Annotated in this window: 44 protein-coding genes, 1 pseudogene and 1 riboswitch (1 of these 46 running past the window's edge); of the genes and pseudogenes, 19 read left to right on the forward strand and 26 right to left on the reverse strand. The window is 72.2% G+C overall.

From position 1 onward, the window contains the following. Positions 1 to 12: 12 nt before the first annotated feature. The 5 genes from BM290_RS07020 to BM290_RS07040 form a co-directional block, all read right to left on the reverse strand. Positions 13 to 621 carry an NAD-binding protein gene (locus BM290_RS07020; RefSeq protein ID WP_177319617.1) on the reverse strand — a complete coding sequence of 203 codons (609 nt, stop codon included), beginning with the start codon at positions 619 to 621 and terminating at the stop codon, positions 13 to 15. Positions 622 to 696: 75 nt separating this feature from the next. Further along, complete coding sequence (locus BM290_RS07025) at positions 697 to 1,143, reverse strand: Lrp/AsnC family transcriptional regulator (protein WP_093611281.1); 447 nt, start codon at positions 1,141 to 1,143, stop codon at positions 697 to 699. Positions 1,144 to 1,169: 26 nt separating this feature from the next. Next, positions 1,170 to 2,309 carry an acyl-CoA dehydrogenase family protein gene (locus BM290_RS07030; protein ID WP_093611283.1) on the reverse strand — a complete coding sequence of 380 codons (1,140 nt, stop codon included), beginning with the start codon at positions 2,307 to 2,309 and terminating at the stop codon, positions 1,170 to 1,172. Positions 2,310 to 2,318: 9 nt separating this feature from the next. Continuing rightward, positions 2,319 to 2,984 (reverse strand): response regulator, encoded by a 666-nt coding sequence (locus BM290_RS07035; protein ID WP_093611285.1) that lies wholly within the window; start codon positions 2,982 to 2,984, stop codon positions 2,319 to 2,321. Between the two features lie 19 nt (positions 2,985 to 3,003). Then, positions 3,004 to 3,789: a sensor histidine kinase gene (locus BM290_RS07040; RefSeq protein ID WP_093612357.1), complete on the reverse strand. Its 786-nt coding sequence runs from the start codon at positions 3,787 to 3,789 to the stop codon at positions 3,004 to 3,006. A 153-nt stretch (positions 3,790 to 3,942) separates the two neighbouring features. Between BM290_RS07040 and BM290_RS07045 the strand changes: the two genes are divergently transcribed. Then, a complete protein-coding gene (locus BM290_RS07045) occupies positions 3,943 to 4,632 on the forward strand; it encodes an ABC transporter ATP-binding protein (RefSeq protein ID WP_093611287.1) in 690 nt (229 codons plus the stop codon). Continuing rightward, entirely contained in the window at positions 4,629 to 6,950 is a 2,322-nt protein-coding gene (locus BM290_RS07050; protein WP_177319618.1) for an FtsX-like permease family protein, read from the forward strand. The genes BM290_RS07045 and BM290_RS07050 overlap by 4 nt, the downstream gene beginning before the upstream one ends. Positions 6,951 to 7,046: 96 nt before the next feature. On the opposite strand, the gene BM290_RS07055 is transcribed toward BM290_RS07050, so the two are convergent. Next, positions 7,047 to 7,370, reverse strand: a complete 324-nt coding sequence (locus BM290_RS07055; RefSeq protein WP_093611289.1) for a hypothetical protein — start codon at positions 7,368 to 7,370, stop codon at positions 7,047 to 7,049. An 82-nt stretch (positions 7,371 to 7,452) separates the two neighbouring features. Between BM290_RS07055 and BM290_RS07060 the strand changes: the two genes are divergently transcribed. From BM290_RS07060 to BM290_RS07080, 5 genes are all read left to right on the forward strand, one after another. Then, complete coding sequence (locus tag BM290_RS07060; RefSeq protein ID WP_093611291.1) at positions 7,453 to 10,557, forward strand: AfsR/SARP family transcriptional regulator; 3,105 nt, start codon at positions 7,453 to 7,455, stop codon at positions 10,555 to 10,557. A 10-nt stretch (positions 10,558 to 10,567) separates the two neighbouring features. After that, positions 10,568 to 11,533, forward strand: a complete 966-nt coding sequence (locus BM290_RS07065; RefSeq protein ID WP_093612361.1) for an aldo/keto reductase — start codon at positions 10,568 to 10,570, stop codon at positions 11,531 to 11,533. Positions 11,534 to 11,542: 9 nt separating this feature from the next. Continuing rightward, positions 11,543 to 12,451, forward strand: a complete 909-nt coding sequence (locus BM290_RS07070; RefSeq protein ID WP_093611293.1) for a 5'-3' exonuclease — start codon at positions 11,543 to 11,545, stop codon at positions 12,449 to 12,451. Positions 12,452 to 12,638: 187 nt separating this feature from the next. Continuing rightward, on the forward strand, positions 12,639 to 15,689 hold the full coding sequence (locus BM290_RS07075; RefSeq protein ID WP_239143266.1) for a putative bifunctional diguanylate cyclase/phosphodiesterase: 3,051 nt from the start codon (positions 12,639 to 12,641) through the stop codon (positions 15,687 to 15,689). An 81-nt stretch (positions 15,690 to 15,770) separates the two neighbouring features. Further along, on the forward strand, positions 15,771 to 16,433 hold the full coding sequence (locus BM290_RS07080; protein ID WP_093611297.1) for a GNAT family N-acetyltransferase: 663 nt from the start codon (positions 15,771 to 15,773) through the stop codon (positions 16,431 to 16,433). Positions 16,434 to 16,739: 306 nt separating this feature from the next. Here the strand turns inward: BM290_RS07080 and BM290_RS07085 are convergent, their stop codons facing one another. Then, positions 16,740 to 17,921 (reverse strand): acyl-CoA dehydrogenase family protein, encoded by a 1,182-nt coding sequence (locus BM290_RS07085; protein ID WP_093611299.1) that lies wholly within the window; start codon positions 17,919 to 17,921, stop codon positions 16,740 to 16,742. Positions 17,922 to 18,004: 83 nt separating this feature from the next. Here BM290_RS07085 and BM290_RS07090 point away from each other — a divergent pair, with 83 nt between their 5' ends. From BM290_RS07090 to BM290_RS07105, 4 genes are all read left to right on the forward strand, one after another. Beyond that, positions 18,005 to 19,552 carry a GGDEF domain-containing protein gene (locus tag BM290_RS07090; RefSeq protein WP_239143265.1) on the forward strand — a complete coding sequence of 516 codons (1,548 nt, stop codon included), beginning with the start codon at positions 18,005 to 18,007 and terminating at the stop codon, positions 19,550 to 19,552. Between the two features lie 27 nt (positions 19,553 to 19,579). Further along, positions 19,580 to 19,927 (forward strand): hypothetical protein, encoded by a 348-nt coding sequence (locus BM290_RS07095; protein WP_093611301.1) that lies wholly within the window; start codon positions 19,580 to 19,582, stop codon positions 19,925 to 19,927. Continuing rightward, on the forward strand, positions 19,924 to 21,165 hold the full coding sequence (locus BM290_RS07100) for a vanadium-dependent haloperoxidase (protein WP_093611303.1): 1,242 nt from the start codon (positions 19,924 to 19,926) through the stop codon (positions 21,163 to 21,165). Before BM290_RS07095 ends, BM290_RS07100 begins: the two co-directional genes overlap by 4 nt. A 372-nt stretch (positions 21,166 to 21,537) precedes the next feature. Next, the gene (locus tag BM290_RS07105) at positions 21,538 to 22,152 is read left to right on the forward strand and encodes an HNH endonuclease family protein (protein WP_239143268.1); all 615 of its coding nucleotides are present in this window, start codon (positions 21,538 to 21,540) and stop codon (positions 22,150 to 22,152) included. Between the two features lie 41 nt (positions 22,153 to 22,193). Here the strand turns inward: BM290_RS07105 and BM290_RS07110 are convergent, their stop codons facing one another. From BM290_RS07110 to BM290_RS07145, 8 genes are all read right to left on the reverse strand, one after another. After that, complete coding sequence (locus BM290_RS07110; RefSeq protein ID WP_093611307.1) at positions 22,194 to 22,781, reverse strand: GNAT family N-acetyltransferase; 588 nt, start codon at positions 22,779 to 22,781, stop codon at positions 22,194 to 22,196. A 14-nt stretch (positions 22,782 to 22,795) separates the two neighbouring features. After that, positions 22,796 to 22,912, reverse strand: a riboswitch (SAM riboswitch). A gap of 72 nt (positions 22,913 to 22,984) precedes the next feature. Next, a complete protein-coding gene (dacB, locus tag BM290_RS07115) occupies positions 22,985 to 24,412 on the reverse strand; it encodes a D-alanyl-D-alanine carboxypeptidase/D-alanyl-D-alanine endopeptidase (protein ID WP_177319619.1) in 1,428 nt (475 codons plus the stop codon). Between the two features lie 154 nt (positions 24,413 to 24,566). After that, entirely contained in the window at positions 24,567 to 24,962 is a 396-nt protein-coding gene (locus tag BM290_RS07120; protein ID WP_093611311.1) for a ChaB family protein, read from the reverse strand. Between the two features lie 57 nt (positions 24,963 to 25,019). Further along, positions 25,020 to 27,359, reverse strand: coding sequence for a calcium-binding protein (locus BM290_RS07125; protein ID WP_093611313.1), 2,340 nt, complete (start codon positions 27,357 to 27,359; stop codon positions 25,020 to 25,022). A gap of 4 nt (positions 27,360 to 27,363) precedes the next feature. Then, positions 27,364 to 29,280, reverse strand: coding sequence for a fibronectin type III domain-containing protein (locus tag BM290_RS07130; RefSeq protein WP_143133645.1), 1,917 nt, complete (start codon positions 29,278 to 29,280; stop codon positions 27,364 to 27,366). Positions 29,281 to 29,368: 88 nt separating this feature from the next. Continuing rightward, a complete protein-coding gene (locus tag BM290_RS47145; RefSeq protein WP_143133646.1) occupies positions 29,369 to 31,594 on the reverse strand; it encodes a calcium-binding protein in 2,226 nt (741 codons plus the stop codon). A gap of 32 nt (positions 31,595 to 31,626) precedes the next feature. Then, positions 31,627 to 33,573, reverse strand: coding sequence for a fibronectin type III domain-containing protein (locus BM290_RS50570; RefSeq protein WP_093611317.1), 1,947 nt, complete (start codon positions 33,571 to 33,573; stop codon positions 31,627 to 31,629). Positions 33,574 to 33,644: 71 nt separating this feature from the next. Continuing rightward, positions 33,645 to 34,718, reverse strand: coding sequence for a glycoside hydrolase family 32 protein (locus BM290_RS07145; RefSeq protein ID WP_093611319.1), 1,074 nt, complete (start codon positions 34,716 to 34,718; stop codon positions 33,645 to 33,647). Between the two features lie 61 nt (positions 34,719 to 34,779). On the opposite strand from BM290_RS07145, the gene BM290_RS07150 reads away from it, so the two are divergent. Then, entirely contained in the window at positions 34,780 to 35,139 is a 360-nt protein-coding gene (locus tag BM290_RS07150) for a MerR family transcriptional regulator (protein WP_093611321.1), read from the forward strand. Continuing rightward, positions 35,136 to 35,477 carry a VOC family protein gene (locus tag BM290_RS07155; protein WP_093611323.1) on the forward strand — a complete coding sequence of 114 codons (342 nt, stop codon included), beginning with the start codon at positions 35,136 to 35,138 and terminating at the stop codon, positions 35,475 to 35,477. The genes BM290_RS07150 and BM290_RS07155 overlap by 4 nt, the downstream gene beginning before the upstream one ends. Before the next feature lie 4 nt (positions 35,478 to 35,481). On the opposite strand, the gene glgX is transcribed toward BM290_RS07155, so the two are convergent. Then, a complete protein-coding gene (glgX, locus tag BM290_RS07160; protein ID WP_093612365.1) occupies positions 35,482 to 37,590 on the reverse strand; it encodes a glycogen debranching protein GlgX in 2,109 nt (702 codons plus the stop codon). A 42-nt stretch (positions 37,591 to 37,632) separates the two neighbouring features. Next, positions 37,633 to 38,709 carry a serine hydrolase domain-containing protein gene (locus tag BM290_RS07165; protein WP_093611325.1) on the reverse strand — a complete coding sequence of 359 codons (1,077 nt, stop codon included), beginning with the start codon at positions 38,707 to 38,709 and terminating at the stop codon, positions 37,633 to 37,635. A gap of 144 nt (positions 38,710 to 38,853) precedes the next feature. Here BM290_RS07165 and BM290_RS07170 point away from each other — a divergent pair, with 144 nt between their 5' ends. From BM290_RS07170 to BM290_RS07180, 3 genes are all read left to right on the forward strand, one after another. Then, a complete protein-coding gene (locus BM290_RS07170; RefSeq protein WP_239143264.1) occupies positions 38,854 to 40,278 on the forward strand; it encodes an MFS transporter in 1,425 nt (474 codons plus the stop codon). Positions 40,279 to 40,466: 188 nt separating this feature from the next. Beyond that, positions 40,467 to 41,186 (forward strand): magnesium and cobalt transport protein CorA, encoded by a 720-nt coding sequence (locus BM290_RS07175; RefSeq protein ID WP_143133647.1) that lies wholly within the window; start codon positions 40,467 to 40,469, stop codon positions 41,184 to 41,186. 53 nt (positions 41,187 to 41,239) lie between these two features. Beyond that, positions 41,240 to 42,298, forward strand: coding sequence for a spore photoproduct lyase family protein (locus BM290_RS07180; protein ID WP_093611331.1), 1,059 nt, complete (start codon positions 41,240 to 41,242; stop codon positions 42,296 to 42,298). Positions 42,299 to 42,349: 51 nt separating this feature from the next. Here BM290_RS07180 and BM290_RS07185 read toward each other — a convergent pair whose 3' ends face one another. Then, the gene (locus tag BM290_RS07185; RefSeq protein WP_093611333.1) at positions 42,350 to 43,447 is read right to left on the reverse strand and encodes an alpha/beta fold hydrolase; all 1,098 of its coding nucleotides are present in this window, start codon (positions 43,445 to 43,447) and stop codon (positions 42,350 to 42,352) included. 190 nt (positions 43,448 to 43,637) lie between these two features. Next, positions 43,638 to 44,894 carry an erythromycin esterase family protein gene (locus tag BM290_RS07190; protein ID WP_239143263.1) on the reverse strand — a complete coding sequence of 419 codons (1,257 nt, stop codon included), beginning with the start codon at positions 44,892 to 44,894 and terminating at the stop codon, positions 43,638 to 43,640. A 58-nt stretch (positions 44,895 to 44,952) separates the two neighbouring features. On the opposite strand from BM290_RS07190, the gene BM290_RS49560 reads away from it, so the two are divergent. Beyond that, positions 44,953 to 45,447, forward strand: coding sequence for a group II truncated hemoglobin (locus tag BM290_RS49560; protein WP_093612367.1), 495 nt, complete (start codon positions 44,953 to 44,955; stop codon positions 45,445 to 45,447). 14 nt (positions 45,448 to 45,461) lie between these two features. Here BM290_RS49560 and BM290_RS49565 read toward each other — a convergent pair. The 3 genes and pseudogenes from BM290_RS49565 to BM290_RS07210 form a co-directional block, all read right to left on the reverse strand. Beyond that, positions 45,462 to 45,641 (reverse strand): annotated as a pseudogene (locus tag BM290_RS49565) (sulfurtransferase TusA family protein); the annotation flags it as partial. Then, on the reverse strand, positions 45,638 to 46,036 hold the full coding sequence (locus tag BM290_RS07205) for an NUDIX domain-containing protein (protein WP_093611339.1): 399 nt from the start codon (positions 46,034 to 46,036) through the stop codon (positions 45,638 to 45,640). The pseudogene BM290_RS49565 and the gene BM290_RS07205, both read right to left, overlap by 4 nt. 8 nt (positions 46,037 to 46,044) lie before the next feature. Beyond that, positions 46,045 to 47,211: a PP2C family protein-serine/threonine phosphatase gene (locus BM290_RS07210; protein WP_239143262.1), complete on the reverse strand. Its 1,167-nt coding sequence runs from the start codon at positions 47,209 to 47,211 to the stop codon at positions 46,045 to 46,047. A gap of 1,821 nt (positions 47,212 to 49,032) precedes the next feature. Between BM290_RS07210 and BM290_RS07215 the strand changes: the two genes are divergently transcribed. Next, positions 49,033 to 49,347 (forward strand): type II toxin-antitoxin system PemK/MazF family toxin, encoded by a 315-nt coding sequence (locus tag BM290_RS07215; RefSeq protein ID WP_093611341.1) that lies wholly within the window; start codon positions 49,033 to 49,035, stop codon positions 49,345 to 49,347. Between the two features lie 546 nt (positions 49,348 to 49,893). Beyond that, positions 49,894 to 51,330, forward strand: a complete 1,437-nt coding sequence (gene gndA / locus BM290_RS07220) for an NADP-dependent phosphogluconate dehydrogenase (protein ID WP_093611343.1) — start codon at positions 49,894 to 49,896, stop codon at positions 51,328 to 51,330. A 4-nt stretch (positions 51,331 to 51,334) separates the two neighbouring features. Here the strand turns inward: gndA and BM290_RS07225 are convergent, their stop codons facing one another. The 4 genes from BM290_RS07225 to pgm all read right to left on the reverse strand — a co-directional run. Then, positions 51,335 to 52,465 carry a diguanylate cyclase domain-containing protein gene (locus BM290_RS07225; protein WP_425319628.1) on the reverse strand — a complete coding sequence of 377 codons (1,131 nt, stop codon included), beginning with the start codon at positions 52,463 to 52,465 and terminating at the stop codon, positions 51,335 to 51,337. A 415-nt stretch (positions 52,466 to 52,880) separates the two neighbouring features. Beyond that, positions 52,881 to 54,221 (reverse strand): MFS transporter, encoded by a 1,341-nt coding sequence (locus tag BM290_RS07230; protein ID WP_093612371.1) that lies wholly within the window; start codon positions 54,219 to 54,221, stop codon positions 52,881 to 52,883. 49 nt (positions 54,222 to 54,270) lie between these two features. Continuing rightward, positions 54,271 to 56,571 (reverse strand): putative bifunctional diguanylate cyclase/phosphodiesterase, encoded by a 2,301-nt coding sequence (locus BM290_RS07235; RefSeq protein ID WP_239143260.1) that lies wholly within the window; start codon positions 56,569 to 56,571, stop codon positions 54,271 to 54,273. A gap of 77 nt (positions 56,572 to 56,648) precedes the next feature. After that, positions 56,649 to 57,671 carry the 3' portion of a phosphoglucomutase (alpha-D-glucose-1,6-bisphosphate-dependent) gene (gene pgm, locus BM290_RS07240; protein ID WP_093611347.1) on the reverse strand. It continues 603 nt past the right edge of the window, so 1,023 of the gene's 1,626 nt are visible here — the last part of the coding sequence; its start codon lies beyond the right edge, outside the window; the stop codon is at positions 56,649 to 56,651.

Below are 57,671 nucleotides of genomic sequence, written 5' to 3' on the forward strand. Positions count from 1 at the left end.
ACACCCCCCGGATCATGCGTACGACAGGGGCGGTAAGTCATACCGGACCGAGCGACCGAGCAGTCCCCATCGGGGACGATCAAAAAGGTAACGGGCGAGGGAGCCGTAACGGGACCGCAGACGGCTGGACACGTCCGCGACGACCTGTTTGGCCAGGAACGGGTGCCCGTCCAGGTCCAGCCGGTAGGTGCCGGTGCGCAGGCACGACTCCACCAGCGACGGCGCCGACAGGCCGGCCACGTCGAGCACGGCGATCGACAGGGCGGACAGGGCACGGCCGACGGCCGGGTTGCGCAGCTGCACCACGACCCGGATGTCCGGCCGCTGCTCCCTGGTCAGCAGTGCCGCCTCTATGGTGTGCAGGTCGTCGGCGAGGACGCAGACGACCGCGAGGGCGCCGGCCAGGCCCGCCTCGTCCATCGTCTCGATGAGCCGTGGGCTGCCCACCACGACCGGCACACCCCAGCCGCGGACCACCCGGACCAGGCGCGCGTCGGCGTCGTCCTCCACCACGACGACCCGGACGCCGGCGAGATAGAGCTGCTCGACGGTGCGCAGTCCCACGTCGTCGAGCCCGCAGACGATGATGTGCCCACGCGGGCTCGTCCGGCCGTCCGTCACCGGAGCAGGATCAACCGCAACCATGTCGGCGAGATCAACGACGTCGCGGCCCCCGGGTGACCGGACTCCCCTTAGTCAGGGCGCGATGCGGGGCGGGCGGTTCTCATACGGCGTGGACAGCACCACCGTGGTCCGGGTGGTGACGTTCGCGGCCGTGCGGATGTCCTGCAGGAGGCGCTCCAGGTCGGCGGGGCTCTTCACCCGGACAAGGAGCATGTAGAAATCCTCACCGGCCACCGAGTAGCAGGAGTCGATCTCGGACAGATGGGCCAGCCGGTCCGGTGCGTCGTCGGGCTGGGACGGATCGAACGGGCGGATCGCCACGAACGCGGTCAACGGCAGGTCCAGGGCCTCGTAGGAGACCTTGGCGGTGTAGCCGTTGATGACACCCCGCTGCTCGAGCCGCCGCACACGCTGGTGCACGGCGGAGACGCTGAGGCCCACCCGCTCGGCCAAGTCGGTATACGACAACCGGCCGTCCGCGGTCAGGGCCGACACGATCGCCCGGTCGATCTCTTCCACGGCGTCACCCTACCGACCTCGGCGGCTCACCCCGTCATCGACCGGGCGATCACGAGCCGCTGGATCTGGTTGGTGCCCTCGACGATCTGCAGCACCTTCGCCTCCCGGAACCAGCGCTCCACCGGGTGGTCGGCGACGTAGCCGGCCCCGCCGAGCACCTGGACGGCGTCGGTGGTGACCTTCATCGCCATGTCGGTGGCGAACAGCTTGGCCTTGGCCGCCTCGATGGAGAACGGGCGGCCGGCGTCCTTGAGACGTGCCGCGTTCAGCAGCAGCGCGCGGGCCGCCGACACTCCGGTGGCCATGTCGGCGAGCATGAACCCGATGCCCTGGAACTGCGCGATCGGCTTGCCGAACTGCTCGCGCTCCTTCGCATACGCGGTGGCGTAGTCGACGGCCGACTGGGCGAGACCGACAGCGCAGGCGGCGATGCCGAGGCGGCCGGCGTCGAGGGCGCGCATCGCGATGGTGAAGCCCTGATTCTCCTCGCCGACCAGCCGGTCACGGGGGATGCGGGCGTCCTCGAGGACGATCTGGGCGGGCGCCGACGAACGCAGGCCCATCAGTCTCTCCGGCGACTGCGGCATCAGGCCGGGCGTGCCGGCGTCGGCGAGCAGGCAGGAGATGCCCCGGGGGCCGGGTCCACCCGTACGGCAGAAGATGTTGTAGAAATCGGCCTGGCCGGCGTGCGTGATCCAGGCCTTGGTGCCGGTGACCAGGAAATCGTCGCCGTCGGCGACGGCCTTGGTGGTGAGGCCGGCGGCGTCGGAGCCACCGTGCGGCTCGGAGAGCGCATACGCCCCGAGCAGTTCCCCGCCGACCATCTCGGGCAGCATGGCCCGCTGCTTGCCGGTGCCGAACTCGGCGACCGGGAAACACGACAGCGTGTGCACGCTGACCGCCTCGGCGATGCCCAGCCAGGTGCCCGCGAGGATCTCCAGCACCTGGACATACACCTCATAGGGCTGGGCCGCGCCGCCGACGTCCTCCGGGTAGGGCAGGCCGAGCAGCCCGGACCGGCCGAGGGTGCGCAGGACGTCGCGGGGGAACTCGCCGCGCGCCTCGAAGTCGTCGACCTTGCCGGCCAGCTCGCGGGTGGCGAGCTCGGTGGTGAGGTCGAGCAGGTCGTGAGCTTCAGGGGTGGGAAGCAGTCGATCCACGGTCATGAAGGCAGCTTAACGGTCGTTAACAGCCGGGGTGACCAACCCGGTCTCGTACGCCAGCACCACGGCCTGTGCCCGGTCGCGCAGATCCAGCTTCGCAAAGATCCGGGCCACGTGAGTCTTCACCGTCGCCTCGCTGAGCGTCAATGCCTCGGCCAGCTCGGTGTTCGACAGGCCGCGCCCGAGCAGGGTCAGCACCTCCCGCTCGCGCGGGGTGAGCACGGCCAGGTCACGGTGCACGGCGGGCGGCTCCCCCACCCCGGCGAAACGCTGCACCAGGCGACGGGTGATCGACGGGGCGAGCAGCGCGTCGCCGGTGCCGACCAGCCGGACCGCGGCGGCCAGGTGGTCCGCGGTCACGTCCTTGAGCAGGAAACCGCTGGCACCGGCGGCGAGCGCGGCGTAGACGTACCGGTCCAGGTCGAAGGTGGTCAGCATGAGGATGCGACACGACGGGGTACGGGCCAGGATGCGCCGGGTCGCCTCGATGCCGTCCATGCCGGGCATCCGGACGTCCATCAGGATCACGTCGGGACGCAGCCGGCGTTCGGCCTCGACCGCGGCGGCCCCGTCGGCGGCCTCACCGGCGACGTCGAGGCCCCGCGCGGTGAGGATCAGCCGGAACCCGGTGCGGATCAGCTCCTGATCATCGACGATGAGAACCCGCGGCCCGGTCATCGGACACCCCGCGCCCGGCTCACGACGCGTCCAGCGGGAGTCGTGCGCGGACCCGGAAACCGCCGCCGAGCCGCCGGCGCGCGTCGAGGTCGCCGCCGTAGACCGCGACGCGTTCGCGGAGCCCGGCCAGCCCTCGCCCGGCGCCGTCACCCGGCGGCGCGGCGGGCGGCACGTCGCCGGTCAGCACGCTCGGGCCGGTGGTCAGCACCTCCACGCGCAGGGCGTGCTCGGCATACCGGATGGTCACCTCGGCCTTTCCTCCGGATCCGTGTTTGAGGGCGTTGGTCAGGGCCTCCTGCACGATCCGGAACGCCGTGACGTCGATGCCGGTCGGCAGCGGCCGGGGCTCCCCCGAGACGCGGACCTCGACCGGCAGGCCGGCGAACGCGATCCGGTCCACGAGCGGGCTCAGCCGGGCCAGGGTCGGCTGCGGCGCGAGCCCCGGGTCCTCACCGCCGGCCGGGTCGGGCGCCAGCAGGCCGAGCAGGTTGCGCAGCTCGGTCATGGTGTCCCGGCCGGCGCGCTCGACCGCGGCGAGCGCGGCGCCGGCCTCGGCGGGCATCGTGGCGAGCACCTCCCGGGCCGCGCCCGCCTGCACGATCATGACGCTGACGTTGTGGCTGACGATGTCGTGCAGCTCGTGGGCGATCCGGGCGCGCTCCTCGTCGACGGCGGCCCGGGCCGCGGCCGCGCGCTCGCGCTCCAGCAGCCAGCCGCGCTCCCCCATCGCCCGCTCGTGGCGCAGCCGGGCCCGGCGCAGCAGGAACGCCAGGGTCACCGTGGCCGCGCCGGTCACCGCGAGCATCACCGTCACCACGCCGACCACCTTGGCACGCCGGGACGGCGGCGCGCATCACCCCGTGGACGGGGCGCATACATCTGCGGGATGAGACCACCGGGCCGCTTGCATCCGGCGGCCGATGCCGGGGCGTGCCGTCGATCCGTAGCGTCCGGTGGCATGACGACAGAGACGGTGGTCCGGCTCGACCGGGTACGCAAGGAATACGGCGAGACGGCCGCCCTGGACGGGGTGTCGCTGACGATCCGCCGGGGCGAGGCGGTCGCCGTGATGGGCCCGTCCGGGTGCGGCAAGTCCACCCTGCTCAACATGATCGCCGGCCTGGACCGGCCGACGTCCGGGGAGGTGACCGTGCACGGCGAGCGCCTCGACGCGATGAACGAGACGAGGCTCGCGCTGTTCCGCCGCCACCACCTCGGCATGATCTTCCAGTTCTTCAACCTGCTCGACGATCTGTCCGCGCTGGACAATGTGGCCCTGGCCGCCCAGCTGACCGGCTCGTCGGCGGCCACCGCCCGGCGCCGTGCCCTGGAACTCTTCGACGAGCTGGGCATCACCGACCGGCGGGACGTCTATCCGGCCGCGCTCTCCGGCGGTGAGAGGCAGCGGGTGGCGGTGGCCCGGGCGCTGATGAACCGGCCGGCGCTGCTGCTGGCCGACGAGCCGACCGGCGCCCTGGACAGCCGGGCCGGCGAACAGGTGATGGACCTGCTGATCGACCTCAACCAGATCGGGCAGACGCTGCTGATCGTCACCCACGACGCGCGGCTCGCGCACCGCTGCGCCAGCCGGCTGGTGGAGCTGGCCGACGGCCGGATCGCCGCCGAGTCCGCCCTGGACCGGGTGTGAGCGCCGTGTGGGCGGCCGCGCGGGCCGCGATCCGCCGGCGGCGGCTGCAGACCTTCGTGATCGCGCTGGTGGCGCTGCTGTGCACGGCCACCGCCGTGGTGTCGCTGGCGCTGCTGGACGCGACGTCGGCGCCGTTCGACCGGGCGTTCGAGCAGCAGCAGGGCCCGCACGCGGTCGCGTTCTACGATCCGGCGAAGGTGACACCGGAGCAACTGGCCGGAGCACGCAACGGGGTGGCCGCGGGGGCCGGGCCGTTCGGGCAGACCGTCGCCGAGACGCGGGCCGCGGGTCCGGTCGGCTCGATGCTGGGGCCGCTCGCGATCGTCGGCCGCGCCGACCCGGCCGGCGAGGTGGACCGGCTCGACGTGTGGCGCGGGCGGTGGCCGGCCGCACCCGGGGAGATCACGCTGAACGCCCCGCCCGAGGACGACGCCGGCTTCGCCCGCGGCCCGATGGGGCACCTGAGCACGCTGACCGTGAACGGGACGACCCTGACCGTGGTCGGCTGGGCGTACAGCGTGAGCCACTCCGCGGACGCCTGGGTGACCCCGGAGCAGATGACCGCGTGGCGGCCGTCCGGGCTGCAGATGCTGTACCGGTTCGCCGGCGACGTGTCCACCCGGGACGCGGTCGAGGAGCGGCTGGCCGGGGTGCTGCCCGGCGGGGCGCTGCTCGCGGCACAGCCGTACCAGGTGGTCAAGGAGGAGGCGGCCGAGACCGCCGGCGTCTACCTGCCGTTCCTCGGCGCGTTCGGGGTGCTCGGCCTGCTGGTCGCGGTGATCATCGTGGGCAACGTGGTGAGCGGCGCGGTGGTCTCCGGCTTCCGGCACATCGGCGTGCTCAAGTCGCTCGGCTTCACCCCGCGCCAGGTGGTCGGCGTCTACCTGACCATGGTGATCGTCCCGGCGACGGCCGGCGCGATCCTCGGCACGGGGCTCGGCGCCGTCGGGGCGCAGCCGCTGCTGGCCGACACGTTCCGCGGCCTCGGCTACGGCCAGGGCACCGGCGTGGAACTGCGGGTGTGGGCGGCCGGGCTGCTCGGCGTACCGGCGCTGGTCCTGGTCGCCGCCCTGCTCCCGGCCTCCCGGGCGCACCGCCTCTCGGCGGCCGAGGCGATCAGCGCGGGCAGCGCGCCGCGACCGGGTCGCGCCTTGCGGGTGCAAAGACTTCTCGGGGGTACGCGACTCCCGCGCTCGATCAGCCTCGGCCTGGGCCTCCCGTTCGCCCGTCCCGGCCGGACCGCTCTGACCATGGCGTCGCTGCTGATCGGGGTGACCACGGTGACGCTCGCGACCGGCCTGGCCGGCACGCTGATCGAGACGTCCCGGCTGGACGCGGCGGCCGGCGGCGACGTCGGGGTGCGCCCGGGGGTGGCCGGGCCGGCCGGGGGGCCGACGACGGAGCGCGGCGACCGGGAGATCGAGGCGCTGCTGCGGGGCCTGCCCGGCGCCGCGAAGGTGGGCGCGTCGGCCGGGCTCACGGTCCCGGTGGTCGGCCAGAGCTCGCCGGTGCAGGTCAACTTCATCCGGGGCGACGTCGCCGCGATGGGCTACCAGGCGCAGCTGCTGGAGGGCCGGTGGCTGGCCGGGCCGGACGAGGTGGTGGCGTCGGCCGAGCTGATCAACAAGCGCGGGCTGGCGGTCGGCGACACGATGGTCCTGCAGCTGGAGGGGGGCCGGACGACGGTCACCATCGTCGGCGAGACCATGCAGTCGCTGCCCGGGCCGGGTGACGGCCTGTTCGCCGCCTGGCGGGACCTGCCGGGACTCGACCCGTTCGCCTTCTACTACCAGGTGGAGCTGGCCGAGGGCGCCGACGTGCAGGCGTTCACGGCGGCGGTGCGGGCGGCCGACCCGGGCCTGACGGTCTGGGACAACACCGACGTGACCGACCTGACCATAGTGATCACCGGCATCTCCACCGTGCTGGCGCTGCTGCTCGCCGCGGTGGCCGCGCTCGGGGTGCTCAACACGGTGGCGCTCAACGTCCAGGACCGGCGCCGTGACCTGGGGATGCTCAAGTCGATCGGGATGACCCCGCGTCAGGTGCTCACCATGCTGGTCACGTCGATGGCCGCGCTCGGGGTGGCCGGCGGGCTGCTCGGCATCCCGTTCGGGATGGCGGCGCACCGGCTGGTGATCCCGCTCGCCGCGGACGCCGCGAAGGTGACCCTGCCGGACTACGTGATGCGGGTGTGGGACCCGGCGACGCTGGCGCTGCTGGTGGTCAGCGGCGTGCTGATCGCGGTCCTCGGCGCGCTGCTGCCGGCCCGGTCGGCGGCCCGGCTGAGCATCGCCCGGGTGCTGCACAACGAGTGACGCCGTCGACCGGCCACGGCCCGGAGCGGATGCTGGGGGGTCACCGCTCCGGGCCGCCGGCGCCTCACCTGTCCCCGTGGATCAGGTGAGACGAGGTCAGACCACCTTCTGGATGGTCACGTCGTCGATCTCCTCACCGGTCAGGCAGGACGCCGAGGACGTCGCGCCCGACGTGGTCTTCCACGTGCCGTAGATGGTCCGCGTCTGCCCACTGGTGATCTTGTAGCAGACCACCTTGACCCGGAACGACGAACCGTTCGTCGCGGTGGTGCACTTCGCGGTGCCGGTACGGCCCGAGTAGTTCGTCGAGCAGCCGCTGAGCGCGGCCTGCGCGGAGCCCGGCGCGGCGAGGACCAGTCCGGCCGTCACCAGACCACCGACAGCCAGGGCCTTCGCGGTACGACGGATGGTGTCCACCATGGTGTTACCCCTTTCCGGTCGATCAGGTCTGATCGATCACTGAGGCGAATCATGACGCCACCCGTTGATACATTCCCTATACATGAGGTTCACGGTGCTCGGTCCGGTCAGCGCCAGCGTCGGTGATCAGCCGATCCCGATCACCCGGGCCCAGCGCCGGGCCGTGCTGGCGTTCCTGCTGTGGCACGCCAACCACGCCGTGACGGTCACCGAGCTGATCGACGCCCTGTGGGAGACCGAGCCGCCGGCCACCGCGCGGACCCAGGTGTTCGCCGCCGTGTCGGCGGTCCGCCGGGCGCTGCGGGCGGCCGGCGCCGAACCGGTGACCAGTGTGCACGGCGGCTACCGGCTGGACGCCGGCCCGGCACAGCTCGACCTGCTCGCCTTCGGGGAGGCGGTGACCGCGGCCCGCGAGCACGCCGCACGCGGCGACCTCGGCACGGCGGTGACCGTCCTGCGGGAGGGCCTGGCCCTGTGGACCGGCCCGGCCCTCGGCGGGGTCAGCGGCGCCTGGGTGGAGCCGGCCCGCGCCTCGCTCGACGACAGCCGGCTGACCGCGCTGGAGCAGCTGTTCGCCTGGGAGCTGGAGCTGGGCCGCCACGACGCGGCGCTGACCGAGCTGACCGCCGCCGTCACCGCCGCGCCGCTGCGGGAACGGCTCGCCGGCCTGCTGATGCTCGCGCTCTACCGGGCCGGGCGGCAGGCCGAGGCGCTGGCCGTCTACCGGCGCACCCACCGGCTGCTGGTCGACGAGATCGGCGTCGAGCCCGGCCCCGAGCTGACCGCCCTGCACCAGCGGGTCCTCGCCACCGACGAGACGCTGCGCGCGCCGGTCACCGCCCGGCCGGCCACGCCGCGGCGGCGGTTCCTGCCCCGCGACATCCCCGACTTCACCGGCCGCGGCGCCGAGCTGGACCACCTGGACGAGCTGACCACCGACGCCGACCTGCTGGTGGTCGGCACGGTCGGGGTGGGCGGGGTCGGCAAGTCGGCGCTGGCGGTGCACTGGGGTCACCGGGTCGCGGACCGGTTCCCCGACGGTCAGCTCTATCTCAACCTCCGGGGGTACGAGGAACGCGCCCCGCTGCGCCCGGCCGAGGCGCTGAGCGCGCTGCTCGGCGCGCTCGGTGTGCCGCCGCAGCAGGTGCCGTCCGACGTCGACGGGGCGTCCGCCCTGTTCCGGGCCACCCTCGCCGGGCAGCGGGTGCTCCTGCTGCTGGACAACGCGCGCTCCGCCGAGCAGGTCCGCCCGCTGCTGCCCGGCTCGTCCCCCGCCCTGGTGCTGGTGACCAGCCGGGACACGCTCAGCGGCCTGATCGCCCGGGACGGCGCCCGCCGGCTGGACCTGGGCCTGCTGCCGCACGCCGACGCGCTCGCCCTGATCACCCGCATCCTCGGCGCGCAGCGAGTGGCCGCCGAGCCGGACGCCGCCGGCGAGCTGGTCGCGGTCTGCGGACGGCTGCCCCTGGCGGTCCGGATCGCCGCCGCCCACCTCAGCGTGCGGCCGGAGCAGAGCATCGCCGGCTACGTCGCCGAGACCCGGCTGGACTCCCTCGCCATCGAGGGCGACCCGGCGAGCAACCTGCGGGCCGTCTTCGACCAGTCGTACCGGGCGCTGACCGCCGGGCAGCAGCGTGTGCTGCGGCTGCTCGGCCCGGTCCCGGGCGGCGACGTGACCGCCGAGGCGGCAGCCGCCCTGTCCGGTGACGATCCGGCGGTGACGGAGGCGACTCTGCGGGCGCTGGCCGACGCCAGCCTGCTCGTCGAGCACCGGCCGGACCGCTTCACCCTGCATGACCTGACCAGGGAGTACGCCCGGAGCCGCACCGACGCCACCGAGTGGGGCCCGGCGCTCGGGCGGCTCACCGGATGGCTGGTCGAGACGGTCGAGTCGGCGGTCGCCGTGCTGCACCCCGGATACGTGCGGGCGCCCGGCAGCGCCCCGGCCACCCGGTTCGCCGGCCAGGCCGAGGCCCGCGACTGGTTCGCCGCCGAACTCGCCAACATCATCGCCGTGATCACCTCCGGAACGGCTCTGGGCTGCCGGGACGCCGTGTGGCGGCTCGCCTTCGCCTGCCGGTTCTTCTTCAACGGGCGGCTCGACGGGAGCACCGCGCTCGCGCTGGGACGGGCCGCCGTCGAGGCCGCCGCCGGGACCGGCGACCTCCGGGCGAGGGCCGCCGCCGAACTCGTGATGTCCCGCGCCTACACCACCGACGCGCACGACGACCGGTGCCGGATCCACGCCCGGCGCTGCCTCGACCTGGCCCGCGACGCCGGCTGGCACGACATCGAGGCCGACGCGCACAACTCGCTGAGCGTGCACCACATGTTCACCGGCGAGCTGCGCCTGGCGGCCGAGCACGCGCGGCGCGCCTTCGACCTCACGATGGCGTCCGGTGTCGTACCCCCGCAATATCTCGGCAAAGTGGGTCTGATCATGCTGTTGATCGGGCAGCTGGCCGAGGCCGCCGACTGCTTCGAGCGCACCCTGGCCAGCGACAACCACCGGGCCGGCTTCAGCCGGGCGATCACCCTGCTCAACCTGGCCGAGACCCGGCGGCTGCAGGGCCGCTACGACGAGGCCGCGCCGCACCTGGACGAGGCGATCGGCTACCTGACCGCCGAGGGCAACCACCATCTCGCGGCACTGGCCCGGGCCGACCGGGCGGCGCTGCTGCACCGGCAGGGCCGCCGTCAGGAGGCGTGGCGGATGATCGACGAGTCCCGGGCCGTGATCGCCCGCCGGTCCGACGTGATGAGCAGCTGGCAGATCACCCAGCAGCACGCCCAGATGCTGATCGCCGCCGGCCGGACCGCCGAGGCGATCGACGAGTTGCTGGCCGCGATCGACGGCGTCCGGTCCCTCGGCATCCGGCAGCCCGCGACCCAGCTGCAGGTCATCCTCGCCCGGGCGCACGCCGACAGCGATCCGGGACGTGCCGCCGACCTGGCCGGCGAGGCCGTGGCCGCCGCCCGCGACGGGCAGTTCCTGCTGCTCGAAGGGCAGGCGCTGACCGTTCTGGCGGTGGCGCTGCGGCGGCTCGGACGCGACGCGGAGGCGCTCGCCGCGGCCAAGGAGGCGCTCGGCGTCCACGAGCAGACCGGCCACGAGCCGGGCCGCGAGGAGACCGCCGCGCTGCTGGCCGAGCTGGAGGGGGCAGACCGGACGGGCACCCCGGAATAGGGTGATCGACATGGAATACGTACGTCTCGGCCGCACCGGCCTGAAGGTGTCCCGGATCTGTCTCGGCATGATGACCTACGGCTCGCGGGACTGGCGTGACTGGGTGATCGACGAGCAGGCCGCCGCCCCGATCGTGCGGCGGGCCGTCGACCAGGGCATCACCTTCTTCGACACCGCCGACATGTACTCGGTGGGCGGCAGCGAGGAGATCACCGGACGGCTGCTGCGTTCCCTGTTCAGCCGGCGCGACGACTACGTGCTCGCGACGAAGGTGTTCTTCCCGGTCGGTGACGGCCCCAACGACCGCGGCCTGTCCCGCAAACACATCATGGCCTCGATCGACAGGTCGCTGCGGCGGCTCGGCACCGATCACGTCGACCTCTACCAGATCCACAGGTGGGACCGGGAGACCCCGATCGAGGAGACCATGGAGGCGCTGCACGACGTGGTCCGCGCCGGCAAGGCCCGCTACCTCGGCGCCTCCACCATGTACGCCTGGCAGTTCGCGAAGGCCCAGTTCACCGCCGAGAAGCACGGCTGGACGAAGTTCGTGTCGATGCAGCCGCAGTACAACCTCGCCTACCGGGAGGAGGAGCGGGAGATGCTGCCGTTCTGCCTCGACTCCGGGGTCGGCGTGATCCCGTGGAGCCCGCTGGCGCGCGGGGTGCTCGCCCGCGGCCGGGCCGCCGAGTCGGTGCGCGCCCGCACCGACCAGATGATGGCCCGCCTGTCGACCGACGACGACTTCGCGGTCGCCGACGTGGTGGCCGACGTCGCCAAGGCCCGCGGCACGTCCCCCGCCCGGGTGGCCCTGGCCTGGCTGCTGTCGAAACCGGTGGTGACCGCCCCGATCATCGGCGCCTCGAAGCAGTCCCACATCGACGACGCCGTCGCCGCCGCCGACCTGAAACTGACCGCTGAGGAGATCGCCGCGCTCGAGGCCCCGTACCGCCCGCACGCCGTCATCGGCCACTAGGGTGGGGCGGTGAGCCGACCACTGCTGGCCGTTGACGCCCCCAGTCTGTACTTTCGTGCGTTTCACGGGATTCCGGAGAAAGCCGCGCAGACCGAGGCCGGGGAGCCGGTCAACGCGATTCGCGGGTTTCTCGACATGCTCGCCCAGCTGATCCGGACCCGGCGGCCGGATCGGCTGGTGTGTGCGCTGGACGCGGACTGGCGGCCGGCGTGGCGGGTGGAGCTGGTGCCGTCGTACAAGAAGCATCGGGTTGCCCACGGTGATGTCGAGGAGGTGCCGGCCTCGCTGGAGAAGCAGGTGCCGATCCTGCTGGAGACGCTCGCCGCGATCGGGATCCCGGCGTTCGGGGTGCCGGGCTACGAGGCCGACGACGTGCTCGGGACGCTGGCCGCCGGGCAGCCGGCGCCGGTCGAGGTGGTCTCCGGTGACCGTGACCTGTTCCAGCTGGTCGACGACGCGCGGGGCACGCGGCTGCTCTACTGCGGGCGCGGTGTGGCGAAACTGGAGGACGCCGACGAGGCGCTGGTGCTGGCCAAGTACGGCGTGGAGGCCCGCTGGTACGCGGACTTCGCGGCGATGCGCGGTGACCCGAGCGACGGTCTGCCGGGGGTCGCGGGCGTCGGCGAGAAGACGGCGGCCCGGCTGATCGAGCGGTACGGCGGGGTCGAGCAGATCCTGGCCGCCCTCGACGATCCGGACGCCGGGTTCGCGCCGGGCGTCCGGACGAAACTGGACGCCTCCCGCGACTACCTGGCGAAGGCGCTGCCGGTCTGCAAGGTCGCCACCGACGTGCCGCTGCCGCAGTTCGACCCGGTCCTGCCGCACGCCCCGCGCGACCCGGACGCGCTGCTGGCCCTGGCCGAGCGGTGGAACCTGGCCGGCTCGGCCCGGCGCCTGGTGGACGCCCTCGCGGGGTGAGAGCCCGGCGCCTGGTGGACGCTCTCGCGGGGTGAGAGCCCGGCGCGTGGTGGACGCCCTCGCGGGGTGAGAAAAGTTGCCGTCCGGGTGCGGGCGGGGGCGTGCTCTCAGGTCGGGGTCGTAGCCCCCGATACGGCGGGACGGCAACCCTGCCGCCCGACGAACGGAGTACGCATTGTCGACGCGAGTGGCTCGCGCGTGCTTCGGCGCCTGGACGCTGGTCCTGACCATCGTCTACTACGCCTTCCCGGAAGCGCACCTGTACAGCTGGGCGGCGCTCGGCTACTCGTGCGCGATCGCCGTGCTGGTGGGGGTGCGCCTGAACCGGCCGCGCCGCAGGCTGCCGTGGTATCTGATCAGCGCCGCTATCGCCTGTTTCACCACGGGTGACAGCGCGTACAACCTGATCATCGCGCTGGGCGAGACGCCGACGTTCCCCGGTGTGGCCGACTTCTTCTACCTGGCGTTCTATCCGCTGCTGACGGCCGGGCTGCTGATGATGATCAAGGCCCGGAACAGCGGGGACGCCAACCGGTCGGCACTGCTGGACGCCCTGGTGCCGACGGTCGGGCTGGGCCTGCTGGCCTGGGTGTACTGGATCGCCCCGTTCACCCGCTCCGAGCACCTGTCGATGCTGGAGAAGGTGGTCTCGATCGGCTACCCGCTCGGTGACGTGCTGGTGCTGGCGATGATCCTGCGGATGTTCACCGGTTCCGGCAAGCGGCTCGACTCGGTGGGCGCGTTCGGCGTCGGCATGGTCGGGCTGCTGATCTCCGACGTGTGCTACGGCCAGTCGCAGCTGAACAGCGCGTGGATGCTGGGCGGCCCGGTCGACCTGGGCTGGATCGTCTTCTACTCGGCGATGGGCTTCGCCGCGCTGCGGCCGTCGATGGCGTCGCTGACCGCGCCGATCGAGCGGCCGAACCCGGGCATGGGCAGCCACCGGCTGTTCTGGATGAGCACCGCCGCGCTGATCGCGCCCGGCGTGCTGGCGCTGGAGTACTGGCAGGGCCGGGACGTGGAACTCGCCCGTGGCGGTGTCGTCGACGCTCCGGTGATCGCGGGCGCCGCGGCGCTGATGTTCCTGCTGGTGCTGGGCCGGGTCGCGGACCTGGCACAGTCGCAGCGGCAGGCGGGCAGCCGCGAGCGGGCGCTGCGCGAGGCGGGGTCGCTGCTGTTCGCGGCCGCGACCGAGGAGGACGTGACCCGGGCAGTCCGGGAGGCCGTCGCCCGTCTGATGCCCGCCGACCAGCCGTACCACCTGCAGTTCCTGCCGCCCGTGGAGGGCCCGCAAGGGGAGACGACGGTACGCCGGGTCGCCGCCGCGGACCTGCCGGAGGGCTTCTCGTCCGGCGGTTTCAACCACGTCGTGCACGCCACCCAGCCGCTGTCCGGCAACCGGACCGGCCGGCTGGTGATCGGCGCCCCGGACCCGGTGCTGCACCTGATGCTGCCCGCCTTCGAGACGCTCAGCTCGCAGATCGCCGTGGTGCTGGAACGCATCGAGCTGACCGCCGAGGTGAGCCGCCGGGAGGGCGAGACCTGGTTCCGGACGCTGATCCAGAGCGCTGCCGACGTCATCCTGATCCTGGACGCCAACGGCACCATCCGGTACGCGACCCCGTCCGCCGAGACGCTCTTCGGGGAGGACCCGACCGGCTCGGCGCTGGCCGGGCTGATCGCCGACGACTCGCAGGAGGCGATGCGCGAGATCCTCTACCGGGTGCGGTCCGGCGTCGGCGACCTCGACGACATCCAGCTGACCGGGGTACGCGCCGACGGCCGTACCGTGGAGATCGAGTGCGACCTGCGGGACCTCCGCAACGACCCGAGCGTCGCCGGCCTCGTGGTGACTCTGCGTGACGTGACCGAGCGGCGTGGCCTGGAGAAGGACCTCACCCACCAGGCGTTCCACGACGCGCTGACCGGGCTCGCCAACCGGGTGCTGCTCAAGGACCGGCTGGAGCAGGCGTTCTGCGTCGCCGAGCGGGACGGCGCCACCCTGGGCGTGCTCTTCGTCGACCTCGACGACTTCAAGGAGGTCAACGACACCCTGGGGCACGCGGTGGGTGACCAGCTGCTGCTGACCGTGGCCCAGCGGATCTCGGGCAACATCGGCAAGGGCAGCACCGCGGCCCGGATGGGTGGCGACGAGTTCGCCGTCCTGGTCGAGCAGAGCGACTCGGTGGACGCGGCCGAGGAGGTGGCGGCGGCGCTCGTCGACGTCCTGTCCTCGCCGGTCGAGGTCACCGACGGCAACGGCAACAAGCACATGATCAGCGCCAAGTGCAGCGTCGGTGTCGCCACCAACCGGGACGCCGAGACCGCGACCGAGCTGCTGCGGCACGCCGACCTGGCGCTCTACCTGGCCAAGGGCAACGGCAAGGGCGGCTGGCAGCGCTACCAGAGCGACCTGCACACCGCGATGATGCAGCGGCTGGAGATGCGTACCGCCCTGCACGAGGCGATCGAGGACGAGCAGTTCGTGCTGCAGTTCCAGCCGATCGTCGAGCTGGTCGACCAGCGGATCACCGGCGTCGAGGCGCTGGTCCGCTGGCAGCACCCGGCCAAGGGGCTGCTCGGGCCGTACCACTTCGTGGAGGCGGCCGAGGAGAGCGGCGCGATCGTCGGGATCGGCGGCTGGGTGCTGCGCGAGGCGCTGCGGCAGTTCACGCAGTGGAAGAGCGAGAACCCGGACACCACGCTGCGCTACGTGAGCGTCAACGTGTCGGCCCGACAGTTCCGGACCGCCGACTTCGCCGACCAGGTGCGCGCGGCGCTCGCCGAGACCGGCGCGCGGCCCCAGTGGCTGCTGCTGGAGATCACCGAGAGCCTGGTGCTGCGCGACGCCGACCAGGTCCTCGCCGACCTCAAGGCGCTGCGGGCGATGGGTGTGCGCATCGCGATCGACGATTTCGGTACGGGCTACTCGTCGCTGAGCTACCTGCGGCAGATGCCGGTGGACGTGCTGAAGCTGGACAAGTCGTTCATCGACGACATCCTGCACAGCCGGCAGCAGCACGCGCTCGTCGACGCGATCGTCACCCTGTCGCACAACCTCGACCTGGCCGTCGTGGCCGAGGGCATCGAGGAGGCCGGCCAGCGCGCCGCCCTGGACGCGATGGGCTGCCAGTACGGGCAGGGATACCACTTCGCGCGGCCGCTGTGGCCGGGCGACATCCCGGCCCTGGCGGTGCAACCGGAGCCCTATCCGGTACGCCAGCAGGCGTCCGTGTGATGACATCCGACAGATAAGCCTGCGGGTGGTTAGACGGTTATCTACTGGCGCCGCGGCCCGGTAGGGGGCAGGGTCGGGGGTGTGCTGAACAACCCCGTGTGGGCCGCCCTCACCGGGCCGCAGGCGTGTTTCGCCGAGGCCGCGGGCAACGCCGCCCGATACCAGCCCGAGATCGCCCCGTTCGCCGCGCTCAGTGACCCCGCCGATCCGGCGGCCTGGCGCGACCTGGCGACGATCACCGACTACGCCGTGCTCACCGGCCCGTCGATCACCCCGCTCGAAGGGTGGCAGACCCACCGGGTGACGCCCGGGGTGCAGATGATCGGCCAGAGCATGTCCGGGGTGGAGGACCCGGAGGCCGTCCCGCTCACCGAGAAGGACGTGCCCGAGATGCTCGACCTGGTCGCGCGTGCCGAGCCGGGGCCGTTCCTGAAACGGACCATCGAACTCGGTCGCTACCTGGGCATCCGGGACGCCGACGGGCGGCTGATCGCGATGGCCGGCGAGCGGTTCCGGATGCCGGGGTGGACCGAGGTCAGTGCGGTGTGCACCGATCCCGCGCATCGGGGCAAGGGCCTGGGGGCGCGGCTGACGCTTGCCGTGGCGGCCGGAATTCTCGCCCGGGGTGAACTGCCGTTTCTGCATGCGGTGCACGACAACGAGAACGCTATTCGGCTCTATGGGCGGCTCGGGTTCACCCACAGTGCGGACGTAATTTTTGCCAGTTACCGATTTTTTGCTTGATTGCTCCGCTTCGCTCCGCGGCAAAACGCCTTTTAACCGGTGACGGGGCAGTCGATTTCCCGCCGCCCAGCAAACCCCGCTGGGCGTCGGGAAATCGGCTGCCCCGTCACCGGCGGCGTTTTGCGGGCCGTTCTGTGGAAACGTGCGCACTGGAAAAGTACGGGGCGTGGTTGCGGTTAAAGCGGCCCGTGGTTGCGGTTAGAGCTGGCCGTGGTTGCGGTTGAAGCGACCCGTGGTTGCGGTTAGAGCTGGCCGTGGTTGCGGTTGAAGCGGCCCGTGGTTGCGGTTGGAGCTGGCCGGGGGGGGTTAGAGCTGGCCGTGGTTGGGTGGGAGCTGGTCTGCCAGGTCGTATGCGGCTATGTGGGTGTATTTGTAGTCGATCGGGTCGTGGACGCTGTGGGTGCGGGCGTTGCGCCAGTGGCGGTCCAGGCCGTATTTGGCGGCGGCTGAGCTGGTGCCGCAGAGGGTGAACAGCTCCGAGCCGGCCTCCAGCGCCACCTCGCTGCTGAACGCCTTCGCGGCGGCCACCGCGAGGCTGCCGCGCGCCGCGGCGTCCGCGTCGGCCGGGACCAGACCGACCCCCTCGAGGGTACGGGCAGCCGACTCCAGCAGGGCCTCGGCAGCCAGGACACGGGTCGCCAGGCGGCCGTAGCGGTGCCGCACGTGCGGGTCGTCGGTGGCCGCGGCCGCGCCGTGCCGGACCGCCTCGGTCGACGGGCGGGCCTTCTCCCGCAGGTAGGCGCGGGCGTCCCGCAGCGCCGCCCCGGCGATGCCCACCTCGATGGCCGTGTGCACCAGCTGCGCCCGCGCGCCGAGCTGCTGCGGCACCTCGTAGGCGTGCGCGTAGTCGATGCGCAGTCCCGGCTCGACCGGGACCTGCCGGAACGTGGCGGTCCCGCTGATCGTGGCGCGCTGGCCGATCATGTCCCAGTCGGTGTCCACCTCGACGCCGTCCGCGTCGCGTGACACCAGGGCGAGCACCAGCCGGCCGCTCTCCTCGAGGGCGCTCACCGCGATCCAGGCGCTGGTCAGTGCGCCTGTCGTGTAGTACTTGACGCCGTCCAGGCGGCCGTCGGCGATCCGGGTCCGCAGGTCCTGCGCGTGCTTGCCGCCGCGCTCGGCCAGGGCGTTGCCGAGCCGCCGGCCGGCCAGCACGTCGCCGAGGATCCGCTTGCGAGCCTCCGGGCCACCGTGCACGGCGAGCACGTCGACCATCAGGAAATGGCCCTGCGGGATCTGGGCGATCGCCGGGTCGGCGGCGGCGATGATCCGGCTCACCTCGGCCAGGGTGCGCGGCCCGAGGCCGGGCCCGCCGTCGGACGCCGGCACGGTGATGCCGAGCAGCCCGGAGGCGTCGAGGGCGGCGACCGCCTCGTGCGGCACCACGCCGGCGCCGTCCCGGTCGCGCTGGATCGCGCCCGGGATCAGGGTCGCGGCGAGCTGGTGGGCGGCGGTGACCGCCTCGTCATGGGTCTGGGGTACGGCCATCAGCCGATCCTACGAACCCTGTCTCTCAAGTGACGCCCCGCGGGACCGATCTGCAGCGGCGTCACATTCTGCGAGGAGGAGCCGTGGACACAGCGAGCCGGAGGACGCCGCCGTCGCGGCACCGCCGCCCGGCCAGTGGGCTGCCCCCGGCCTACCTCGGCCTCGGCGCCCTCTACCTGGCCGCGCTGGCGACCTCCACGGTGAACCTGCTGTCGCCGCTGACCTGGTACGAGCCGGCCGCCGAGGTGGCCCGGATCTCGTTCGGCGTCGTCGGGCTGATCGCCGCGGTCCGGGCAGCGCGCCGGCCGGCGCTCCCGCCACGGTTGCGGCAGGCGTGGGGCGCGGTCGCCGCCTGCTTCGCGACCCTCGTCGTCGCCGTTCCGCTGCTGATGGCCTTCGGAAACGCCGGTGGGGCGCACTCGCACTGGGACGACGCCACCCATGTGGTGTTCGTGACGGCGCTGCTGATCGCGCTGCAGCGGTTCCCGCTGGCGCCGACGAACCGGCGGGACCGGATCAAGGCCGGTGTCGACGCGCTGACCGTGATGGCCGGCGGCTCGGTGGTGCTCTGGTACACGGCGATCGGCCCGATGCTGCACCGTTCCGGCTTCTCCGCCGACGTGCTGTTCAGCGCCGCCGTCTACCCGCTCGGCGACCTGGCGCTGCTGTTCAGCGCGGCCCGGGCGCTGCTGCGAGGCGCCGACGAGTCCGCTCAGCGGCCGTTGCGGATGCTCACCGCGGGCACCCTGATCCTCTTCACCGGCGACGCGGTGCACGGCTTCATGGACGGGCAGATGGAGGCCGAGATGCCGGTGTCCTGGCAGTTCTTCTGCTGGATCACGGCGGACGCACTGCTCGCGGGCGCTGCGATGGCCCAGGTGCGTGCCGCCCCCGTCTCCGCCGCCGAGCGCCGTGACCTGGGGATCGGCCGGTACCTGCCGTTCCTCGCGGTCGCCGTGGCGCAGGTGCTGATGCTGACCGAGGCCGCCCGGGACGGCGAGTTCTTCCCGTGGGGCGGGCTCGCCCTGGGCGGCGCGGTGCTCAGTGTGCTCGTGCTCTACCGGCAGACGCTGGTGCAACGGGAGAGCGACGAGCGCGCGCTCACCGACGGCCTGACCGGGCTGGCCAACCGCAGCATGTTCCGCAAGGTGTCGTACCGGACCCTGGCCCGCGGCCGCCGGATGGCCGTCCTGGTGATCGACATGAACGGGTTCAAGGAGATCAACGACACCCTCGGGCACAAGGCCGGCGACCGGGTGCTCGTCGAGTTCGCCGGGGTGCTGCGCCAGTGCGTGCCCGCCCCGGGCCTGCCGGTGCGCCTCGGCGGCGACGAGTTCGCGGTGGTGCTGCCGGAGATCAACCACGCCGAGGAGGCGTACGACGTGGCCGGCCGGCTCGCCGCGGCGCTGGGCCCGGTGATGGTGGACGGGCGGCTCATCACGCTCGCGGCCAGCATCGGGGTGGCCGTCACCGCTCCCGGCGAGCTCACCCACGACGAGATCGTGCACCGCGCCGACCTGGCCATGTACCGGGCGAAGTCGCTCGGGCCGGAGACCCGCTGGGCGATCTGGCAGGAGTCCCTGGAGCCGTCGGCATCGACATCCGTCGATGAGATTGCGGCCGCTGCCTGATTGCCCCGGCTCGTTACGTTGGCGGGCATGGTGACGCGGCGCAGCGACGGCATCCTGTCCGCCTTCCGCATCGAGGCGGGGCCGGAGCCACGGATCACGTTCCGTGGGCGCGCCGACGGCGGGTGCACCGCGTCCACGCCGTACGAGGCGCTGCCCGACCTGATCGCGCACTTCGAGTCGCTGCCGTTGCTGCGGCCCGCCCCGCACGGCAGCGGCGACTGGGAACGTCTCGTGCACTACCTGCGGGAACTCGCCCGTACCGGCGAACTCACCGCCGACCTGGAGATCGGCGTGGCCCGTGATCGGGTGGCCGCCCACTTCGCCGCGGCGACTGACAGGTTTATGCCAGACCCATCGGATCCGATGAGCGCATGAAGCGTGCACTGGCACTGATGCTGTCCGTCGTACTGGCGCCGTTCGCGGTGCCGACGGCCGCGGCAGCCACTGTTTCGAACGACGCCGTCATCACCTGGAACGAGAACGCCCAGACCGCGATCTGGGACGTCGCCCGCGAGAACCCGTGGGTGCAGAGCCGCAGTTTCGCGATGGTGCAGGGCGCCGTCTACGACGCCGTCAACGCCATCGCCGGCAAGCCCTACCAGCCGTACCTGTCGGCGCCCCGGACCACCGGCCGTGAGTCGACCGACGCCGCCGTCGCCGCGGCCGCCCACCGGGTGCTCGCCGCCCTCTTCCCCGCCCAGCAGGAGCGGCTCCAGGCCCAGTACGACGCCTACCTGGCCGGCATCCCCGACGGGCGGGCCGAACAGTCCGGCATCGCCGTCGGCGAACGCACCGCCGACGCCATGCTCGCCGCCCGCAGCGGAGACGGCGCCTTCGGGGTCGAGGCGTTCCCCGTCGGCGACCAGCCCGGCCAGTGGCGGCCCACCCCGCCCACCTTCGCCAACGCCGGCGCCTGGTCGGCCGACCTGCGGCCGTTCGTGCTGCCCCGGGCCGACCTCTTCCGGACCGCCGGGCCGCCGTCGTTGACCAGCGCCGCCTACACCCGCGACTTCACCGAGATCAAGGCGATCGGGGCGGTGGACAGCACCACCCGCACCGCCGACCAGACCGACGCCGCCCGCTGGTGGCACGACCGGCGGCTCGGCCAGTGGGAGATCAACCGGCAGCTTGCGGTCAGCCGGCGGCTCTCCGCGCTGCAGACCGCCCGGCTCCTCGCCATGGTCAACATCGCGGCGTCGGACGCCAACACCGCCTGCTTCAACGAGAAACGGCACTGGGGCTTCTGGCGGCCGGTCACCGCGGTCCAGCTCGCCGAGACCGACGGCAACCCGGCCACCACCGGTGACGCCTCCTGGATGCCGCTGCTGATCACGCCGGGCAGCCCGGATTACACGTCCGGGCACGCGTGCGCCACCGGGTCGAACATGACGATCCTGCGGCTGTTCTTCGGGCGCGACGACATCCCGTTCCACGCGACCAGCGCGGACACCGGGACGACCCGGTACTTCACCAGCTTCTCGGGGGCGCTCGAGGAGCTGATCAACGCCCGGGTGTGGGGCGGGATCCACTTCCGTTCGGCCGACGACGCGGGGGCGGGGGTGGGCGCCAGGACGAGCGTCTACCTGTATCTGCACGCGTTCCGTCGCCGCTGAGGGCACCGGCCGGCCGTGGGGGCTGCCATCCCGGTCCGGGAACAGTTCTCACGGGCGGCCGACGCCGGCGCCGGACCGGGCGTCAGGGCTGTTCCGGTCGAGGCGGGACGGCCCTCACCGCCGGCCGTCGCATCAGCCCGGCGGGCGCGCTTCGGCCGTGCGCCGGGCGGGCGTCGCGGGGACAGCCACGGGGCTGTTCGTGGGTCGTACAAAATTTCGGGGTTGTTTCGGGGTCGGGTTTGATCTTTTTTGTTCGGACATAAGAAATTCATGAACGTCATCATCCGGTGACGTGCGGCTCCCGTAGATGTGTGTAGTCCGAATCGGACGACACAAAGGAGCCGTTCCATGCCCCTCTTCCCCCGCCCCCTGATGGCCGGCCTCACCGCCGCGCTGATCACCATCGGTCTGCTGGCTTCCCCGGCCGAGGCCGCCCCCACCGGGATCCCCTCGAAGTCGACGGCCCAGACCTACCTCACCGCGCTGACCGTCGCCGCCGAGGCGAACGCCGACAGCTACGACCGTGATCTGTTTCCGCACTGGATCACCATTTCCGGGACCTGCAACACCCGCGAGACGGTGCTGAAGCGGGACGGCACGAACGTGGTCGTCAGCTCGGCGTGCGCCGCCACCTCCGGTTCGTGGTATTCGCCCTACGACGGCGCGACCTGGACCGCGGCCTCCGACCTCGACATCGACCACGTGGTGCCGCTCGCCGAGGCGTGGCGGTCCGGCGCCAGCGCATGGACCACCAGCAGGCGGCAGAGCTTCGCCAACGACCTGACCCGCCCGCAGCTGATCGCCGTCACCGACAACGTCAACCAGTCCAAGAGCGACCAGGATCCGTCGACGTGGCAGCCGTCGGTCACCTCGTACCGGTGCACCTACGCCAAGATGTGGATCGCGGTGAAGTACTACTACTCGCTGACGCTCCAGTCGTCGGAGAAGACCGCGCTGCAGACCATGCTCAACACCTGCTCCAGCTGAACCGGCACCCGGAGGGCGGCCGACGTGCGCCGCCCTCCGGGTCACCGCGTCTCGGACAGCCGATGCTCCAGGTAGGCGCGGCACTCCGGCCACTCCTCGACGACCACCGAGAACAGCGCCGAGTCCCGCAGCCGGCCCTCCTCCCCCGGCGCCCAGGAACGCGACCAGCTCCGCAGCACACCCTCGAACCGGGCGCCCACCCCCGCGAGGGCCGAACGCGACCGGGCGTTACGCGCGTCGGTGCTCAATCCCACGCGCTGCGCGCCCCACCGTTCGAAAGCATTTTTGAAAAGCAGGTACTTGGCTTCCAGATTGATCCCGGACCGCTGCGCGGACGCCCCGAGCCAGGTGAATCCGACATCGATGGCCGACAATGGAGTTCCTCGCGGATCCCAGTAGGCCGTCACACCGACGGCCCTTCCGGTTCGATGACAGATCTGGGCGTACGGGGTGAGCCCGTCCCGTGCCAGTTGCTCGGTGATGTAGTCGTCGACGGTGGCGGCGGTCGGCACCCATGTCCAGGCGTAGGACTCCCGGCACTCGTCGGCGGCCACGGCCAGCCCGTCCGCGTGACAGTGGTCCAGCGGCTCCAGGCTGACGAGACGGCCGTGCAGGACAGGATGATCCATGAGAGTCTCCTCGGGGTCGCGGCTTGCCCGGCACGAACCGCACCGGACCCGGTCATCACCCGGGGCACCCCGCCCACGAAGCGGAGGGTTGCCGGCCAGCGAGCCGGGGCTTGACGCTGGCGCTCATGACCTGCGCGCAACATACCACCGTCGATGCTCCGGGGCTGTCGCTTTCCCGTCGCCGCCCACCCGCTGCGGGGCCGTCAGGAGAGGACGGGTGGAGGTGGCGTGGCGGTGAGGGCCACGGCGGCCTCGTCCAGTAACGGGGCGGCGGTGGTGGTGGCGGCGTTCACGATGAAGCTGAAGATCAGGAGGCGGCCGTCGGGGGCCGTCGCGTAGCCCGACAGGGCGTTGACTCCGGACAGGGTTCCGGTCTTGGCTCGGACGTTGCCGGCCGCCGGAGTGCCGCGCATGCGGTTGTGGAGCGTGCCGCCGACCACCGGATCCGGGTCGCCGGCGACCGGCAGGGCCGCCCGGAAAGCCGGGAACCAGGTGCGCCGCTGGGCCTTCTCCAGCACGGTGGTCAGCTGACGGGCGGTCACCCCGTTGCGCCGGCTCAAGCCGGATCCGTCGCCCATGGTGAGCAGGCGGGTGTCGACGCCGAGCCGGGCCAGTGCCGCGGTCGCGGCGGCCAGCCCGGTCGGCCAGTTGCCGGGCCGCGCCGGGTCGGCGGCTCTGGACATCGCCTTGACCAGCAGTTCGGCGATGCCGTTGTTGGAGAACTTCAACAGCGGGGTCACGATCTCGGCGAGCGGCGGCGACTCCTGCGAGGCCATCACCCGGGCGCCGCCGGGCACCGGCGCCCGCGACGTCCGGCCGGAGATCGTCACCCCGTGCCGCCCCAGCGCCGCCCGGAACAGCCGGGCGGTCGTCGCGGCCGGGTCGGGCACCGACACCAGGACGGTCCCGGACCGGCCCGCCGCCACCGACCCGCTGACGGTCACGCTTCCGGTACCGTGCGCGCGGACCGCCGCGGTCTTGTCGCCGCCGCTGGTGGTGGCCCGGTTGACGACCCGCACGCCGGCCGCGGGCGGCCACACCCGGATCGCCGGACGGTGGCCGGCCACGCCCTGATAACGGATCTCGACGGCGGCGTTGTCGAACCGGTCGGTGGCCGCGAAGGACAGCGCCGACACCGGCGCCGCCGACCCGGACGACTCGTCCTGCCAGGACCAGTCGAGGCCCAGCGGCACCCGGTCGAACCAGGTGTCGTCCAGGAGCAGCCGCGCATACCGTTTCGTCCGGGCCCGGGCCACCACGGCGGCGAGCCGGTCGATCCGCTGGTGGGTGAGGGTGGGATCGCCCTGCCCCCGCAGGTAGAGGTCGCCGCCCCGGACATGGACGGTGGTGCGGAACCGGTGACCGGCGCCGAGCACCTCCAGGGCGGCGGCCGAGGTCAGCAGTTTCTGGTTGGACGCGGGGAGCACCCGCAGCTCCGGATCACGCTGGTAGACGATCCGCCCACCGGAGGCCTCCCGCACGTCCACCGCCACCGTGGCCCCGGCCGGCCGCCGCTCCACGAAGATCCGGTCGAGCGCCGCCGCGATCGGGTCCGCGGGGCCGGCGACGGCGGCGGACGGCACGGGCAGGGCCAGCAGGACACCGAGGAGAACGACCGCGACAGCACGCATCGGCTCGATGGTCACACGGCGGCGGCCGGCGGCGGCGCGACCCGCCGCCGCCGTCGCCCTTCGGGTGACCATCGCCGCCGACGCGTCCGCCGGGATGGTGCGGACACGACGGCGCCGGCGTCACCCGTGCTGGGCGTTTACGAATCGGCGCAGGTCAGCCACGGGCCCGTCGGGTCTCGCGGGCGTTCGCCCGCTGGATCGCCTCGACCAGCTCCGGCTTGGTCATCCGCGACCGCCCGGTGACGTCGAGCCGCTTGGCGATGTCGAGCAGGTGCTTCTTGCTGGCGTTGGCGTCGACCCCGCCGGCGGTCTCGGCGCGGGTGTCGCGTCCACCGGCGGCCTTGGCGTCGCTGGGTCCCTTCTTCGCCTTGGGCTCCCAGTGGTCGCCGACCTTCTCGAACGAGTGCTTGACCGCCGAGAACGCGGTGCGGTGCGCCCGTTCGCCCTCGCCGTACTGGTCGACGGCGGAGTCGTGGGTCTTGATGAACGTGTCCTGCGCTTTCTTCGGCGACCGCTTGAGGGTGTCGGGGAGTTCGTCACGTCCAGGCATACCGGAGTGGTTGCCCGGGACAGGGCCCGGCAAACGCGGCCCTGTCCCGGCGGGCGGTCAGCCCCCGATCGGGGTGAGCGTGTATCGCGGCAGGTCGGACTGCCCGGTAAGCCCGTCGTCGGTGGCGTAACTGCCGTCGGCGGCGATCGAGTAGCTCCGGTACCGGCCGACCCGGTCCTGGACCTGGATCTGGTCGATCCACCATTCGCCGGGTGTGGTGGTGGCGGGCAGGATGCCGGAGAGTTCCCAGCCGTCCTCCTCGTTGCCGCCGGCGAACCCGAGCCAGCTCTCCGCGCCGTCGGTACGGATGTGCGCGTACAGCCCGATGATGCCGCTCTTGTCGTCGGTGGCGTCGACCCTGATGCGGACCTCCCGGTCGACGCTGTTGTCGCCACGTGCCGCGCTGAGCAGCGTGGCGCTGTCCATCGCGATGGACGGCCGCTGCAGGTCGGAGTTCTCCTCGCCGGTGATCGTCAGGGTGGCCGGCCAGTCGGCTCCGTCCTCGGCGTCGCCGGGCCGGTAGAGGCTGCGGTACCGGCTGGCCTTGTCCCACAGCGTGATCGCCTGGACCCGCCATTCGCCGGCCGGCAGGTGGGCGGGCAGGACGCCGGTGACGTCCCAGACGCCGTCGTTGACGGTGCCCTCCTTGAGTTCGCTCATCCCGAGGTTCGCGCTCGGCCCGTTCGGCTCGGTGATGCGGGTGAGCGAGATCCCGATGGAGTTGACGCCGGCCAGGTCGTCGGTGACCGGCAGGCGCAGGGTGGCCACCCGTTCGCCGGCGTTGTCGAGTTCGCGGTCGGTCCGCCACTCGGTCCGGGTGAGGTCGGCGGCCGGCGCCGCGGCGTCGTATTCGCCGGTGACCACGAGTGGGGGCAGGTCGACGCGGCCGGCGTCGCTGTTCTCGGGAGTGAGGCTGCCGTACACGGTGGCGGCGCCGTCGGGGGCGATGTTGTAGATCGTCCACCGGTGCACCCGGTCGGTGAGGTAGACGGTGGCGATGGTCCACTCGCCGGAGCGGGACAGCGCCGGCAGCGGCCCGCTCATCACGAACGTGCCGTCGTGGGTGTAGCCGCCGGACGCGGGCCCCTCCCAGTTCCAGAGGTTGAGGCCGGGGCCGTTCTCCTCGGGGTTGCGCAGCTGGACCGAGGCGTAGACGATGCCGCTGCGGTCGTCGGTGAGGTGTCCGCTGATCTTGATGGTCTGTTCCTGGGTGTTCGCCACGCTCGGCTCGATCTCCCACTTGAGCGAGGCGAGGTCGATCAGCGGGATGGCCTTGTCGGTGCACTTGTCGCCGCCGGCGTCGTCCGGGTCGGGCACGCACGCGTTGAGGCCGGGGCCGCCCTCGACGTCGTCGTTGCCGCCACCGCCGTCCATCCGGTCGTCGCCGATGCCGCCGTCCATCCGGTCGTCGCCGTCGCCGCCGTTCATGTCGTCGGCGCCGTCGCCGCCGATCAGCTGGTCGGTGCCGTCGCCGCCCTGGATGACGTCGTCGCCGCCACCACCGTCGAGCTGGTCGTCGCCGTCACCGCCGATCAGCTCGTCGACGCCGTCGCCACCGGAGGCGATGTCGTTGCCCGTACCCCCGTCGAGCTGGTCGTCGCCGGGGCCGCCGACGAGCTTGTCGCTGCCGTCGCCGCCGGCGGCGATGTCGTTGCCGGCGCCGCCGCGCAGGGTGTCGTCGCCCGCGCCGCCGCCGACGGTGTCGTTGCCGGCGCCGCCGTTGACGCCGTCGCTGCCCGCGCCGCCCTCCAGGTGGTCGGTGCCCTCGCCGCCGTCGAGGCGGTCGCTGCCCTCGTCACCGTTGAGCGTGTCGTCCCCGGCGCCGCCGCCGGCCACGTCGTTGCCGTCGCCGCCGTTGATCGTGTCGTCGCCCTCATCGCCCTTGAGGTCGTCCGCTCCGGGGCCGCCGTCGAGGGTGTCGTCGCCGGGTCCACCGATCACCCGGTCGCCGCCGGACACCGGGTCGGGCTCGACCGTTCCCCCGCTGACGGTGTCGTCACCGGGACCCCCGTCGGCCAGGTCGCTACCCGGGCCGCCGTCCACCACATCGGTGTCCTCGCCGCCCTTCACCTGATCGTTGCCGGCGCCACCCTTCACCTGATCATTGCCCGGACCACCGACCACGACATCGGCGCCACCCTCACCGTCCAGGTCGTCATGGCCCGGACCACCGTCGACGACGTCCTTGCCACCACCACCCCTGATCACATCGTTGCCACCGAGACCACAGATCACGTCATAACCCGGCGTGCCGAACAACCTGTCGTTGGCCACCGTCCCGACGATCGTGCACGCCTTGCCGGTGGCGGAGACAGGCTTGCCGCCTCGCGGGTTCGCGTGGGCCGGGCTCGCGGTGAGCACCGCCACCACGGCGGCGGCGATGGCGGCGGACCTCATCGGCTCAGTCCTTCACCTTGATCTTGACGGCCTTGGAGGGCGCCGAGAGCCCGGCCGAGTTCACCGCCAGCACCCGCAGGGTGAGGGTGGTTCCCTTCTTCAGCTTCTTGATCGTGCAGGTACGGCCGGCGGGCGGCGCGGTGCAGCGGGCCACGACGCCCGACTTGCCGGACACCTCGGCCCGGTATCCGGTGATCGCGGAGCCGCCGTTGCTCGCCGGGGCCTTCCACCCGGCCGTGACCTTGCGGTCGGACGACGTGGCGCTGACCGAGCGGGGCGCGCCGGGGACGGTCCACGGGGTGGCCGCCACCCGGGCCGACGCGGGGCCGGCGCCGGCCGCGTTCGTGGCGATGACCTCGACGAAGAGCTTCCGGCCGCCGGTCAGGCCGGTGAGCACGCAGCTGTACCGGCCGGCGGGCGCCGGGCAGGAGGCGACCGGGGCGCCCCCGGTGGCGGCGGGGAAGGCGCGGACCGTGTAGCCGGTGATCGGGCTGCCGCCGTCGGAGTCCGGCACGACCCAGGCCACGGCGATCCGCCGGGCGCCCGGAGTGGCCTCGACGTCCTGCGGGGCGTACGGCGGGTGTGCCTCGCCGGTGGGCCCGGGCGACGGCAGGGTCGGTGTCCCGGGTTCCGGCTCGCCGGGCGGCGCCGGGGTGGGCGACGGCGACGGCGAGTCCGACGGCGAGGGCTCCGGCTGCGGTACGGCCGTCGCGATCACCGCCACCCGGGGGGCCGGGTCGCCCTCGCCGAGGTTGTTCACCGCGCTGACCGCCACGTGGTAGGTGCCACCCGCGTCCAGCCCGTCGATCGTGCACCAGCTCTCGGCGGTCTCGCAGGAGCCGACCACGTCGCCGCCGCCGGGTGTCGCGTAGGCGCGGGCCCGGTAGCGGGTGACCGCCGATCCGCCGCTCGCCGACGGCGGCTGCCAGAACACGACGGCGGTGCCCGTGCCGCCGGCGCCCTGGACCGACTGCGGCGCGCCGGGGGCGGTCACGTTGCCCGCCGGCGAGGCACGCGGGTAGAAGGCGGCGGTGGCCAGATCGGCGCCGAGTCCGACGTCGGGTGCTTCCAGCCGTACCCCGCCGTCGTCCGCCGTGGCGGTGACCCTCTGATGCACTGTCGTGTCGCCGCTGGTGACCAGATCGAATCCGGTCGACGCGGCGGCCGCCGCGCTCGTGCCGGCGGCAGCGAGGTACGGCCCCGGCAGGAAGAGGGTGACGAAGTTGCGGACCGCCTCGCCGCCCGCGTCGAGCTGCGGGTTGCCGAGCACGCCGAGGCTGACCGGCGGTGTCCCGCCGGTGTCGTAGGTGAGCAGGTCGGAGCGGGCCTGCGCGTCGGTGGCGAGGTACGCCCCGTCGAGTCCAGTGGTGTAGAAGCCCGGCGAGCCCTCGAGATCCTGGGTACGGCCCTCGAACCGGTACACGGTGGTCTCGGCGGTGGTGTCGCTGTCGCCGCAGGAGTAGCCGGCCGTGCAGTCGGTGTCGGCACGCCAGGCCGTCGGGGTGGCCCGTCCCCGGATCGTCAGCTCGTACTTCCCGTCGGCGACGGTACGGGTGACCCGCAGCCCGGCCGCGGTGGCGTTGGTGAACCGCGGCACGAACGTCCCGGTCCGTAGCACCAGCTCCACGGTCCCGCCGGTGACCGCGGCCGGTTTGTCCGCCCAGTTCCCGACCGACCAGCGCACCCAGTCGCCGTAGTCGTCGGAGAGCGTGGCCGCCGAGACGGACAGGCCGGCCGCGTCCACCGGCTGCGCCGACCCGCCGGCTGGGGTGATCGTCGCCGAGGCGATGCAGTAGACCGACTCCGGCGCGGCACAGCTGCTCCCCCAGGCGCCGTCCGGCAGGTCATCCGGTGTCTGAGCCGGGGCGAATCCCAGCGGCAGAGCCGCCAGCAGGCTGATCGCGGCGGTTCGGCTCGGCATCGGGTTCTCCGTTCGCATCTGCGGTGACGACCAGACAACGTGATCGGCACCACAAAGCCTCAACTGAGCGTGTTTGCGGATTCAACGTTCACGCCGACGGGGTCCGCAGCGTGAACTTCGGGATGCCCGAGGTGCCGGTGAGCTGCCCCGACGTGTCGGAGTACGTGTCGTCCACGCCGACCGAGTAGGTGCGCTGCCGGTTGGCGCGGTCGTACACGGTCACGGTGCACACCCGCCACTGGCCGGGCGTCGTGGTCGCCGGCAGGGTCCCGTTGAGCTCCCAGATGCCGCCCTCCTGCTCCGTGCCGACCGAGTACAGGTAGGTCTGCGCGCCGGTGGTGCAGAACGTGGCCGAGATGCTCGAGACGCCACTGCGGTCGTCGGCGGCCTTCACCTCGAGGCGTACCGGCCGGTCGCCGCCGTTGTCCGCCTCGGTGGCCCCGATGTAGTGGCCCCAGCTCATGTCGATCGTCGGCGCGGCGGTGTCCGAGACGCCGCCGGTGACGGTCAGCGACGGAACCCACGACTCGGGTGGCGTCTCGCCCCGGCCGACGTACCGGGACCGGTTGGTCGCGTCGTACGCCCACAGCGACTCCACCCTCCACTCGCCGGTGGGCAGGTAGGCCGGCAGCGTGCCGGTGAGCTCGACCGGTCCGGAGACGTGCCCGGACATCTGGGTGCTGTAGAGGTACACGCTCGGCCCGTCCGGGTCGGTCCCGACAAGGTGGGCGCCGACCCAGGTCACCCCGGTCAGGTCGTCGGTCGCGTCGACACGCAGGGTCACCTCACGCTCCTCGCTGTTGTCCAGGCTGGTCGGCGTCAGCCAGGTCGCCTCGGACACGTCGACCTGGGGCGCCTCACGGTCGTAGTCGTCGCCGGTCACCGCGAGCGGGGCGAGGGTGAACCGGTCCTCCACCGGGACCATGCCGTCGGAGGAGGTGTAGAGCTGGTAGCTGCCGTCCGGCTGGATGTAGTACTGGGACTCGCGGTAGACCCGGTCGCGGAGCTGGACCATCCCGATCGCCCAGTCGCCCGGGACCGACATCCGTGGCAGGGTGCCGGTCAGCTCGATGACACCGTCGTGCCGGTAGCCGGTGACCGGCTCCCAGCCGTGCACCCAGATGCCGGGGCCGGCCGGCTCGGGGTTGCGGAACAGCACACTCGTGCTGATCAGGCCGCTGCGGTCGTCGGTGACGTGCACGCGTACCTTGACCTGGACGTCCTCGGTGTTGGCGACGGGGCTGCCGACGGCCCAGCGCAGCGACTCGACCTCGATGCGCGGCGAGTCCCGGTCGGTGCACTTGTCGCCGCCGGCGTCGTCCGGGTCGGGCACGCAGGCGTTGAGGCCGGGGCCGCCCTCCACGTCGTCGTCGCCGCCCTCGCCGTTCATGGTGTCGTCGTCGAGGCCGCCGTCCATCCGGTCGTCGCCGTCACCGCCGTTCATCGTGTCGTCGCCGGCGCCGCCCTCCATCGTGTCGCCGCCGGGGCCGCCGTCCATGTCGTCGGCGCCCGGTCCGCCGCTCATCCGGTCGTCGCCGTCGCCGCCGGTCAACTGGTCGTCGCCGGGCCCGCCGCGGACCGTGTCGTCGCCGATGCCACCGGCCACCGTGTCGTCGCCGGCGCCGCCGTTGACGCCGTCGCTGCCGGCGCCGCCGTCCAGGTCGTCGGAGTCGTCGCCGCCGTCCAGACGGTCGTTGCCGTCGCCGCCGGTCAGGGTGTCGTATCCGGTGCCACCGGTGCCCGTGTCGTTGCCGGCGCCGCCGGTGACCTCGTCGTTGCCGCCACCGCCCTCGATGACGTCGGCGCCGGGGCCACCGCGCAGTTTGTCGTCACCCTCGCCGCCGATCAGCCGGTCGGCGGCCTTCGCGGGCTCCGGCTCGACAGCACCGCCGTCGATCTCGTCGTCGCCGCCACCGCCCTCGATGATGTCGTTGCCGGCGCCGCCGTCGATGATGTCGCCGTCGTCCCCGCCGCGCAGCGTGTCGTTGCCGGCGCCGCCCTTGAGCGTGTCGACGCCGGGGCCGCCGATCAGGAGGTCGGCACCGGCCTCGCCTTCGAGCAGGTCGTCGCCGGGGCCGCCGTCGAGGGTGTCCTTGCCGGGCCCGCCGCGGATCCGGTCGTTGCCGCCGAGACCGCAGATCACGTCGTCGGCCGGGGTTCCGGCGAGGACGTCGTCGCCGGCGGTGCCGACGATCGTGCAGGGCTTGCCGTTGGCCGCGACCGGGCCGGTGGCGTGGGCCGGGGACGGCGTCAGAGCGACGATGATCGCGGCCGTGGTCGCGGTGCCGTACCGCTGGGAGCGGGTGATTCGCATGGGACTGTCCTCTGTCGCGCAGTGGGCGGGGGTCAGCCGCGGACCTTGATCCGGATCGGCTCGGAGGGGGCGGAGACGCCGGCCGCGTTCACGGCCATGACCCGCAGGGAGTAGGTACGCCCGGCGGTGAGCCCGCTGCGGAACGCGCAGTCCCGGAACGCCGGCTTGTTGGTGCAGCGGGCCACCAGGCCGGACGTGTCGGACAGCTCGGCGCGGTAGCCGATGATCGGCGTGCCGCCGACGCTCGCGGGCGCCTGCCACGAGGCGGTGACCCGGCCCCGCGCCGACGTGACCGCGACGTCGACCGGTGTGCCGGGGACGGTCCACGCGGCGGCGGCCGGCATGGTCGCCGGCTCCGGTCCCCGGCCGGCCGCGTTGGCCGCGCTGACGGCGACGTAGAGCCGCTGGCCGGACAGGCCGGTCAGATCGCAGGAGCGGGCGGTGCCGGCGGCCGAACAGGTCGCCACCGGCGCCCCGCGGGCCGACGTGCGGTAGGCGTGGGCGACGTAGCCGGTGATCGGCGCGCCGCCGTCGCTGCCCGGCGCGGTCCATGTGACGGTCAGCCGGCGCGGGCCGGGGGTGAGCCGGACCCGGGTCGGCGCGGACGGCGCCACCGGCGCCGGGGTGGGCTCCACCGACGGCTCCGGGGTGGGCTCGGCCGACGGCGACGGCTCCACGGAGGGTGACGGCGAGGGCGACGGCTCCTCGGCCGGCAGGTTCGCGGCCCACACCGTGACCCGGCCGGACGGCGCACCCTCGCCGAACGCGTTCACCGCGCTGACCGCGACCTGGTAGGTGCTGCCCGGGGTCAGGCCGGTCAGGGTGCAGGTCAGGGCGGTGGTCTCGCAGGAGGCGGCCAGCGCGCCGCCGACCGGCTGGGTCCAGGCGCGGACGCGGTAGGCGGTGACCGGGGCGCCGTTGACCGCCGCCGGGGCCTGCCACCCGATCGCGGCGAGGCCGGGCGCGCCGGCCCCGATGACCGAGCGTGGCGCGCCTGGCCCGCTCAGCCCCGGCGACGCGGAGGGGGTGGGCCGGTGGAGGACGTTCAGGGGCGACAGTTCCGCGCCGAGTCCCAGGTCGGTGAGGTTCAGCCGTACCCCGTCGCTCTGGATCGAGCCGGTCGCGCGGGGATGCCGGTCGGGGTCGCCCGGGGCGACCACGTCGAACCCGGTGGACACGGCGGCGGACGGGGTGGTGCCGGCCGACGTGAAGTACACCTCCGGCAGGAAGATCGAGAGGTTGTTGCGGACCGCCGCGCCGGCCGCGGTGAGCTGCGGATTGCCGAACGCGCCGAAGGAGAGCGGCGGGTCCCCGCCCGGGTCGTGGGCGGGCAGCACCGGCCGTGCCTGCAGGTCGCTGTTGACGAACGCGCCGTCGAAGGCCGTGGTGTACGCCAGGGGCATGCCCGCCAGGTCCTGGGTGCGGCCCTGGAACACGTACCGGGGCGGGTCGGCGATGCTGTTGACGTCACCGCAGGAGATCGCGGCGGTGCAGTCGGCGTCGCTGTTCCAGTGCACCACCGTCGGGCTGCCGAAGATGTTCAGCAGGTTGGCGCCGTCGTGGTCGGTGGTCCGGGAGACCAGCAGCCCGCCCTTGGTGACCGCGTCGGTGAAGCGGGGCACGTACGCGCCGGTGTTGATGACCAGGTGCACCGTGCCGTTGAGGATCTCGGCCGGCTGGCCGTCCAGCCCGGTGAGCGACCAGTCGATCCAGTCGCCGAAGCCGTCCGAGACGGTCTGCACGGTCAGGGTGAGCCCGAGATCGGCCGGGGTCTGCGGCGGCGTCGCGCTCAGCGGCAGGATGTGGGCGTCCTCGACGCAGTAGATCGCGTCGGCGTCGGCACACGACGAGTCCCACACGCCGATCGGCAGATTGTCCGGGGTGTCCGCGCGGGCGGGGGCGCCCGGGAGGCCGGCGAGCAGCAGCGTCGAGACGGCGGCCACGGCGGCGCGGCGGCTCGGTTTCCGGATGGCGGGCATCGATCTGCTCTCCGTTCACGTCTTCTTTGACGACCAGAAAACGTGTTCGGCAGCACACTGCCCGCACTGAGCTAAGGTCCGGCCTTCTCCTGCCGCCCGAGATCAACAAGGCCCCCCGGGGCCGCGCCGAACCGGGCGAACCGGACGCCGGGGACGGTCGGGCCGGTCCGGCGGGCCACCCCCAGACCACTCACACCCTCGACCGTGACCTCGACGATCTCGGCGTCGGCGAGCACTGTCGTCTCCCCGCCGGCGGGCATCGTGAGGATCAGGTCACCGTGGTCGCGGACCTCCCCGCCGGCCGCTGTCAGCCCGGTAGCGCCGCTGATCAGATAGGGGTCGAGGTTGGGGTGCGGGGTGGCGATCAGCCGGTCGTCGCGGACCGACAGCACCCACGGCAGGCTGAGCGCGCCCTGGGCGCCGAGGCGGGCGAGGGCGCAGCGGCGGCCGGCCGCGTCGACGAAGGTGACGATCGGGCCGACGTCGCCACGGCCGAAGGTGCCCCAGGCGCGGGCGGTGAAGTGCATGCCGTCGTAGTTGCCGACGCCGTAGATGATCTCGCGGCCGGCGGTGAGGATCAGCACCCACGAGCCGTCCAGCGGGAACAGCCGGGGACAGCCCCAGACGGCCCGGTCGCGGGAGACGATGACCCCGTCGTAGGACCAGTTCAGCAGGTCGGCCGAGTGGTACTGGAGGATCCCGGCCGCTCCGCCGCGCAGGGCGCCGGCCAGCAGCATCCGCCAGTTCGTGCCGGCCCACCACACGTACGGATCACTCATCTCGGTGACGCCCGACGGTGGCCCGCCGAGCAGCGGGCCGGAGGGATCGCTCTGCCAGGATCCGCCGGACCCGGCGGCCGCGCGGGCGACCCGGCCGCCGGCCAGGGTGTGGAAGAGGACCGGGCCGTCCGGGCCGTTCACGACGGTGCCGCAGCGCGCCGACCCGTCCCCGGGCGGTGGGCCGGCCGCCTGCTCGGTCCAGACGATCAGGTCACCGGAGGCGGCTCGCCCCCAGGCCGGGGCGTCGCCGGACAGGTGCTCGTAGAAGACGTGGTATCCGTCGGCGGAGGTGAGCACGCCGAAGAGGTCACCGACGCGGCCGGCTCGTGGGGTGAAGTGCAGCCGGGGCCGCGGCACTCGTTCCATGCCTCAGCGTGGCATCGACGCCTGTGCCGCGCCAGTGGGGGAACGCGGTTAGTCTGACCGGGTGCCATACACACCGGGGGAGACTGCGGAGCGACTCGGCGTCAGCATCGACACCATTCGCTATTACGAGAAGATCGGGCTGCTGCACGGGATCCGGCGTACGTCGGCCGGCCGGCGGGTCTTCTCCGACGACGACCTGTCCCGGCTCGGCCTGCTGCGCTGCCTGCGCGACTCGGGCATGCCCATCGCGCGGCTGCGCCGCTTCGCCGAGCTGCTGCAACTCGGCGACGACGGCGCCGAGCAGCGCACCGCGCTGCTGGAGGAGCACGACCGGGAGATCGACGAGCGGGTGGAGCGGTTGCGGCTGGAGCAGAAGCGGGTCCGGGAGAAGATCGCCTGGTACAGGTCGGTGTCGCAGTGACCGCCGCATGGGTGAAGAGCCTGACCTTCGACTGCGCCGACGCGCTGGTGGTGGGCCGGTTCTGGGCGGCCGCGCTGGGTGGCGAGCTGGACGAGGACGGCACGAGCGACAAGGCCCGGATGGCCGCCCCCGGCTGGGGCGGCCCGGTCCTGTGGTTCCAGCGGGTGCCCGAGCCGAAGACCGCGAAGAACCGGCTCCACTTCGACCTGCGCGCGCCCGGCGCGGATGTGCCCGCCGAGGTCGAGCGGCTCCGCTCGCTCGGCGCCACCGTGGTGACGCCGGGCGAGCTGACCGTCATGGAGGACCCGGAGGGCAACATCTTCTGCGTCGAGGTCTGATCCTCTAGTAACGACACCTCAGCAGCACGAGCGTGTGCCGTGACACGGTGAACTGGGTGCCGGCGCGGGCGGTCTTGCGTTTGGCGGCCAGCAGCGGGTCGGCGGTGTTGGCCGCCACCTCCCACGTACGCCCGTAGTCGCGCCCCGGCAGTGTGAAGGCCACGTCCTCGTCGAGCGGGTTGAAGAGCACCAGGAACGAGTCGTCCTTGATCTCCTCGCCGAGCGCGTCGCGTTCCGGGATGCCGTGGCCGTTGAGGAACACCGTCATGGTCATGCCGCTGCGGGTGTTCCAGTCGGCCTCGGTCATCACCTGGCCGTCCCGGCGCAGCCAGGCGATGTCGGGCAGCGCCGAGTCGCCGGCCGGCTGCCCGGTGAAAAACCGCCGCCGCCGGAAGATCGGGTGGTCGGCCCGCAGCTTGAGCAGTCGCCGGACGAACCCGGTGAGCACGTCCTCGTGGCGGGCGTCCTCCCAGTCCACCCAGGAGATCTCGCTGTCCTGGCAGTAGACGTTGTTGTTGCCGTGCTGGGTACGCCCCAGCTCGTCGCCGTGCGCGATCATCGGCACGCCCTGGCTGAGCAGCAAGGTGGCCAGGAAGTTCCGCTTCTGCCGCTCGCGCAGCACGATGACGTCGGCGTCCTCGGTCTCGCCCTCGACACCGCAGTTCCACGACCGGTTGTGGCTCTCGCCGTCGCGGTTGCCCTCGCCGTTCGCCTCGTTGTGCTTCTCGTTGTACGAGACCAGGTCGTGCAGGGTGAACCCGTCGTGGGCGGTGACGAAGTTGATCGACGCGATCGGGCGGCGGCCGTCGTCCTGGTAGAGGTCGGAGCTGCCGGTGAAGCGGGACGCGAACTCGCCGAGACTGGACGGCTCGCCGCGCCAGAAGTCCCGGACCGAGTCGCGGTACTTGCCGTTCCACTCGGTCCAGTTGGGCGGGAAGCCACCCACCTGGTAGCCGCCGTCGCCGACGTCCCACGGTTCGGCGATCAGCTTGACCTGCGACACCACCGGGTCCTGGTTGACCAGGTCGAAGAACGCGGCCAGCCGGTCCACCTCGTGGAACTCCCGGGCCAGGGCGGCGGCCAGGTCGAAGCGGAACCCGTCGACGTGCATCTCGGTCACCCAGTAGCGCAGGCTGTCCATGATCAGCCGCAGCGACTCGTGGTGCCGGACGTTCAGGCTGTTGCCGGTGCCGGTGGTGTCGTAGTAGTACTGCTTGTCCTCGTCGACGAGCCGGTAGTAGGCCGGGTTGTCGATGCCCCGGAACGACAGCGTCGGGCCCAGGTGGTTGCCCTCGGCGGTGTGGTTGTAGACCACGTCCAGGATGACCTCGATGCCGGCCTGGTGCAGGGCCTTGACCATGGCCTTGAACTCCTGCACCTGCCCGCCGCCCTCCGGGAACGACGAGTATCCGTTGTGCGGGGCGAAGAATCCGATCGTGTTGTAACCCCAGTAGTTGGTGAGGCCCCGCTCGATCAGACCGCTGTCGTGCACGAACTGGTGCACCGGCATCAGCTCGACCGCGGTCACCCCGAGACCCTTCAAATACTTGATCATGGCCGGGTGCGCCAGGCCGGAGTAGGTGCCCCGCACGTCCGCCGGAATGTCCGGGTGCCGGACGGTCATGCCCTTGACGTGCGCCTCGTAGATCACCGTCTCCCACATCGGGATCTTGAGCGGCCGGTCGTTGCCCCAATCGAAGTAGGGATTGATCACCACCGAGCGCGGCGAGAAGGGCGCGGAATCAAAATCATTGAAAGACCCGGAATCACCGAAATTGTACGAGAAAAGCGCCTGATCCCACTCGTAGTTGCCGTCGATCGCCTTCGCGTACGGGTCGAGCAGCAGTTTGCTCGGGTTGCAGCGCAGCCCCCGGGACGGGTCGTACGGCCCGTGCACCCGGTAGGCGTAGCGCTGCCCCGGCACCACTCGCGGCAGGTAGCCGTGCCAGACCAGGGCCTCCCGCTCCGGCAGATCGATCCGGGTCTCCTTGCCGTCATCGTCGAACAGGCACAACTCGACGCGGGTGGCCGCCTCGGAGAAGATCGCGAAGTTGGTGCCCCCACCGTCGTAGGTGGCGCCCAGCGGGTACGGGTTGCCCGGCCAGATATGCATGGCCCCCACCTTGCCCAATAAGACGCCCGAGGAAAACTGTGATCAGCTCAACGCCGCCGTCATGATCTTCCCCGCGATCGCCGGCGTGTCACCGCCCATCTGGAGCGTGTTCACCGAGTAGACCAGCCGCCGGCTCAGGTCACGGGTGGCGCCCATCCCGTTGTTGTAGCCCGGCCGGTCCCCCGACTTGCCCCAGACCTCCCGGCCGTCGGGCAGCTGCAGACGGCTCAGCCCGCACCCGTACACCCCGCCCTTCGGCACGGTGAGCATCGCCTGCAGCTCCCGCGGCGCCAGCAGCCGGCCACCCAGCAGCGCGGTCAGGAACCGGTCCAGGTCGGCGGTCGTCGAGATCATCTCGGCAGCGGCCCACTGCAGCGACGGGTTGGCCCTGGTCACGTCCACGTACTCACCGTCGACCAGCTCGTAGCCGTGCGCGTGCGGGCCCGGGATCGCGGTGTGCGTGCCCGGCAGATACGTGTGCCGCAGACCCAGCGGCCGCAGGATGCCCCGCCGGATCGCGTCGGCGTACGGCCGGCCGGTCACCCGCTCGATCACCAGCCCGGCCACGATGTAGCTGACATTGCCGTACACCTGCTTCTCGCCCGGCGTGAAGAGCGGCTCCTCGGTCCACAGCACCTGCGACCCCGGCTCGAACGTGTCGAACCGGTGCTCCAGGAACCAGTCCCGCTCCTTGTGCGGGATCTCCCGCGCCCTCAGCCCGCTCGTGTAGTCGAGCAGCTGCCGCACCGTGCCCGGATAGCCCTCCGGCAGCCGCTCCGGCAGATAACGGCGCACCGGCGCGTCCAGCTCGATCAGCCCGGCCGCCACCAGCTGCAGCACGGCGGTCGCGGTGAACGCCTTCGTCATGCTGCCGATCCGGAACCGGGCATCCCACGGCACCGGGCTCCCGCTGCGCACGTCACCCACACCGGCCCGCCCGCGCCAGCGCCCGGCCGACCCCTCGACGCGGACCAGGGCGCCGCTCACCGCCGGGTCCAGCGGCTCCAGCGCCGCGGCGAGCGCGGTCTCGTTCAAACCTTGGGCGTACGCGGGAACGCGGCCCGTGAGAGCCAGAGCGGTGCCCGCGAACGCGGCTCCGAGCAGGGTACGACGCTGCATGGTGACAACCTCCGAAGTGGACTGGCCACCACTCTTCCGGCCGGCGCCGCCAAGGTCATCCGGGCTGTTCCCGGAGCCGTACCCCGAGGAGATCTCAGCAACACCCCCGGGTTCCCCGGAGAGATCACGGGTAGAACCGAGAGGGTGCAACCGCGTCGCCACCTGATCCTCGCCATCTGCTGCATGAGCCTGCTGATCATCAGCCTGGACGTCACCATCGTGAACGTCGCGCTCCCCGCCATGGCCGAGGACCTCGACGCGCCCGTCTCCGGCCTGCAGTGGATCATCGACGCGTACCTCCTGGTGCTGGCCAGCCTGCTGATCCTGGCCGGCTCCACCGGCGACCGCATCGGCCGGCGCCGCGTCTTCCAGGCCGGGCTGGCCCTGTTCACCATCGGCTCGCTGCTGTGCAGCCTGGCCCCCAGCCTCGAATGGCTGATCGCGTTCCGGACCGTCCAGGCCGTCGGCGGCTCGATGCTCAACCCGGTCGCCATGTCGATCATCACGAACACGTTCACCGAACCCCGCGAACGGGCCCGCGCGATCGGCGTGTGGGGCGCCGTGACCGGATTCAGCATGGCCCTCGGCCCGCTCGCCGGCGGGGTGCTCGTCCACGCGTTCGGCTGGCCGTCCATCTTCTGGATCAACGTCCCGGTCGGCATCGTCGCGTTCCTGCTGGCCTGGCGGTTCATCCCGGAGTCCCGCGCCGAGCACCCGCGCCGCCTCGACCCGGTCGGCCAGATCCTGGTCTTCACCATGCTGGCCGCGCTCACCTTCGGCATCATCGAGGGCCCCGCCGAGGGCTGGTCCTCCCCCGTGATCGTCGGCTGCTTCACCCTGGCCGCCGCCGCGCTCGCCACCCTGCTGTGGTGGGAGCCGCGCCGCGAGGAGCCCCTGATCGAACTGCGTTTCTTCCGCAGCGCCCCGTTCAGCGGCGCCGTGCTCGTCGCGATCAGCGCCTTCGCGTCCCTCGGTGGTTTCCTCTTCCTCAACACCCTCTACCTTCAGGAGGTACGCCACCTCACCGCCCTCCAGGCCGGCCTCTACACCCTGCCGATGGCCGTGATGACGATCGTCGCGTCGCCGCTGTCCGGCCGCCTGGTCGGCACCCGCGGCACCCGCCTCCCGCTGCGCATCGCCGGCCTGTCGATGGCGCTGGGCATCCTCCCCCTCACCTGGGCCGGCCCCGCCACCCCCGCCTGGCAGCTGTTCGCCGGCTACCTGCTGTTCGGGTTCGGCTTCGGCATGGTCAACACCCCGATCACCAACACCGCCGTCTCCGGCATGCCCCGGGCCCGGGCCGGCGTCGCCGCGGCCATCGCCTCCACGAGCCGCCAGGTGGGCAGCGCCCTCGGCGTAGCGGTGATCGGCGCGGTCGTCGCGTCCGGCAGCACCCCGGCAGACCCGCCCGGCTGGTGGGTCCTGCTCGCCCTGGGCCTGACAGTCCTGGCCGTGGGCCACGCAACCTCAGGCCCGTGGGCCCGCTCGACCGCTCCCCAGCCCGCCCCCGTCACACCTTCCGTCCCGGACGTCCCGCAGCTCCCTCCAGCCGGCACCCCGCGCCGCTGATGCGAGATCACCGCGTGGGCGGGGCGGGGTTCCGGTACCTGGTGGCCGTTCCGGCCGGCGGGATGCCGAGAAAGGTGATGTTGGGGAGCACCTTAGGGTGCTAGTCCTTATCGACTACGTGCAATCGAGGGCGAGAGGTGACAGTCATGCTGCCCGGCGGGATGATGCCCATAACTTCGCTGGCCGTGATGATCCGCCAGACCCCTCCGCAGTCGGCGATCAGCATGTTGAACGGGCTGCCGCCGGACCGGTTCGCGGCGGTCGCCGAGGCTCTGGGGCCGGCTGATCTCGCCCGGCTGATGCTGGCCGGCAAACCGGGCAGCCGGGGGCGGGTGCTGCAGATGTTCGCCGACAAGGATGTGGTGCGGGCGAGTGCCGCGGTTCCGGCTGTTCAGGCTGCGCCGTTGCTTGCCGAGGTGCCGGCCGACCGGTTGCGGCGGCTCTTCCCGGAGCTGCCCGAGGCGGTGCGTTCGGCGCTGTTGAGCACGCTGCCCTCGGAGCGGCGCGACGATCTGCTCGGCGAGCTGGACGCCGGCCACGCGCAGAACGTCCGGGCACGGATGTATGTGGCGGCGGTCACCGATGCGCTGCGCCGGTTCAACGCCGACGTGCGGGTGCCGGAGAACGCCCCGGAGGGGATCATGTATGTCGCCGCGTACCACAAGGTCGTCGCCATCGCCGCGCACCTGGGTGACGACGGGCGGACCGGTGTGCCGGCGGCCGAGAACGCGGCGTACTGGCTGCGGTCGCACGCGGCGTTGTCGATCACCGACCGGCCGATCGACCCGCAGGTGCGGCGCTACTGTGCGGACGCGCGCGAGAAGGGCCGTCCGCTGACCGCGGTGACCTGGGCGGACGAGCGCGACGACGGTCCGCTCAAGCGGGCGCTGGCCTCGCTGTTCTCCTGATCCCACCGGTCACCGGACTACGGGGCGAGAAGCAGCCGAGGAATAATCGGGGCATGGCGGAACTCCTGGACATCCGGCGCATCTATCTGGAGCCGGCGGCGGCCGATCTGCCTCGGGGGCGGGAGGTGCTCGCCCGGTGGCCGGAGGCGACGCTCGTCGAGGTGGAGAGTCACCAGCGGATTCCGGAGCTGTTCGGCGACGAGACCAACGTGCGGCGCTGGGTGCGGATCAAGCAGGAGGCGCTCGTCCTGGGCGTGAAGAAGACGATGACCGCGCGGCCCAACGGGCGGTCCGCCGACTTCATCGCGCCGTCGACCGCCAACGGTTGTGCGATGGCCTGTGCCTACTGCTACGTGCCTCGGCACAAGGGGTACAGCAATCCGATCACGGTCTTCGCCAACATCGAGCGCGTGGTCTCGTACCTCCGGAAGCACGCCCTCCGTCAGGGAGGAAAACCGGAACCGAACGAATGCGACAGGGACGCCTGGGTTTATGACATCGGGGAGAATTCGGACTGCTCGGTGGACGCCCGGATCAGCGACAACGTCCGTGACCTGGTCGAGCTGTTCCGCGAGCTGCCGAACGCGAAGGCCAGTTTCGCCACCAAGCACGTCAACCGGGATCTGCTGGGGTGGGAGCCGCGGGGGCGGACGCGGATCCGGTTCTCGCTGATGCCGCCGGCCGACGCGAAGGTGCTCGACATCCGGACCAGCCCGGTTCCGGAGCGGATCGCGGCGATCGACGACTTCGTCGCTGCGGGGTACGAGGTGCACGTCAACTTCAGTCCGGTGGTGGTCCGGGACGGATGGCTCGACGACTGGCGGGAGCTGCTCGACCGGCTGGACGCCGGGATCGGGCCGGAGGCGAAGAAGCAGCTCGCCGCCGAGGTCATCTTCCTGACCCACAACCGGGCGCTGCACGAGGTCAACCTGGGCTGGCATCCGCGCGCCGAGGACCTGATCTGGCGCCCCGACCTGCAGCAGGTCAAACGGTCCCAGAACGGCGACCTGAACGTCCGGTACCGCACGGGCGCCAAGGGATCGTACGTCCGCGCCCTCACCGACCTGATCGCCGAGCGGACCCCCTACCTGCGAGTGCGGTACGCCTTCTGAACGACGAACGCGCCCGGCGGGGTGACCACCGGGCGCGTTGTCCGCGAAGGATCAGGTGAAGCGGGCGGCGATCCAGTCGGCGACCAGGGTGACCGACTGGGAGACGGCCTGGTCGTGGCCGGCGCCGTCGATCGTCTGCAGCGTGACCGGCACCCCGTAGGCGGCGATCTGGTCCCGCAGGATCGGGGCGGTGAAGTACGGCACGGCCTCGTCCTCGGTGCCGTGCACGAGCAGGACCGGCGCGCTCGGCGCGGTCTGGGCGGGATTCTCGTAGGAGGCCATCTTCGCGACGACGGCGTCCGGCACCACGCCGCCCTCGACCAGGTCGGTGGCGGCGAAGTTCTGGTAGGTCGCGAGGATCTCCGGCAGGCAGCCGGACTGCAGGACACCGAGCTGTGCCTCGGCCGGCGCGGCCAGCACGTTGTTCGGTTTGAAGCTCGGCTCGACGACCGAGACCCCGTAGAGGGCCATCACCAGGTAGCCCTGGGCCGGGTTGCCGGGGATGTAGTTGATGAACTCCTGCGTGTTGTTGACCGGGGCGATCGCCGCGGTGCCCTTGAGCACCAGGTTGCCGTCGTAGCTCGGGGCGAGCTGGCTGGCGAACAGCGAGCCCTGGCCACCCTGCGAGTGGCCGTCGACGACGTACTGGGTGGAGAGGGCGGCATCGAGGTTACGGGCGGCGCGGACGTTGTCGATCAGGGAGCGGGCAACGCTGGCGCCGATCAGGTACGGATGGTTCTGTGCCGTGCCGATGCCCGGATAGTCCGGGGCTGCCACGGTCCAGCCGCGGGTGAGCATCTCGGCGATGGCGAGCCGCGCCTCGTTCCAGAAGACCGCCTGGTTCGTCGACGGGGCACAGTTGTCGGCGAGCCCGGTGGTGCCGTGTCCCCACGCCACGGTCCGGTTCTTCTTGTTGGTCTTCGGGGTGAGGACCAGACCGGTGGCCGTGATGATGCCACCGTTGATGTTCGTCGTGACGTACGTGATCCGCTTCCCGGTGGCGAGAGCGGACAAGGTCGGCGGCAGGCTCGCGGTCGTCGAGCTCAGCACGAATCCCGGCAGTGTCGCGTACGCCGGTCCGGCGGTCGCGACGAGCATCCCGGCCGCGGCGATCAGCGCGGCGAGAAGAAGTCGGGAGATCTTTCTCATGGCACCACGTTCCCCTGCAGAATCCGAAGTGGATGATCGATGGATGCCACAGCCTAAAGCTGATCTACCCCGCAGCGGATCGGTAATCACGGGCACAGGTGCGTGCCTATTCGGGTATCCGCACACGTCAACAGAATGATGTGCCATCCGATTCCAAAAGATCCATTTAATCGGCGGTTCATTATCGTAATCAGACACCGCTGGGGTACGTCTCCGGCTCGCGGAAGTTCACCCGAAGAGTGTGCAGGGGCCGCAGCGCCCGTGTCTCGGCAAACCACAGAAACGCGTCGTAACGCTCACCGAGGACCGTCGGAACGTAGTTGGCCCAGCGTTCCCGCTCCGGCCGGTAGACCACGCCGATCGCCCGGTGCGGCACCTCGGTGGTGAGCAGATCCGGTCGTGGGCCCCCGGACGGGAAGACGAACAGGGCGGCCGGGGGCGCGGCGTTCAGTAAGATTTCCTCCAGGGAGCCCGGCCGGCCCGCGGGCACGCCCATCGCCTCCATCGGCGCTCCCCACGACGGCCCGGCCACCACGGTCCCGTGATCGGTGCCGAAACCGACGAGCACCGTCCGGTCCGGGCCGAACCGCTCCCGCGCCAGCCGTCCGAGCGTCACCTCGCCGTACTGCGACTGGTCGGTGGCCCGGGAGTCGCCGACATGCGTGTTGTGCGCCCACACCACCGCGCGCGACGACGGGCCGTACCGGCGCAGCAGCCGGTCGAGGGTGGCGTCCATGTGCCGGTCCCGGATGTTCCACGCCTCCGGGCCGCCGCGCACCATGCTCCGGTAGTAGCCCTCGGCCCCCGCCACCACCTCGGCGTTCTGCCACACCCCGAAGTCACCGTCACGCAGCGCGCCGAGCATCGTCGCCACCCGGTCCGCACAGGCGAGCGACCCCTGGGCGGCCCAGCCATAAGCGTTCGGATCCTCGTGGTACGGCTCGAAGCACCGGTACGCGTCGAGAGCCGCCGGCACCCGCTCCGGGTCGTGCTCGCGCAGCCACACCAGGATCTCGCGCATCGACTCCCACAGCGAGTACACGTCCAGGCCGTGGAACCCGGCCCGGTCGTCCGGCGCCCGGCCCCGGTTGAACTCGCACAGCCAGCGGGTGAAGTCGACGGTCTCCTCGTTCGCCCACATCCACGTCGGCCAGCGGTCGTAGCGGACCAGCGCGTGCCGCGGGTCCGGGCCGTCACCACGGACCGCGGTGTTCACCCGCTCACCGTCCGGCCAGTCGCCCTCGACCGCCACGAACGAGAAGCCCCGCTCCTCGATCAGCCGCCTGGTCAGCGCCGCCCGCCAGGCGTAGAACTCGTGTGTGCCGTGGGTGGACTCGCCGAGCAGCACCACCTTCGCGCCGTCCGCCCGGTCCAGCAGGATCTCCAGGTCACCGGGGTTGTGCAGCGGCCGGGCGAGAGAGGGCACCACATCCGCGTACCGGATCACCCACGCCGGGTACCCGGAGCGGGTCGCGTCATACGTCCGACCTTGCCATGCTGGGAGGATGGGACGTCCCACGCTGTACGAAGCAGCCGGCGGAGCACCCGCCATGCTGGCCCTGGCCACCGACTTCCACGAGCGGTGCCTGGCCCATCCGACGCTGTCGCACCCGTTCGCGCACGGTGTCGACCCGGCACACGTGCCGCACCTCGCCGCGTACTGGGGTGAGGTGTTCGGCGGGCCACCCGACTACAGCCGCAGCCACGGCGGGCACGGGGCGATGATCCGGGTCCACGCCAACCAGTGCGACGAGGACCCGTTCTCCGCCGCGTTCGTGGAGTGTTTCGACGCGGCGGTCGCGGCGGTGCTGCCCGGCGACACCGAGCTGCGGGCCGTGCTCGGCGACTACATCCGGGCGGCGACCGCCGAGGTGGTGGCCTACATGCCGCTGTCCGCGGCGGGACCCGGGGATCCGCCGATGCCACGGTGGACCTGGGCCGGGCGCCAAGGGCTCGACGGCTCCGTCTCGACCGGGGACGCGGTCACCCGTACGCCATAGGTCCGGGGTTGAATCTCGCCGAGGTAGTCGTGACCGGTCAGGTGGCACCAGGCCGGAAGGTCCAGCGGCGCCGCCGGGTCGGTGGCCTTCAGGTGGACCACCGCGCCGGGCGGCAGCGTCGCGATGAGTTTGCGCAGCTCGATGAGGAGCAGCACGCAACGGCGGTCGCCACCGTCCAGGACCGTCGGCGTCATCGCAGCAGCGCCAGGGTCGCCGGGAGCTGCGAGTGCAGCGGGGCGGGCAGCTCGCCGGGAGCGAACCAGGCCAGGTCGTCGAACTTGTGCGGCTCGCCGATCCGCACGGCCGCCGGATCGACACGAACCGCGAAGACGACCGCCACCCAGTGCGACGGCGGATCGTCCCGCAGCACGTTGCGTACGCCCAGCTGCCGGATCTCCAACGGCACCGCCGTGTACTCCTCGCCCACCTCACGGGTCACCGCGGCCTCGAACGTCTCCCCGAACTCCAGGGCGCCCGCCCCGCAGTCCCACGCGCCCGGCTCGTCACGGGCCTGCGCCGACCGGCGGGCCAGCAGGATCCGGCCGGCGCCGTCGTGACAGACGAACACACACGAGACAGAAGGCTTCATGCCATCGATCATGCACGGGGTCTCGCGGCGAGGATGCAGGTGTCGTCGTCCGGGTTGGCACGGCGCAACCGGGCCAGCATCTCCGTCAGTGGCTGCTCCGGGGCCGTCCGCACCGCGTCGTCGACCGCCGCGATCACCGAGTCGAGGCCGACGTCCGGCCCCCGGCGCCGCTCCTCGACCAGGCCGTCGGTGTAGAGCAGCAGCATGTCGCCCGGCGTCAGGTCGATGACCGCGTCGGCGTACCGCGCGCCGTCCACCACCCCCAGCATCGGGCCCGCCGGGCGGGGCAGCGGCGCGGTCCGGCCGCCCCGGCTCAACAGCGGCGGCGGATGACCGGCCTGCGCCCACACCAGCTCGTGCCGCCGCGGATCGAACCGGGCGATCACCGCGGTCGCCGCCAGCTCCGGATCGTCCGCCTCCAGCTCCCAGATCAACTGGTTCAGATGCTGCAACAGTGCTCCCGGATCGCTGGTCACCACGGCCAGCGCCCGCAGCGCGTGCCGCAGCTGGGCCATCGTCGTCGCCGCCTGCGTCCCGTGCCCGGCCACGTCACCGACGGCCAGCAGCACCGACCCGTCCCGCAGCGCCGCCGCATGGAACCAGTCCCCGCCGATCATCGCCGCCCGCCCGGACCCCGCCGTCCCCGTTCCCGCGGGCAGGTAGCGCACCGCCACCCGCAGTCCCGGCAGGTCGATCGGCTCCGCCGGGATCGGCAGGATGATCCGCTGCAGCCGCGCCGCCAGCTCGTGCTCGGCCGCCAGCGTGCGCTCCACCTCGGCCAGCCGCTCCGCGCCGACCCGCTGCTCGGTGACGTCCTGCACGATCCCGTACACCCGCAACGGCTGCCCGTCGGCGTCCCGTACCGCGTCCGCCACCGTCCGCAGATGCTTGACGCGCCCGCCCACACGCACCCGCGTCACGACGTCCACCCGCTCCGACCGCCGGAACGCCTCCACCGCCGCCACCCGCATCGGCATGTCACCGGCGACCGCCTCACCCTCCCCCGGCGGGCCGAGGGCCGGATCCCGCTCGTAGATCCGATACAACTGCGGCGACCAGTAGATCTCACCGCTGACCAGATCCCACTCCCCCCAGCCGAGGTTGGCGAGCCGCTCCATCCCCTCCAGGCGCCCGGCACCCCGCCCAGCCGCCGACACCCCAGCCGAATCACTCACCACCTTCTCCGACGCCCCAGCCCCCGTACCCGCCGCGTTCACCGCCGCGTTCGCCGGTCCGGCACCCGCCGCCTTCACCGCCTCGGCACCCGCCGTTCTCGCCGGCCCGGCACCCGCGGTCGGCCCCTCGTCTGGTGCCGGATCATCGCCCGCTCCAGTTCCGCCCGGCACGGATTGTGACGGCGCCAGGTCCGCCCGCGCCGCCGGATCGATCATTGCGGCCGCGATCAGCTGAGATACCGTCACCGGCCGCCGCCGACGGTCCGCAACGGCTTCCACACTGTCGAGCAGCCGAATCACCCGATGCGCCAACTCGGTGACATCACACCGCCGCTCGGAAGCCATCCGCAGCAGATGCCGCTGCGCCTCAGCCACCCGACACCGGGCCCACCCCGCCAGCAGCCCGATGGCCCGGTCCACCGCCCGCCCGCTATCACCACCGGCGCTCCCGACGGCCCGGCCGCCCTCCGCACCCCCGCTCCCGACGCCTTGCTCCAGAGTCCGCCCGCCGTCCGCACCGGCACTCCCGACGGTCCACAGCCCCCGTCTCGCCACAGCCCCGCCGAACTCGTCGGAACAGCCGACCGCCTCCCCACCGGCCGGCCCCCACCGCGCCGTGGGCGGCCGGCCGCTCGCCGCCCGCGCATACGCCCGACCTCCCACCAGAGACCTCCCAGCTCACTAGAGGTTCCTGCTTACGCCCGCGCACCACATCACGGCATCCCCCGATCATCCGCCCGGGTCATACGAATCCACCCACGTCACACACCTCACCCGCGAGAGGTCCGACGTTCGGTCAGGGTCACCACCGAAAACCCACCCCACGTGGTACGGCCACCGCCCCCACAACCGCGCCCATCCCGTCCCCGCCTACCCCGCGACGCCTCCCACCCCAAACTCCCAACGCGACCGCCGGGCTTGCTGCCCACTCACCAAACCCCCACGCCGCCCCACCCGCCCCAGCACCCCCACCAGCCAGAACCCACCCACCCCACACCAATGGCCGTCGCCCACCGCCCCTGCCCCTGGCGCCGTTTCGACGCCTCTGATATCTCCCTGGGCGCTCGCCACCCCACCCCGGCCAGCGCACAGCGCCGTTTCGACGCCTCTGGCCAGCGCACGGGCTGCTTCGGCGCGGCTGATGCCGCCCCCTGGGTGCTGGCCGCTCGACCCCGGCGGGGAAAGCGCTGATTCGGCGCCACTGATGCCGCCTGGGTGCCGGCCGCTCGACCCCGGCCAGGACAGCGCTGCCTCGGCGCGGCTGATGCCGCCTGGGTGCCGGCCGCTCGACCCCGGCCCGGACAGCGCTGCTTCGGCGCGACTGATGCCGCCTGGGTGGCTGGCCGCTCGACTCGGGCCGGCGGACAGCGCAGCCTCGACGCCGCTAATACAGCGGTGGCGCCGGATACCCGGGGGCCGGCGGGTGGCTTCGTTGTGAGTGCGGCCGGACACGGCCGTTGGCCGCGAGCCTCGGCCCACACACGGTGCTGTGTCGATACGGCGCAACGGTGGTGGGCGGTGGCTGGGAAGGGGTCGGGCGGTGAGGGGAGGACTGGCGCGTGAGGCGCCTTGGGGGTTGTAGTGGGCTGGGTGTCGCGTTGTGGTTCGGGGCGGGGTGGGATTTGCGGGAGGGGTGGTTCGTACCGTATGAAGGTTTTTAGGATGGTGTGGAGGGTGACGGGCGGGACCGCCGGGAGTTGTGGGGGTCTCGGGGGCGGTTTCGGAAGGTGGCCGGGCGGGGCGGGCGCGGGCGAGATCGGTCCGGCGGTACGCTTCCTGCCATGCTGATCCGGACCCCGCCGATCTCCGGGTCATGCTGACATGCGGCGCGGGGAGATCTGGACGATCGGGGACCGGGCCGATCTGCGGTATCGGGTTCTGGTGCTGTCCGGGGACAGCTACAACGAGCGGAAGAACGCTGCGCCGTTCTGTGCGCCGATCGTTCGGCAGCGTGGAGTGACCGAGTTGCCGCCCTATGCGGTGGCGCTGACCGAGCAGGATCCGATCACCGGGGTTGTGGTGGTCAATCGGATGCGGCGGCTGCCGGCTTCGACCGGGGCCGAGCGGATCGGGATGGTCACCGGGGCCAGCATGGCGCGGCTTGCCGAGGCCATGCGGGATCTTTTCGAGCTCTGACCGCGGTCGGATGGTTCGATGGGCCGCGGCGGCTCGGCGGACGGCGACTGTGCGATAGGCAGCGACCGGCGCGAGGAACCGCGACCGGCGCAGCGAGCGGCGCGAGGAACCGCGAGCGGCGCGAGGAACCGCGAGCGGCGCGAGGAACCGCGAGCGGCGCCAGGAACCGCGAGCGGCGCCAGGAACCGCGAGCGGCGCCAGGAACCGCGAGCGGCGCCAGGAACCGCGAGCGGCGCCAGGAACCGCGAGCGGCGTCGGCCGGACAGCGCGACAGGCTCGGAAGTCCGCGATACGCATCAAAGGCCGCGACCGGCGCGAGAAGCTGCAACCAGCGCGAGCTGCGCGATAAAGCTGCGAGCAGGGCGAGGGGCGGGTGGCGGGCGAGGTGGGGAGGGGCTGCCAGCGGGTCTCGGCTGTGGGATCGGCTGTGGCGGCGCAGACTTGAGCATGCTCACCACGTGGACGTGATCGAACCGCAACGGGGCGGATCCCGTAAGAATGACCGCGGGGCCCGTAACGGGCGGGTAACGAGGAAGGACGTAGTCGATGTCGCAAAAGGCGCAGATCGGTGTCACCGGCCTGGCGGTGATGGGCCGTAACCTGGCCCGTAACTTCGCCAGGCACGGGCACACCGTGGCGTTGCACAACCGGTCCTACGGCCGCACCAAGGAGCTGGTCGAGGAGTTCGGTCACGAGGGCACGTTCCTGCCGGCCGAGACGGCTGAGCAGTTCGTGGCGAGCCTGGAGCGCCCGCGACGCGTCGTCATCATGGTCAAGGCCGGGCCGGCCACGGACGCCGTGATCGACGAGTTCGCTCCGCTGCTCGAAGAGGGCGACATGCTGATCGACGCGGGTAACGCGCACTACGCGGACACCCGGCGGCGGGAGGCGGCGCTGAAGGCGAAGGGCCTGCACTTCGTCGGCGCCGGTGTGTCCGGTGGCGAGGAGGGCGCGCTGCACGGCCCGAGCATCATGCCGGGTGGGCCGAAGGAGTCGTACGAGGCGCTCGGCCCGCTGCTGGAGGACATCGCGGCGAAGGTGGACGGCGAGCCGTGCTGTGTGCACGTCGGCCCGGACGGCGCCGGTCACTTCGTGAAGATGGTGCACAACGGCATCGAGTATGCGGACATGCAGCTCATCGCCGAGGCGTACGACCTGCTGCGCCGGGTGGGCGGGCACTCGCCGGCCGAGATCGCCGAGATCTTCAAGGGCTGGAACGAGGGGCGGCTCGGGTCGTACCTGATCGAGATCACCGCCGAGGTGCTCAAGCAGGTCGACGCGGCCACCGGCAAGGCGTTCGTGGACGTCGTGGCCGACGCCGCCGAGCAGAAGGGCACCGGCCGCTGGACCGTGCAGGCGGCGCTGGACCTGGGTGTGCCGGTCTCCGGGATCGCCGAGTCGGTCTTCGCGCGGGCGCTGTCCGGCGGCAAGGACGAGCGGGCGGCCGCCGCCGAGGCCGGGCTGCCGGGCCCGTCGGCCGGCGCCGAGCACAGCGGTGACCTGGTGGCCGACGTCGAGCAGGCGCTGTTCGCGTCGAAGATCGTGGCCTACGCGCAGGGCTTCCAGCAGATCCAGGCGGCCAGCAAGGAGTACGGCTGGGACATCGACCCGGGTGCGATGGCGAAGATCTGGCGGGCCGGCTGCATCATCCGGGCGAAGTTCCTGGACTTCATCAAGCAGGCGTACGACAAGAAGCCCGACCTGGCCACGTTGCTCGTCGACCAGTACTTCCTGGACGCGGTCAGCGGCGCTCAGGACGCGTGGCGGCGGGTCGTCGTCACGGCCGCGCAGCAGGGCATCCCGGCTCCGGGCTTCGCGTCGGCGCTGGCCTACTACGACGGTCTGCGGGCCGAGCGCCTGCCGGCCGCCCTGATCCAGGGTCAGCGTGACTTCTTCGGCGCGCACACCTACCAGCGGGTGGACAAGCCGGGCTCGTTCCACACGCTGTGGGCCGCCGAGGGCCGTCCCGAGGTCGACGCCTGACGGTTCAGGCAGCGGCTGCGGCCGGCGTCGCGGGGCGCGCCTTCACGGCGTACATCGCGGCGTCGGCCCGGGCGATGAGGGTCTCCCGGTCGGCGTCGTCTCCGGTCCGAGCGGTGGCGGCGCCGATCGACGCGCCGATCCGGACGGTGCCGCCGGTCACCTCGATCGGCTCGCGGATCAGGGCGGCGATGCGGTCGGCGAGGGGTTCGCCGTCGCACTGGACGATCACGAACTCGTCGCCGCCGAGCCGTCCGACGGCGCCGTTGCGGCCGACCGCCGCGGACAGGCGCAGCGCGACGGCCTGCAGCACGAGGTCGCCGGCCTGGTGGCCGTACCGGTCGTTGACGGGTTTGAAGCCGTCCAGGTCGCAGAGCATGACGGTGACCTCGGCGAGGTCGCCCCGGTGGAGCGCCAGCATCGCCTGGTCGATCCGGGCGACGATGTGCCGGCGGTTGTAGAGGCCGGTCAGGTCGTCGTGGTGGGCCTGGTGGGCGAGGGTGCGTTCGGCGGCGGCCCGCTGCATCGACAGCAGCCGGAGCCGGAGCACCACCAGCGGCACGACGATGATCGTGGCGATCGGCAGGACGGCGCTGGCCGGGCCGTCGGCGCGGATCGCCTGGATGGCGGCGATCAGCGGGTTGACGCAGAGCGCGGCGCCGAGCCAGCCCAGGGGCGGGTGGCGGACCCCGGCCGGGGCCGGTCCGGGCTCGGTGACCAGCGGGGCGGTCGGCAGGACAGCCGGGGCCGCGACGGTCAGGTAGGCCAGCATCATGATCTGGGCGGTCCAGACGGAGCCGCCGTTCACCGTGTGCACGGCGACGATGTCGTTGGCCAGGGTCAGCGTGGCGGTCAGCACCAGGTAGCCCAGCGGGCCGCGGGCTCCACGGGCGGTGGAGCCGATGCGGATCAGGCAGCCGAGCACGGCCGCGAGCACCAGCACGTCGCTGAGCAGCAGCGCCATGCCGAGGGTGGTGGCGGACGGTCCGAGGTACGGCCCGATCAGCCACTCCCAGAGCGGGCCGACGGCGCAGAGCCCGAACAGAGCCGCGTCGATCAGCCCGCCGGGATCGGCACGGCCGTGCCTGCGCAGCCCGGTCGCCGTGGCACACAGGAAGATCAGGTGCGCGGTGGCCATCACGAGGTCGGTGGTCGATCCTTCGGCGCTGCCGAAGTGGTGGCCGGGAATCCAGTCCGGCCACAGGACCGTGCCGAGGGTGAGGGTGCCGAGCCCGGCCGCGGCGGTCAGCCACGTGCCACGGTCGATGAGGTGCCGGAAGCCGACGGCGAGCAGATAGGTGACCACCGGAACGGCTGTGACCAGTGCGAAGATGGCGACACGCACGTGGGGTTCGGCCAGGCCGTAGGCCGTGGCGGCGGTTGCCGACAACACGGCCACACCCGCATGCACGGGCCATGCAGGCGCCGTCGCACGCGGCCATCCCATGGTGTTCCCCTTCGCCGTTTCCCTGACGTTTCCCGATCGGCGGTCCGGCCGGGGGCCTGAGGAATGGGCGGCCGGGAGCTGCGGGGTGGCGGGCGGGGACCGCGGCTCAGGCGGAGACGGTGACCGGATTCTCCTCGGCGACCCGGCCGCTCAGCGACCGGTAGGGGCGGCTGAGCATGGCCAGCGTGGTGGCGATCACACCGATGATCCCGGTGAGCACGAAGACCAGGGCGATGCCGCGGGCCGGGCCGGTGCCGAACCACGATCCGATGGCGTCCGCCCCGGCGCCGCCGTCGCTCATGAACGGGATGAACACGAACTGGGTGATCGGCGAGACGAGGAACGCGGTCAGCGGCGACGCGGCCTGCTCGGCGCTCTGGGCCAGGCCGAAGACGCGCCCCTGCCGCTCGTAGGGCACGACCCGTTGCAGGATCGTCTGCTCGGCGGCCTCGGCGTACGGGACGAGGGTCATGTACAGGTACATGCCGATCGCCATCGGGATGATCGACGCCCAGAGCGGGAAGATCAGGATGACCATCCACAGCACCACGTTGATCAGCAGGAGCAGGCGGACCGGCCGGGCGCCGAGACCGGTCCGCGCGACGAGCAGCCCACCGACGATGAAGCCGGTGCTGAGCACGCCCCAGAGCAGCCCCCACGCCTGCACGGAGACGAGCGACAGCCCGTAGGCGTCGGCGAGCGCCATGAACACCCCGCCGAGGAAGTTGTTGAACATGCTGAACACGATCAGCGCGGGCAGCCCGGCGACCCCGCCGATGATCCGCAACGTGCCCCGCAGGTCCACGCCGGGCGCGGCCGCCGCCTCGTCGTGGGGCGTCTCCCGCTCCGGAACGCCGACGAAGGCCAGATGCACGACGGAGAGCGCGAGCACCCCGAGCGCCAGCAGGAGCACCGAGCGCATCCCGTCGAAGGCGACGAGCACGCCACTGATCACCGAGGTGACCAGGAAACTCGCGCCGGACACCGTCCCGACGAGGCCGTTGGCCCGATCGCGGCGGTCCGCGTCGATGAGCAGGGTGACGAGTGTGGGCAGGGCGATGGTGCGGATGTTGCCGGCGATCACGCCGAACATCAGCAGCAGTACGAACCCCCAGAGCCGCGCGTCCGCCGGGTCGTGGAACGCGTCGCCGGGGACGGCCAGGTAGACGCCGAGGGCCGCCGCGTAGAGCGCCAGGGAGGCGAGGGCGGAGCCCTGCAGGACGGTCTTCTTGCGATGCCCGTCGACCAGGCTGCCGAACCAGATGCCGGTGAGCGCGGTCAGCACCAGGAAGATGCCGGAGATGACACCGGTGGCGAACACCGACCGCGTCTGCAGGTACGTCCAGAAGGTGACCGCGAACCACACGGTGAAGTTGATGATCGAGACCAGGCCGGTGTTGAACAGCAACTGGTAGAAGGTGCGGACATGGCCGGTGACGACGGTCATGGACTGCACGCTAGTACGTGCACCCGGGTTGAGGTCCAATCGACAGGGGTCAGGCCGCCCGGACGGGATCGGCGGCCATCAGCGCGCCGCAGTCGGCGGCGGGCAGCGGCTTGGCCATGAAGAAGCCCTGGCCGTACCGGTAACCCATGTCGCGGAGCCGTTCCAGCTGCTCCCGATTCTCGATGCCCTCGGCGACCGCCTTGAGCTGCAGGTGCTCGGCGAGCTGGGCGACCGCCGCGGCGACCGCGAGCCGGCCCCGGTCGGCGCCGTCGGCGATGCCGTCGACGAACGACTTGTCGAGCTTGAGCACGTCGACCGGGAACGCGCGGAGCAGGCTGAGCGACGACTGGCCGGTGCCGAAGTCGTCGAGCGCCAGGCGTACGCCCATGTCGTGCAGCCCCTGCAGGGTCTCCTGCACCTGCCAGCCGTCGACCACCGACGACTCGGTGACCTCCAGGATGACGTTGCGGGAGGTTAGGCCGGTTTCGCTGAGCACGGCGGCGACCTCGTCGACGAAACCGGACGAGCGTAGCTGCCGGACCGCGACGTTGACGTTGACCGCCTCGACGGCGCCGTCGCCGTACTGGTCACGCCAGCGGGCCATCTGCTCGCAGGCCTCGCGCAGCACCCACGCGCCGAGCGGCACGATCAGCCCGGAGCGTTCGGCGACCGGGATGAACTCGCCCGGCGACACGAACCCGCGGATCGGGTGCTGCCAGCGGACCAGCGCCTCGCAGCCGTGCAGGCGGCCGGTGACCAGGTCGAAGACGGGCTGGTAGAGCAGCCGCAGCTCGCCGCGGGCGATGCCGTTGCGCAGCTCGCCGGCGAGCGTGGCGTGGTTGATCATGTCGTCGCGCATGCGCGGCTCGAAGCGGACGAACGAAGCCTTCCCGCTCTCCTTGGCGGCGTACATCGCGATGTCGGCGTTGCGCAGCACCTCGTCGGCGCCCTCGCCGGTGTCGGCGATCGCGATGCCGGCGCTGGCGTGCAGCAGCAGCTGCTGTTCGCCGACCTTGAACGGGTCGGCGAGCGCGAGCAGGAGCCGGTTGGCGGCCGTCTCGGCGGCCACCGGGTCGCCGTCGGGCAGCAGCACCGCGAACTCGTCGCCGCCGAGGCGGGCCGGCATCTCCCCGGACGTGCACCGCTCGCGCAGCCGCTGGGACACCTGGAAGAGCAGCTGGTCGCCGGCGGCCGGGCCGATCGTGTCGTTGATCATCTTGAAGTCGTCGACGTCGATCAGGACGGCGGCGGCCGGCTGCCCGGCGTCGAGCCGTTCGCCGAGCGCGACCAGGAAACGGGTCCGGTTCGGCAGGCCGGTCAGGTTGTCGCTGAGCGCCAGGCGCTCCAGCTCGTCCTGCTGGCGGCGGATCCCGCGCAGGGCGAGGGTGTTCTCCCGCAGGCTGAGCAGCTGGCGGGCGACGACGCATCCGGTGATCAGGAAGGCGCCGATGATCACGATGCGCTGGCGAGCGCTCATGTCCTGGGCGCTGACGCTGATCACCAGGCCGGCTGTGGCGACGACCGCGACGAACGGCAGCAGGTTGAAGACCGACCGGGCCGGGAACGAGATGGCCGCCGGCCGGGTCAGGGCACGGCTCTGCAAGTGGGCGCCGACACAGACGGCCGCGCCGGTGAGCGGGAGCGCCAGCACCGACAGCGCCAGCCGGGACCGGTCGTCGCCGGCGATCAGCAGGATGGTGCCGGTGACGCAGGTGATCGGGCCGGTCATCAGCACCCGCAGCGCGCCCGGGTGGACCACCGACTCGGGCGCGGCGGCCGCCTTGCCGACAACCACGAGAAGCAGCACCCCGCCCACGCCGACGACCGCGGCGACCACCTTGTCGGCCAGCGAGGTCCCGGCGGGCGCCAGGTCGAAGACGGCATACCAGAAGATCAGCCCGCTGGCGACGGCGATCGTCACCGTGTCGAGGGCGCCGCGCAGCCAGCCCACCGCGGTACGCGGCCGGCCGGGCAGCCCGAGGAACGCCGTCATCAGCAGCGCGACGCCGGTCATCATCGGGACCGCGACCCAGATCGACATGCCGGTGTTGTTGTTGGCCCGGGCCAGGGCGATCACCGCGGTCAGGCCGAGGCTGAGAGCGGCGAGCTCCATCCGCAGCCAGAAGGTGCGCACCGGCCGTGCCAGTCCGGGCTTGCGGATCACCCGGAAGCAGGCGTAGGCGCCCGCGGCCAGCGCGATCGGGCCACCGAAGTAGCCGTAGGTGACCTCGGCGGGATCGTGGAGCAGCAGCCACACGAGCACGCCGGCGTTCGCCAGCGCGGCCACCACGATGGGAGCGAGTCCCCCCATCGGTGGCCGCGTGTCGGCGGCGCTCTCGGGTGCGGTCACGTACGGCTCCTGCCCGGATCAGCCGGTCTGCTCACGACTGACTGTCGGCGCGGGAGCCGTCGACCTGAGACGAATGATCAGGCGGAGAGTGCGGCGGACACCACGGCCCGCGCCTCCTCCTGGATGCGGGCCAGGTGGTCGGGGCCGTGGAAGGACTCGGCGTAGATCTTGTAGACGTCCTCGGTGCCGGACGGGCGGGCCGCGAACCAGCCGGAATCGGTGACCACCTTGAGGCCGCCGATCGCCGCGCCGTTGCCGGGCGCGCTGGTCAGCACCGCGGTGATCGCCTCACCGGCCAGCGAGGAGGCGGTCACCTGCGACGGCGACAGCTTGCCGAGCACCGCTTTCTCGGCCGGGGTCGCCGGGGCGTCGATCCGCGCGTAGGCCGGCTCGCCGAACCGGGCGGTCAGCTCGCGGTAGTGCTCGCTCGGCGACCGGCCGGTGACCGCGAGGATCTCCGAGGCCAGCAGGTCGAGGATGATGCCGTCCTTGTCGGTGCTCCACGGGCCGCCGTCGCGGCGCAGGAACGACGCGCCGGCGCTCTCCTCGCCACCGAAGCCGATCGAGCCGTCGAGCAGGCCCGGCACGAACCATTTGAACCCGACCGGCACCTCGTCGAGGCGGCGGCCGAGATCGGCGGCGACCCGGTCGATCATCGAGGAGGAGACCAGGGTCTTGCCGATGCCGGCGCCGGACGGCCAGCCGTCGCGGGAGGAGTAGAGGTACGCGATGGCGACCGCGAGGTAGTGGTTCGGGTTCATCAGGCCGCCGTCGGGGGTGACGATGCCGTGCCGGTCGGCGTCGGCGTCGTTGCCGGTGGCGATCTGGAACCGGTCCTTCTGCTCGATCAGGGAGGCCATCGCGTACGGCGAGGAGCAGTCCATCCGGATCTTGCCGTCCCAGTCCAGGGTCATGAAGCCGAACCGCGGGTCGACCAGCGGGTTGACCACGGTCAGGTCGAGACCGTGCCGGGACGCGATCTCGCCCCAGTAGTCGACGCTGGCGCCGCCGAGCGGGTCCGCCCCGATGCGCACGCCGGCGTTGCGGATCGCCTCCACGTCGATCACGTTGGGCAGGTCGTCGACGTAGGTGCCCAGGTA

Origin of the sequence: Actinoplanes philippinensis (assembly GCF_900113015.1) — a bacterium.
GTDB lineage: Bacteria > Actinomycetota > Actinomycetes > Mycobacteriales > Micromonosporaceae > Actinoplanes > Actinoplanes philippinensis.

What these genes read in the sequence shown, in the direction of transcription:
- BM290_RS07065 (WP_093612361.1), top strand. Translation starts at nt 10,568, where the DNA reads ATGGAATACGTACGTCTCGGCCGCACCGGCCTGAAGGTGTCCCGGATC.
- BM290_RS47145 (WP_143133646.1), bottom strand. Translation starts at nt 31,594, where the DNA reads ATGCGAATCACCCGCTCCCAGCGGTACGGCACCGCGACCACGGCCGCG.
- BM290_RS07215 (WP_093611341.1), top strand. Translation starts at nt 49,033, where the DNA reads ATGCGGCGCGGGGAGATCTGGACGATCGGGGACCGGGCCGATCTGCGG.
- BM290_RS07230 (WP_093612371.1), bottom strand. Translation starts at nt 54,221, where the DNA reads ATGACCGTCGTCACCGGCCATGTCCGCACCTTCTACCAGTTGCTGTTC.
- glgX (WP_093612365.1), bottom strand. Translation starts at nt 37,590, where the DNA reads ATGCATATCTGGCCGGGCAACCCGTACCCGCTGGGCGCCACCTACGAC.
- BM290_RS07130 (WP_143133645.1), bottom strand. Translation starts at nt 29,280, where the DNA reads ATGCCGAGCCGAACCGCCGCGATCAGCCTGCTGGCGGCTCTGCCGCTG.
- BM290_RS07105 (WP_239143268.1), top strand. Translation starts at nt 21,538, where the DNA reads ATGGCCGGCCTCACCGCCGCGCTGATCACCATCGGTCTGCTGGCTTCC.
- BM290_RS07185 (WP_093611333.1), bottom strand. Translation starts at nt 43,447, where the DNA reads ATGAGAAAGATCTCCCGACTTCTTCTCGCCGCGCTGATCGCCGCGGCC.
- BM290_RS07035 (WP_093611285.1), bottom strand. Translation starts at nt 2,984, where the DNA reads ATGACCGGGCCGCGGGTTCTCATCGTCGATGATCAGGAGCTGATCCGC.
- BM290_RS07040 (WP_093612357.1), bottom strand. Translation starts at nt 3,789, where the DNA reads ATGCTCGCGGTGACCGGCGCGGCCACGGTGACCCTGGCGTTCCTGCTG.
- BM290_RS07225 (WP_425319628.1), bottom strand. Translation starts at nt 52,465, where the DNA reads ATGGCCACCGCGCACCTGATCTTCCTGTGTGCCACGGCGACCGGGCTG.
- BM290_RS07095 (WP_093611301.1), top strand. Translation starts at nt 19,580, where the DNA reads ATGGTGACGCGGCGCAGCGACGGCATCCTGTCCGCCTTCCGCATCGAG.
- BM290_RS07125 (WP_093611313.1), bottom strand. Translation starts at nt 27,359, where the DNA reads ATGAGGTCCGCCGCCATCGCCGCCGCCGTGGTGGCGGTGCTCACCGCG.
- BM290_RS49560 (WP_093612367.1), top strand. Translation starts at nt 44,953, where the DNA reads ATGGGACGTCCCACGCTGTACGAAGCAGCCGGCGGAGCACCCGCCATG.
- BM290_RS07205 (WP_093611339.1), bottom strand. Translation starts at nt 46,036, where the DNA reads ATGAAGCCTTCTGTCTCGTGTGTGTTCGTCTGTCACGACGGCGCCGGC.
- gndA (WP_093611343.1), top strand. Translation starts at nt 49,894, where the DNA reads ATGTCGCAAAAGGCGCAGATCGGTGTCACCGGCCTGGCGGTGATGGGC.
- BM290_RS07030 (WP_093611283.1), bottom strand. Translation starts at nt 2,309, where the DNA reads ATGACCGTGGATCGACTGCTTCCCACCCCTGAAGCTCACGACCTGCTC.
- BM290_RS07165 (WP_093611325.1), bottom strand. Translation starts at nt 38,709, where the DNA reads ATGCAGCGTCGTACCCTGCTCGGAGCCGCGTTCGCGGGCACCGCTCTG.
- BM290_RS07175 (WP_143133647.1), top strand. Translation starts at nt 40,467, where the DNA reads ATGATCCGCCAGACCCCTCCGCAGTCGGCGATCAGCATGTTGAACGGG.
- BM290_RS07120 (WP_093611311.1), bottom strand. Translation starts at nt 24,962, where the DNA reads ATGCCTGGACGTGACGAACTCCCCGACACCCTCAAGCGGTCGCCGAAG.
- BM290_RS07085 (WP_093611299.1), bottom strand. Translation starts at nt 17,921, where the DNA reads ATGGCCGTACCCCAGACCCATGACGAGGCGGTCACCGCCGCCCACCAG.
- BM290_RS07110 (WP_093611307.1), bottom strand. Translation starts at nt 22,781, where the DNA reads ATGGATCATCCTGTCCTGCACGGCCGTCTCGTCAGCCTGGAGCCGCTG.
- BM290_RS07180 (WP_093611331.1), top strand. Translation starts at nt 41,240, where the DNA reads ATGGCGGAACTCCTGGACATCCGGCGCATCTATCTGGAGCCGGCGGCG.
- BM290_RS07060 (WP_093611291.1), top strand. Translation starts at nt 7,453, where the DNA reads ATGAGGTTCACGGTGCTCGGTCCGGTCAGCGCCAGCGTCGGTGATCAG.
- BM290_RS07055 (WP_093611289.1), bottom strand. Translation starts at nt 7,370, where the DNA reads ATGGTGGACACCATCCGTCGTACCGCGAAGGCCCTGGCTGTCGGTGGT.
- dacB (WP_177319619.1), bottom strand. Translation starts at nt 24,412, where the DNA reads ATGCGTGCTGTCGCGGTCGTTCTCCTCGGTGTCCTGCTGGCCCTGCCC.
- BM290_RS07145 (WP_093611319.1), bottom strand. Translation starts at nt 34,718, where the DNA reads ATGGAACGAGTGCCGCGGCCCCGGCTGCACTTCACCCCACGAGCCGGC.
- BM290_RS07045 (WP_093611287.1), top strand. Translation starts at nt 3,943, where the DNA reads ATGACGACAGAGACGGTGGTCCGGCTCGACCGGGTACGCAAGGAATAC.
- BM290_RS07100 (WP_093611303.1), top strand. Translation starts at nt 19,924, where the DNA reads ATGAAGCGTGCACTGGCACTGATGCTGTCCGTCGTACTGGCGCCGTTC.
- BM290_RS50570 (WP_093611317.1), bottom strand. Translation starts at nt 33,573, where the DNA reads ATGCCCGCCATCCGGAAACCGAGCCGCCGCGCCGCCGTGGCCGCCGTC.